Source organism: Xanthobacter tagetidis, from assembly GCF_003667445.1.
GTDB lineage: Bacteria > Pseudomonadota > Alphaproteobacteria > Rhizobiales > Xanthobacteraceae > Xanthobacter > Xanthobacter tagetidis.
Window position 1 is genome coordinate 169,782 of sequence record NZ_RCTF01000001.1, and the last position, 55,876, is coordinate 225,657.

Sequence of the window (55,876 nt, forward strand, 5' to 3'; positions counted from 1 at the left end):
CGGCGGTGCGCGCCAGCGTCGCATCCCAGTCGGCGCCGCCGGTGGCGGCATTGAAGCGCGAGAAGGTGCCGAAGAACTGGTCGTGCCCCGAGGGCACCGCCGGCGTCGGCACGAACCAGCGCAGGGAGAAGGCATTGACCATCTGGTCGTAGGTGCCCTGCCCGCGCCAGCCGGCGATCGCCTCCGCCACCGGCACGAGCGCGGGGTCCGGCCCGCACGGCGCGCCCGGCGCGGCGCCGGCGGGTGGATCCATGAGCGTCATGTCCGCCTTGCGCAGGCACAGCCCGTCCGCCACCGCGAAGCCGATCAGGCGCTCGGCATAGACCGCGCCGGACAGGTGCATGTGCAGGTCCGCGCCCTTGGGCATGCGGGCGAGAAAGGCGCGCAGGCGCGGCAGGTCATCCCGCAGAGTCTCCATCCGCGCGGCGGCAGCCACGCCGGGGATATCCTGCGCCACCACCGCGAGGCGGACCAGAATGGCAGCCGCCACCAGAAGGAGGGCGGCGATCCAGATGCGGCGGCGCAAGCTAAGAACTCCAAGGAGTTGAGTCGTTTCGTGGCCTGGAGGCTGTCACGAACCCGCGCGCTTCGCGAGGGGCCAATGGGCCTCGCCCCGCCGTCATCCCCCGCCTTGTGCGGGGGATCCACGCCGCGGCCAGGCTCGCGCCCGCTTTCTCCAGGCGGAGCGGGCGGCCCGGTGGATGCCCCGGACGCGCCGGGGCATGACGGAAGGGCTGGCCCGCCCCGCTGGCGGCAGGCCGGGAATTCTGGCACCACGGGCGCAACGCTCCATCCCGAGGGCCGCGCGCCATGGCCATGAAGATCGACCTCAACGCCATGCTGCTGTTCTACGAGGTCGCCAATGCCGGCAGCCTCACCAAGGCGGCGCAGAAGCTCGATCTGCCGAAGTCCACTCTGAGCCGGAAGATCGCCCATCTGGAGGACCAAATGGGCGTGCACCTGCTCAAGCGCGGCAACCGCAAGATCACGGTGACGGACGCGGGGCGCGCCCTCGCCCACCATTGCGAGCGCATCTCCTCCGAGATCGAGGATGCGGGCCTGTTCGCCCACAGCCTCCAGACCGAGCTGCGCGGCAAGCTGCACGTCTCGATGCCCATCGACTTCGGCATCTCCTGGCTCAGCCGCGCCATCGGCGCGTTCGCCATGAAGTATCCCGACATCCATCTCGACATCGAGGTCAGCGGGCGCTGGGTGGACGTGAACGAGGACCGCTGCGACGTCGCCATCCATCTCGGCCGCATCAAGAATTCGCAGGTGCCGGTGCGCCGCCTCGCGCGCATCACCCGCGGCGTCTATGCGAGCCCGGACTATGTGCGCCGGCGCGGCGAGCCGGCCACCATCGAGGAGTTCGCGAGCCACAATTGCATCGTCACCGACCACCAGCGCAGCGAGGGGGTCTGGACGTTCCAGAGCCGCAACGGAGACCGCGCCGTGGCGGTGGAAGGCCACGTCACGGTCAACAATATCGGCGTCGCCCGCGAACTCATCATCAAGGGGGTGGGCATCGGCATCCTGCCCAACATCATGTGCCGCAATGACGTCAAGGCGGGCCGGCTGGTGCCGCTTCTGGCCGACTGGGAGAGTCCGGCGCTGGAGGTCTCCGCCACCTTCCTCGGCCGGCGCAGGACGCCGCGCATGGTGCGGGTGTTCCTGGACTTCATCGCGGAGAGCCTCGGCGAGGAGGCGTGAGGCGCCACCATCGTTCCAATTCTGGAACGATATGGGCGCGCATATGCGCTGGATCGGCCCCGCACCTCCCCCTAGCATCCTGATCCGAGAAGACCGGCGGAATGACCGGTCGCTCGATGGAAACGCACAACGAGCGCGCCGACGCCACCGGTCCCGACGGGCCAGCGTGGGGTGACGGACGCGCCATGCCTGGGAGGGCTAAGGTGGTCGCACATCTCTCACGCCGCACGTTCCTCGAAGCATCCGTTCGCGCATCCTTTGGCGCCGCGCTCGCAGGCGGGGCCATGGGCCTCGCCACACCGGCCTTCGCGCAGGCCGCGGCGCCGGTGCGCTGGGCCTCGCTCGCGCCCGGCTTCACCATCCTCGTGGTGCAGTACATCCTCGCCCAGAAGCTGGCCGAGAAGCATGGCGTGCCGCTCGCCGCGCCCACGCAGTACACGGCGGTCTCGACCTATTACAACGACTTCGCCGCTGGCAATTACGACGTCTGCATCGGCAGCTGGGACACCTTCGCCTCGCGCCAGCAGGCGGGCGTGCCGATCGAGATGCTGTGCTCGATCACCACGGCGGACATGATCTACATCGTCACCGGCGACCCGGCGCTGAAGGACGTGGCGGGCCTCAAGGGCAAGACGCTGGCGGCCGCGCAGTCCACCGGCACCTTCCGCATGGTGGCGGCGCTCATCAAGGAGCTCAACGGCATCGAGCTGGGCAAGGACGTGACCATCCAGGGCGTCGACAACCCCGCCGCCGCCATGACTCTGGTGATGGCGAACCGGGCCGAGGCGGGCCTGTCCTGGGAGCCCAACGTCACCGCCGCCCTGATGCGAGACAGCAAGCTGCGGCCACTGTTCAACGCCGGCGAGGCCTATCGCAAGGCGACGTCGCTCGATCTGCCCTATTTCGGCGTCGCGGTGCGCCGCGAACTGGCGGAGAAGAACCCCGACATGGCGAAGCGCGTGCGCGCCATGTTCGAGGAGTGCCTCCAGCGCATCAATGCCGCGCCGAAGGAGGCGGTGGCGATCGCCGGCCAGAATTCCGGCTTCCCGCCCGAGGTGCTCGCCGAGGCCATCACCTCGCGGCGGCTGCGCTTCCAGTTCAGCTCCATGGCGAGCGCGCAGGGCCGCTCCGAGATCGTCAAGGCGAGCGAGTTCCTCGCCCGCAACGGCCTGCTGCAGAAGCCGGTGGACGACGCATTCTTCTTCAAGGGCTGAGACGGGGAGGGGCGCGGCACACACCGCGCCCCGCCCCGAACCGAGCACGGCCGGCGCAGCCGGCCAAGGCCACCACAAGCGAGGACGCGCCTTGACCTCCACCCACCCCAGCATGCCCCGCGCCATCGCGCCGCCGCGGGCGCCCATGACGGAGCGCCGACGCGAGACCATCGCCACCGTCGTGGTGGTGACGGGCCTCGTCATCCTCATGGAAGTGCTCAGCCGCTTCGTGCCGGACTATGTGATGCCCTCGCCCGGCACCGTGCTGAAGGCGGCAAGGGAAATCTTCTTCTCCGACACCAGCCACGTCTTCATCACTTTGGCCCGCCTCACGGCGGCGGTGGCGGCCTCCATGCTGCTCGGGCTGATGCTCGGCCTGGTCATGGGGATGAAGCCGAAGCTGCGGCCCTATCTGCGCTCGCTGGTGGTGATCGACACCGGCATCCCGGCGCTGTCCTGGATGCTGATCGCGGTATTCTGGTTCAGGGACCCGGAAGTCCGCATCTTCTTCATCCTGTGCGTCATCATCATCCCGTTCTACGCCCTGAACATCTATGACGGCATCCGCGCGCTGCCGAAGGAGCTCATCGACATGATCGAGAGCTTCCGGCCCTCGCGCTGGCACGTCATGCGCTACCTCATCATCCCGCACATCGTGCCGTACGTGTTCCTCACCACCAAGTCGGTGATCGGCTACGCCATCCGCATGGTGGTGTTCGCCGAGCTGGTGGCCTCGGCGGCGGGCATCGGCTCGCGCATGAACCTTGCCCAGTCGACCTTCCGCATCGACCAGGTGTTCGCCTGGACGTTCTTCCTGGTGGCGCTGAACATCGTGCTGCAGGTCGCGATCTCGGCCATCGAGAAGGTGGCGCTCAAGTGGCGCCCGGAGGTGAGCGTCCGATGATCCAGGACATCGCCATGATCAAGAGCGCGGCCCAGGCCGCCCATCCGCCCTCCGTGCGGCTTCACCAGGTCTACAAGGCGTTCGGCGGCAAGACCGTGGTGGACGACCTCTCCATCGACGTCGCCCATGGCGAGATCGTGGCTCTGCTCGGGCGCACCGGCGCGGGCAAGAGCACGGTGCTGAACCTCGTGCTCGGCACCCTGACGCCGGACAGCGGCACGGTGCGCGTCGCCGGGCTCGACCCCAACGCCAACTTCCTCGGCCTGCGCGGCAAGCTCGCCGTGAGCTTCCAGACCGACCGCCTGCTGCCCTGGCGCACCGCGGTGGAGAATGTGGAGCTGGGCCTGCTCATCCTCGGCCGCAGCAAGGAGGAGGCGCGCGCCACCGCCCTTTCCTGGCTCGAACGGGTGAAGCTCGGCGACGCCGCCGACAAGTATGCCCACGAATTGTCGGGCGGCATGCGCCAGCGCGTCTCGCTCGCCCGCGCGCTCGCGGTTGACCCGGAGATCGTGCTGCTGGACGAGAGCTTCAGCCAGCTCGACCACGTCACCTCGCGGGCGCTGCGCGCGGACTTCCACCGCATCGCGCGGGAGTTCTCCAAGACCTGCCTTCTGGTGACGCACCGCATCGAGGACGCGCTCGACATGGCGGACCGGGTGCTGGTGCTGGGCGCGCCCGCGCGCATCCAGCTGGAGCTGACGCTCACCGACGGCCAGCGCCGCGACGAGCAATTGCGCGCCCGGCTCCACGACGAGATCGCCGCGGCGCTGGGCGGGGAGGAACACCCGACCGACCCGGGCTGATCCCCCACGCCTCCACCCCGTCATGCGACCCGCGCGCGCGGCCGGCCGGCACGCGGCAGCCGACCTTGTTCATCCGGAGTAAGCCCATGTCCCACGAAGATATTCTGGTCGCCCGCCGGGACGCGACGGTCGAGATCACCATCAATCGCCCGGAAAAGCTGAACTCGCTGCGCGAGCAGACCGCGTCGGAAATCCTCGACGTGCTCGCCGAGGCGGAGTTCGACCGCGCGGTGCGCGCCGTGGTGCTCGCCGGCAGCGAGAAGGCGTTCTGCACCGGCATCGACACCAGCGAGTTCCAGATCAAGGAGAACGAGTATTTCGAGTTCTACCGGTTCCGCAAGCGCGCGCGGAAGGTGAACCGCCTGTTCCAGGAGGTGGCCGCCTTCACCAAGCCGGTGATCGTCGCGGTGGAGGGCTTCGCGCTCGGCGGCGGGCTGGAGCTGGCGCTCACCGCCGACATCGTGGTGGCGGGCGGCAAGGCAAAGTTCGGCCTGCCCGAATGCAAGCTCGGCCTGATGCCCGGCGGCGGCGGCACCCAGACCCTGCCGCGCCTCATCGGCCCGCAGCTTGCGAAGGACCTGATCTGGACCGGCCGGCGCATCGATGCCGCCGAGGCGGAGCGCCTGCGCCTCGTCACCTACGTCACCGAGGCGGGCGCAGCGCTCGCCAAGGCCCACGAGGTCGCGGCCGCCATCGCCGCCAACGCGCCATTGTCGGTGATGTTCTCCAAGGCCGCCATCGACCGCGGCGCCGACATGCCCCTCGCCGAGGGCTTCGCCACCGAGGCCGACCTCTCCTTCTACCTCTACTTCTCGCGGGACCGGAACGAGGGGCTCGCCGCCTTCCGCGAGAAGCGCGCCCCCAACTTCCAAGGCGAATGAGACCCACCATGAGCAAGCGCGACATCGTCATCGCCGGGTATTCCGAGACCCGCATCGACTTCAAGAGCGGCCGCAGCGCCTATGACCTCGCCGGCGAGGCGCTCTCCGACCTGCTCACCGCCACGGGCGTGGAGAAGGACCGCATCGACGGCCTGTCCGTCACCGCTCCGCTGAGCGAGGCGCCGAACCCGTTCTACGCGGTCTATATGAGCGAGGCGCTCGGCCTCACGCCCACCTGGCTGAACTTCGGCGCCATCGGCGGCTGCTCGGCCACCGGCGGCGTCGCCCGCGCCGCCGCCGCCATCCGCGACGGCGCCTGCGAGGTGGCGGTGGTGCTCTCCGCCGATGCCCCGTCCACCTCCTGGCGCGCCAATTACGGCGCCTACCGCAGCGAGTTCCAGGACCCGCCGGGGGTGCAGGGCCCGCCGGCCTCGTTCGGCCTGCTGATCTCGCGCTACATCCACCAGTACGGACTGAAGGACGCGGCTCTGGGCAAGATCGCCGTGACCCAGCGCGCCCAGGCGCTGATGAACGACAACGCCTATTCCAAGTTCAAGAAGCCTTTGACCATGGAGGACTACTACGCCTCCCGCGTGGTGTCCGATCCGCTGCGCCTGCTCGACTGCGTGATGTTCTGCGACGGCGCCAACGCCTTCCTCGTCACCTCCGAGAAAACGGCGCGGGAGATGGGCCTCCAGAAGATGGTCTACCCGACCGCCTTCGCCGAGGTCACCAACTTCAACGGCGCCGACATGCTGGCCGACGTGACCGAGAGCGGCTTCGCGAAGATCTCCGGCACGGTGTTCGGCAAGACCGGACTCACGCCGAAGGACATCCGCATGTTCCAGCCCTATGACGACTTCACCATCGCCGTGCTGATGCAGCTGGAGCAGTTCGGCTTCTGCAAGCGCGGCGAGGGCTCGGACTTCATCCTCGACACCGATCTCTCCCACACCGGCGGCCTGCCCACCAATACCGGCGGCGGACAGATCTCGGCCGGCCAGCCGGGCCTCGCCTCGGGCGGCCTGAACCTCGCCGAGGCCGTGCGCCAGATGTTCGGCGAAGGCGGCGCGCGCCAGGTGCGCGAGCCGAAGAACGCGCTCGTCACCGGCATCGGCGTCATCCCCTACGCGCGGAACTGGGGCACCAGCGCCGCCATGATCCTGGAGGCCTGAACCATGAGCGAGGCGAAGACTGCGAGCGCCGCCGGCGCGAAGCCCGAGAGCTCGAAGCCCACCCGGCCCGCGCCCAAGCCCAACGTCTATGTGGACACCCAGCCGTTCTGGGATGGGGCGCGGGAGGGCAAGCTGATGATGCAGTATTGCACCGAGACCGGCCGCTTCCAGCACTATCCCCGGCCGGTGAGCGTGTTCACCGGCAAAAGGACGCTGGAATGGCGCGAGGTGTCCGGCAACGGCACCATCTATGCCTGCACCACGGTGCGCATTCCCGGCCCCGGCGTCGAGGGGCGCCTGCCGCTCCCGGTCGCCACCGTGGAGCTGGACGAGGGCGTGCGCCTGATCGCCAACATCCTCGGCTGCGCGCCGGAGGAGATGGCGATCGGCAAGAGGGTGACGCTCGCCTTCGACCATTTCGACGACGGCACCCCCTACCCGGCGTTCCGGCTGGCCGACAACGCGAGGTGACACCATGCGGCTCGAGGTCTTCATCGAAGCCCACGCCCTCAGGCGGCCGGACCATCCGGCCGTCATCTGCGGCGGCGAGCGGCTGACATACGGCCAGCTCCAGGCGCGCATCGCGGCGCTCGCCGGCGCCATGAGCGCGCGCGGGGTGCGGCCGGGAGACCGCGTGCTGCTCTATCTTTCCAACGGCACCGCGTTCGTGGAGCTGACCTTCGCCGCCCTGTCGCTCGGCGCCATCGTGGTGCCGGCGACCACCCGCCTGACCGATACCGAGGTGGCCTATATCGCCGCCGACGCCGAGCCGCGCCTCGTCGCGCATGACGGCGCCGGAACCGGGCTCGATCTGGTGCGCCGCGCGGCGGAAGGGGCGATCTTCCTCTCGGCCGGCGCGGCCACCGGGGGCGACGAGAGCCTGGACGACTGGCGCGCCGAGCCGGTGATGCTGCGGCCGGAAGTACCGGTGGAATGGCTCGACGCCATGATCATGTACACCTCCGGCACCACCGGCCGGCCCAAGGGCGCGCTGCTGACCCACGCCAACATCATCACCAACCATCATTTCGTGAACGGGCTCGAATGGGGGCTGACCGCGGACGACGTGTTCCTGGTCTCCACCCCGCTCGCCCACCGCACCGGCTTCGCCCGGCTCGCCAACGCGCTCACGGTGGGCGGCACGCTGGTGGTGATGGAGAAGTTCGACCCCGCGGCGACCCTCGACATCATCGCCCGCGAGAAGGTGAGCGTCGCCGGCATGGTCCCCACCATCTGCCGCATGATGCTGCCGGCCATCGCCGCAGCCCCGCACAAGTGCGCAAGCCTGAGGCGCATCGTCGTCACCGGCGAGGCGTTCCCGGTGGAGCTGAAGCAGCAGCTCATCGGCCTTTTGCCGCACGTGCGCTTGTTCTCCTTCTTCGCCATGACGGAGGCCGGCGCCATCACCGGGCTCGACCACGAGGAGCAGTTCACCCATCCCGCCTCTGTGGGGCGGCCGACGCCGGGCGTCGAGGTGAAGCTGGTGGACGCCGAGGGCGCCCATGTGGCGGACGGCGAGGTGGGCGAGATCGCCGTGCGCACCGGCGCGCCGGGCCAGTTCCTCACCTTGCGCGGCTATTTCCGCCGCCCCAAGGAGACGGCCGAGACGATCCGCGACGGCTGGGTGCATACCGGCGACATGGCGCGGCGCGATGCCGACGGCTTCCTCTATATCGTCGACCGCAAGAAGGACATGGTGCTGTCCGGCGGCTTCAACATCTACACCAAGGAGGTGGAGCAGACGCTGATCTCCCACCCCTCGGTCGCCGACGCCGCGGTGGTCGGCGTGCCGGACGCCATCTATGGCGAGGCGGTGTTGGCGTTCGTAGAGCCAAGGCCCGGCGGCGACGCCAGCGAGGAGGCGCTCATCGCCCACTGCCGCACGCTCATCGCCAGCTACAAGAAGCCGAAGCGCGTGCTGTTCGTGGAGCAATTGCCGCGCAACGCGCTCGGCAAGGTGCTGAAGACCGAGCTGCGCCGGCAGGCGGTGGAGCGCTGCGGCGCCCCCGGCACCGGCAAGGCCGCGTCCTGAGGCCGCCATGCTGCGCCCCGAGACCGACGCCGAAGCGGCGTTCCGCGCCGATGTGAGGGCCTTCCTCGCCGCCGCCATTCCCGACCATCTGCGGGATCTCACCTTCCGCGCCCCGCCCCAGGACTGCATGCCCTGGTATCGGGCTCTGTCGCGCCGCGGCTGGATCGCGCCACACTGGCCGAAGGCGTTCGGCGGCATGGCGGCGAGCCCGGTGGAGCAGGTGATCCTGCTGGAGGAGATGGCGCACGCCGGCGCCCCGGACATCCCCACCCAGGGCATCAACCATATCGGCCCGCTGCTGATGCATTTCGGCAGCCCGGCGCAGCAGGCGCGGCACCTGCCGCCCATCCTCGCGGGCGACGTTATCTGGTGCCAGGGCTATTCCGAGCCGGGCGCCGGCTCCGACCTGTCCGCGCTGCGCACCGCGGCGCGGCGCGACGGCGATGAGCTGGTGGTGAACGGCCACAAGATCTGGACCACCTGGGGTCACCACGCCCACTGGATGTTCGCGCTGGTGCGCACGTCGAGCGCCGGCAATCCGCGCGCGGGCATCACCTTCCTGCTCATCGATCTTTCCAGCCCAGGCATCACCCGCCGGCCGATCCGCAACATCGCCAATGACGACGAGTTCTGCGAGGTGTTCTTCGACGAGGTGCGGGTGCCGCTTGAGAACGTGGTGGGCGCCGTCGACGACGGCTGGCGGGTGGCGACCGCTCTGCTCGACCGCGAGCGCATCCAGCTCGGCGCGCCGGCGCAGGCGCTGCGCGCGCTGGAGCGGGTGCGCCGCCTCGCGCCCCTGGCGGATGCCGGGCTCGCCGACCGCATCGCCGAGGCCGAGCTTGCGGTCGAGACGCTCACCGCGGCCTTCCTCGACGCCGCCGAGCGCTTCGCCGCGGGCGAGGACCCGGGGGCGGAAAGCTCCTACCTCAAGATCCTCGCCACCGAGACCACGCAGGCCGTGCTCGACATCGCCCAGGACCTCGCCGGGCCGCTGATGGCGGCGCGCGATCCGGTGCGCCTCGGCGCGCCGCTGGTGGACATGAGCGAGATGTTCCTCCAGGCCCGCCGCCTCTCCATCTATGGCGGCTCGAACGAAATCCAGCGCTCGATCCTGGCGGAGCGCGTGCTGGGCCTCAAAAGGGAGGCGCGCTGATGCCGTCGGAGACCGAAGCGATGCTCGCGGCCGCGGCGGGCGACCTGCTCGACGGCGAAGGCGGCGTCGCCCGCGCCCGCGCCCGGCGCGATGCCGGCGGCGGGCTCGACCGCGCGGTATGGAGCCGCATGGCGGCGATGGGCTGGTTCTCCCTGCTGCTGCCGGAAGCCCATGGCGGCCTCGGCCTCGCGCCGAGCGATGCGGTGGACTTCGCGCAGGAGATCGGCGCCCGCATCGCGCCGGAGCCGGTGGTGGCAGCCATCGCCGCCCAGCCGCTGCTCGCCGCCTGCGGCACCCCGGCGGCCGATACGCTGCTGGCACGCGCGGCCGGCGGCGCGGCGGTCATCTGCGCCGCGCCGGCGGAGCGGACTGACGACGGGCCTGGGTCGGCTTTCCAGGGTCTCGCCTTTGCCCCGGCGGACGTCGACGTCGCCCTCGCATTCGATCCCCCGAACCGGCGGCTGCTCGCCCTCGATCCGGCCGAGGCCCGCACGGCCGCGACCGTGGATGGCGGCACGCTCGCCTTCCTCGCCGACGGGCCCGATGCGGTGCTGGTGGCCGAGGGCGCCTCGGCGCAGGCGGCGTTCCTCGCGGCCTGCGACGTGCAGCGCTTGCTGTATGCGGCCGAGCTGTGCGGGCTCATGGCGCGCGCGCTCGACATGACGCTCGACTATATGCGCCTGCGCCGGCAATTCGGCCAGCCGATCGGCGCGTTCCAGGCGCTGCAGCACCGCGCGGCGACCCATTTCGTGGACGTGAGGGCGACGCGCGCCCTCGTGCGCGAGGCCGGGCGCGCCTTCGGCACGCAAAAGCAGTCCGGTGCGGCAGCGGCCGCCAAGGCGGCTGCGGGCGCGGCGGCGCTCCGGGTCCTGAAGGACTGCATCCAGCTGCACGGCGCCATCGGCTTCGCCGACGAGCACGACATCGGTCTCTATCTGCGGCGCGCCATGGTTCTTGCGGCATCCGCAGGCACGCCGCGCACCTGCCGCGCCGTGTTCGGAACGGCGCGCGCCGCGGAGCTGGACGCGCCGCTCCCGCGTCATGCGGTCCGAGCCGCCGGACCGGACGCGTCGCAGGCAGGCTGATCCGCCCCCTCCCGCCCTTCCCCCGATGGGAAGGAGGGGGCGGCCCGGCGCGGGCGAGCCGCGCCGGAAGCTCAGAACTGCAGCGTCACCCGCGTGTTGAACGACCGGCCCATGCCCGCGACGGGATAGCCCCATTCCGTCATCGAGCCCATCATGCCCGTGGTCTTGTAGTTCACGAGGTTGGCGCCGCCGAGCGGCAGGTCGTAGTTCGTGTCAAAGATGTTCTCGACCGCGAAGTCCACCCGCAGCATGTCCTTCTGGTAGGAGGTGCGGAAGTTGAGCAGCGCGTAGGCCTCGGTCTCCAGCTCGTTGCGCACCTGGCTGACCAGGGTCTTGGATGCCACCAGCTGCAGTTCGAGGCTGTTGGTCCAGGTGCCCCAGGTGCGGGCGATGGTCTGGTCCACCGCCAGCACGCTGTTGAGCGGCATCATGTGGTAGAGGTTCACGCCGTCGGTGCGCTGGCCCTGGACGAAGTTGAGGCTGCCGCGGAACTGGCCCTGGCCCCAATTGTCGTCGTCCCACAGCGCCATCTTGCCGTCGATGTTGACGCCGTAGAGCCAGGCATCGTGGTTAGCGAACTGCAGGAACACGAAATTGTCCTGCACGAAGGCGTTGTTCGGCTGGCTCGCGAGGCACCCGGGAAGGGTGCAGCGGTTCACGTCGATATAGTCGACCACATAGCTGTAATAGGGCGAGACCCTCAGCTGCCAGACCTTCTTGGCCGGGTCGTTCCAGGTGGCGGTGAAGCTGACGGTGTGCGCGGCCTCGGGGTCGAGGTCGAGATTGCCCACATAGCCGTTGCCGTCGCCGAACCAGCCGATCATGTCCATGGCCATGGCGTTGGTGGACCAGGCGTAGCGCTCGTAGAAGTTCGGCGAGCGCGTCTTCCGCGCGAGGCCCAGCTCGTAGAGGCTCGACTGATCCGGCTGGTAGCGCAGGATCGCGGTGCCATCCATGTTGAAGTCGGTGCGGGCGTGATCCTGGGCGTTGAAAGCGGCGGCGTCCGCGCCGTACATCATCATGTTGTAGCCCGCGACGTCGCCGGTGTTCATCCACACCGTGTCGTTGCGGATGCCGAGAAGGCCGGTCCAGGCGCCGTCGAACTTGTGCTCCCACTCGGCCCAGGTGCCGAGCCGGGTGCGCTGGCCGTTATTGATGCTGATGAAGGCGTCCGGTCCCATCATCATGGAGCCGGCCACCGGCGGCCACCAGTCGTCGAGATTGTTGTAGTAGAGCTCGTTGCCGACCCGCAGGATGTCGCGCGACGACAGGCCGACCGTGCCCTTGATGGCATAGCCCATGTCGGTGGCGCGGGTATCCATGGGCATGTCCCCGGTCTTGTCCGGCTCGATGAAGCCCATGGTGTGGCGCACGCGGTTGAAGAACACGTTGCCTTCGAGCTTGCCCCAGTCGAACAGCCCCTCATAGCGGCCGTTGGCGAAGAAGCTCTTGTTCTCCACCATGTCCATGTACTGGTTCACATAGCCCTGATAGGGAATGAACTGCCCGCCGATCTGCGCCGTGAAGATCTGGTCGTTGATCTTCTTCGACAGGCTCAAGGCATGGTTCTGGGTCTCGTACATGGTGGACTTGATGACGGTGCCGTCGCCCGCCGTGTAGTCGCTCGCTTTGGCCCAGCCGCCGGTATAGGTCAGGCTGGTGTCGGAATTCGACATGCGCACGGTGGTGTCGACGCCGTAGGAATTGCCGTTCGAGCGGTAGAAGCCGGCGACGAAGCCGGAGACGGTGATCTGGTCGCCCGGCGTGAAGATCGGCGGCGCGAGCGTCACGTCCACCTTCGCGCCGGTATAGTCGCCGCCGACGCTCACCGGCGCGGTGCCCATATAGACCGCGATCTTCGACACCATGGCCGGGTTCAGGAACGACAGCGGCGGGTTCATCTCGTTCGGGCAGGCGACGCCGAACAGCATGCCGTTGATGCCCACCTGGACGCGGTCGGCGCCCATGCCGTTCACCGCCGGAAGGCTGGAGACGCCGCCCGCGCCCCAGGCCGCGCCGCCGGGAATGCCGGCGATCAGCGAGCCGGTGTCGCTGGTCAGCAGCGTCGCCGCCGATGCCTCGGCGCCGGAGATGGTGGCGGTGTCGGCGGGCGTGAAATTGCTCGGCGGGCCGCCGAGACCCGTATCCGATGCGCCGGTCGCGGGCGGGCGCACCACCACGGTGGGAAGCGCGGTTTCGTTGGCGCTCTGCGCCCAGGCCGAGGACGGCAGCAGCGCGAGCACGGCGAGCGCGGGGCCGGCAAGAGCGGTAGATCGGCGCAGCGCCTGGCGCCGGCCACGGAACGGAGAACGGGACATGGGCATTTCCTGGTCTGATCCAGACATGGCGCGCCCGCGCGGCGGGTCCGCGCGCGGGGCTGAAGGCCTGGCTTGGGTCGGATTCAGAGACGGGCGTCGTGCCCCCGGCTTCAAGGCGCGGCGGCATAAGGCGCGTTGCGGTCGGGTCGGAACGCGGACAGCGCGATGCGCCGTCCCGTGCCGTCCTGTCAGCCCAGGAAAGGCGGAGCGCGCGGCTGGGACGGCAGCCGCGCCGGGGCGCGCGGGGTGATCGGGTGCGCCGGCGCAACGGAGGCGGCGACGGCGACCGAGCGCACGAGCGCGGGAACAGGGATGGGCGGCGGCAGGTCGGCGATATCCGCGCGCGCCAGACAGGCGGCGCAGCGGACCGCCGTCTCGTCGGCCTTGCCATCCCGGTCCGCATCCGTCGCAAGCGTAGATACGCCGGTGCAGATCAGCGCGCCCGACGCATCGCGCGGCATGCCGGCGACGAGGGCGCTTGCGAAGACGAGCTGGAAGACGAGCGCATAGGCGGCGGCCAAAGCGGCCACCCAGCCCATTCTCCCGATCCGCCCCGCAGGTTTCAACATTTCGCTACCACCCGACTTCCGGTTAGCACGTCGGCAGCCGCGTGAAAATACGGCATATGTGCGGCGGAAAGGTGCGGACACGGTGCGAGAGCGCTGCCGGAGCCGGGGGTCTCCCAAAGTCTGTCGTGACTCTCACGGCCGCGGGTGCGCAGATCCGTCCGGCGCGACAGGCCGGTCGGCGGACCGGCGAAGGCGCACCGCCTCGTGCCGGCCAGCATGGAGCGGACGGAGCCGGACGGCCTTCCCCGCAGCCCGGCCCCGCCCGTCGAGCCTGCGCCTGTGGACCGCTGGCGGCCCCATGCGGCGCAGGCCCATCCCGAAGCCGTCAGGCGGCAGCCTTTGTCCCGGCGCCGATCACGCCCTTGGCGGCAAGGTCGGCCCGCGCCCGCTCGTCGAGACCGAGCAGGGTGCCGAACACCTCGCCATTGTGCTGGCCGAGATCGGGCCCGCAGGCGGCGACCTTGCCGGGCGTCTCGGACAGGCGCGGGAAGGTGTTCTGCATCCGCAGGCTGCCGAACATGGGGTGGGCGATCTTCACGATCGCCTCGCGCGCCTTGAAGTGCGCGTCCTCCAGCATCTCCGGCGCGCGGTAGATGTCGCCGCGCGGCACGCCGTGGGAATCCAGCAGCGCGCCCAGCTCGTCCGCCCCCATGGTGCGCGACCAGTCGGCGATCATGGCGTCCAGCTCCGGCTGCACCTTGCCGCGCGCCGAATGGGTGGCGTAGCGCGGGTCCTGCGCCAGCTCGGGCCGGCCCATGGCCGCGGCGAGGCGCTTGAACACCGTGTCCTGGTTGGCGGCGATCAGCACGTAATGCCCGCTCTTGGTCGGGTAGACGTTGGACGGCGCGACGTTCGGCAGGATCGCGCCGGTGCGCTCGCGCACATAGCCCGCCTGGTCGTATTCGGTGACGAGCGATTCCATCATCGCCAGCACCGCCTCGTAGATGGCGCTGTCCACCACCTGGCCGCGCCCGGTGCGCTGCACCGCGTGAAGCGCCATGAGGCCGCCGAGGCAGGCGAACACGGCGGCGAGCGTGTCGCCGATGGAGATGCCCATGCGGCTCGGCGGCGTCGAGGGGTCGCCCACCACGTAGCGCAGGCCGCCCATGGCCTCGCCGATGGCGCCGTAGCCCGCCTTCTCCGCGTAGGGGCCGGTCTGGCCGTAGCCGGAGACGCGGATCATCACGAGGCGCGGGTTGATCTTGCGCAGGTCCTCATAGCCGAGGCCCCACTTCTCCATGGTGCCGGGGCGGAAGTTCTCCAGCAGGATGTCGGCATCCGCCACCAGCTTGCGGATCAGCTCCTGGCCCTCGGGCACGCGGGCGTTGATCTCCACCGACTTCTTGTTGCGGGCGATCACCGGCCACCAGAGCGACTTGCCGTGCTGCTTCTCGCGGCCCCATTCGCGCATGGGGTCGCCGACGCCCGGCTGTTCGATCTTGATGACCTCGGCGCCGAAATCGGCCAGCAATTGTCCGCAGAACGGGCCGGCGAGGAGCTGGCCCATCTCGATGACACGGATATCGGCCAGGGGCCCGAAGCTATCTTTCGTGCGCGGCGCACTCATGGCGATCACCTATTTGTCCGGACAAGATTGTTGGGATACAAACAGAAGGGAAACGGGCTGGCAAGGCTGCGCCGGCCCGACAAAGGGAGCAGGACGCCCATGACAACCGAGACTTCCCCCACCGTCGAAATCGTCGAGGTCGCCCCCCGCGACGGCCTGCAAAACGAACAGGTTCACGTCTCCACCGCGGTCAAGGCGGAACTGGTGAGGCAGGCGCTGGCGGCGGGCCTCAGGCGCATGGAGGTGACGAGCTTCGTCAACCCGCAGCGCGTGCCGCAGATGGCCGACGCCGAGGCCTTGATGCAGGATGTCCGGACATATCCGGGCCTCACCGCCATCGGCCTCGCCATGAACCGGCGCGGCTTCGACCGCGCGGTGGCGGCCGGATGCGACGAGGTGAACATGGTGGTGGTGGCCTCCGAGAGCCTCAGCCGGCGCAACCAGGGCATGGCCACCGCCGACAGCATCGCCATCATCCGCGAGGTCGCGGCCGCGGCGCGGGAGGTCGGCACGCCCATCTCGGTCACCATCGCCGCGAGCTTCGGCTGCCCGTTCGAGGGCGAGGTGCCGGAAGGCCGGGTGCTCGCCATCCTGGAGGAGGTGCTGCCGCTCGCGCCGCTGGAGATCGCCTTCGCCGACACCATCGGCTGCGGGGTGCCCTCGCAGGTGGGTTCCCTCGTGCGCCAGGCTAGGGCGCTTGCGCCCGGCATGCGTCTGCGCTGCCACTTCCACAACACGCGCAACACCGGCCTCGCCAACGTGGCGGCGGCGGTGGAGGCGGGAGCCCGCACCATCGACGCGAGCCTCGGCGGCACCGGCGGCTGCCCGTTCGCACCCGGCGCCACCGGCAACGTCGCCACCGAGGACGTGGCCTGGATGCTCCACCGCATGGGCATCTCCACCGGCGTCGACCTGGAGGAGGCAGTTGAGACCGCCAAGTGGCTCTCCGACGCGCTCGGCAAGCCGATGGCCGGCGGCGTCGCCAAGGCCGGCCTGTTCCCGAAGGAAGCGGCGCTCGGCGGCTGCGTGGCGGTCGCCTGAAATCGGGCCTGAGGGCGCGCGCGCCGGCCGGGTCCTCGGCCGGCAGCGCTTGTGCGGAGCGGCGCTCATCTCACGACGCGCGCCGCTCCAGCGCGCCCGGCCGCGCCGGCAGGCTGATGCCGAAATGGCGCTTCAGGACATAGGCGATGTCCTCATAGCAGGAGCCGAAGCGCACGATCTCCAGAGTCTCCACGTTCAGCAGCGTGGAGGACGAGCCGTAGGGATGGAAGCGCTGGAGCCCGTGGTCGATCACCAGGTCGGCGATGGCGAGGATCTCGCTCTCGATGTCCTCCACCTTGAACTTGGTGCCGCCGAGCGTGAGGTTCGCCGAGGAGCCGAACAGCGGGAATTGCGCGTCGAACGACAGCTGCGTCAGCGCCGCGTGGAACGGGCCGGCGTTCAGCAGCATCACGAGCGTGCCTTCCTTGGTGCTCGCACCCATCACCTGGGTGTCGAGGCCGGCCATCATGGGATGGTCGGCCCGGAACGGCGCGATGCAGCCGAGCGGCAGGTCGTAGTCGCCGGTGATGGCGGCGACGATCTCCGCCCCGCGCGTGCTCGTCTGATGCACGGCGCGGTGCGCCTCAAGGCTCGCCACCATGGCGTTGAGCTTCTGCGGCGCACGCTTCTTGGTGCGGAAGATGGTGTCGAGCGCCGCCTTGGAGCCGCCGAGGATGGAATAGCCGATGGTGTTTGGCACCACGGCGATGCCACCCTTCCGCAGCACCTCGAAGGCGCGGGCGGCATCGCCCGCGATGTCGAAGAGAGGAGCGCCCGACATGTCCGCGCCTCCGCTCAGGCCGCGACCGGCGCCGGGCGGGCCGGCAGCTCGATCTGGAAATGGCGGTTGAGGATGTCGGCGATCTGCTCGAAGCACACGCCGTAGCGGTGCACCTGGAAGCTCTTCAGATCGATGATGGTGGAGGAGATGCCTTCCGGATTCGCATAGCGCGACAGGCCGTAATCCACCTCGATGGCGGCGATGTCGCGCACTTCACGGTCGACGTCCTGGAGGCGATACTTCGAGCCGGTCAGCGAGCGGTTCGCGGACGAGCCGAGCACCGGGCGCATGCGCTGGCGCGACAGCTCGGTGATCGCCTTGTGGAGCGGGCCGGCATTCAGCAGCAGATCGAGCGTGCCGATCTTGGTGGAGCGCTCCATGGTGAACTCGTCCACCGAGGCGAAGATCGGATGATCGGCGCGGAACGGCGCCACCACGGAGAGCGGCAGGCCGTAGTCCTCGGTCACGGCGCGCACCAGCGTGCGCTCGCGCTCGCCGACGATGTGCAGCTCGGAGAAGATCTCGTAGTCCGCCATCATGCCGTTGGGCTTGGAGAAGCTGCGACCCTTGGCGGTGAAGATGTTCTTGATCGCGTCGCCGCAACCGCCAAACACGGCATAGGCCACATCGAGGGGAACGATCGCGACGCCCCCCTTGTCGAGCACGTCGAACACCGCCTCGGCGTCTTTCCTCGGGTCAAGCACGACCATCTTCGTCTCCTTGGAATTTCGGTGAAAGGTCACTTGCTCCAGGGCGCGAGCCAGGAGCGCAATGCGATAAGCGCGATGCGGAAGATCACCGTGGCGGTGACGATGATGACCAGCAGCGCCACCACGCCGGTGGTGTCGAAGCCCATGGAGGCCGCCGAGATCAGGTGGCCGAGGCCGGACGTCGAGCTGATGAACTCGCAGATGATGACGCCGATCAGGCACAGGCCGATGGCAAGGTCGACGGCGGCCCACATCCAGGTCACCAGGCTCGGCCCCGTCACCATTCGGAAAGTCTGCCAGCGGCCGGCGCCCATGAGCAGGAAATGCCGCCGCAGCATGGGATCGATCTGCCGCATGCCCTCCAGCACGTTGGTGGTGAACACGAACAGCGCGATGGAGACGGCGAGCGCCACCTTGGCGGTGATGCCGACGCCGAGGAACAGCACGATCAGCGGGCCGAACGCCACGCGCGGGATGCCGTTGATGGCGACGAGCAGCGGGTTGAGCGTCGCCTCCAGCAGCGGCCAGCGATACAGCGCCATGCCGAGCGCGAGGCCGACGAGGGCGGAGAGCGCCAGGGCGATCACCGCCGCCCCGAGCGTGTCGAAGAGGTGCGGCCAGATCATGCCGCTCGCGAACATCTCGTAGAGCCGCCGTCCCACCAGCACCGGCGAGGACATGGTGGCCGGCTCCATCCAGCCCGCGGACACCGCGAGCTGCCACAGCGCGAGCACCGCCGCGATCAGCAGCAGGCGGGAGGCCGAGAGGCCGAGACCGAAGCGCATCTTCGCCATGGGAGCCTTCCGCTCGGATGACACGGACATGACGCTCATCGCGTGGTCTCCCACGGCGAGAGCCGGCTCTGACCCCAGCGCAGCAGGCCGTCGAGCACAAGGGCGAGCACGCCGAGGACGATGATGCCCACGTAGCACCAGGCCACGTTGAAGGTGCCGAAGCCGTACTGGATGATGAAGCCGACGCCGCCGCGCGCGGCCACGAACTCGCCCACCACCACGGCGGTGAGCGCGAGGCCCAGCGAGATGCGCAGCGCGCCGTAGTGCCAGCGGGCGAGCTGCGGCAGCATCAGCATCTTCAGCATCTGCCAGCGCGAGGCGCCCATGAGGCGCAGGTTCGAGCGCACCACCGGGTCGATGCCCTTGAGGCCGGCCACGGTGTTGAACAGGAACACGAACACGACGATGGTCACGGCCAGCGCCGCCTTCGAGGCGATGCCGATGCCGAGCGCCGCCGCGAACGCCGGGGCGAGCGCGATCTTCGGCAGCGCGTTCATCGCCGACCAGATGGGATCGAACAGCTTCTCCAGCCAGTCCGACAGGCTCATGAGGATGCCGAGCGCGGTGCCGATGGCGGCGCCGATGGCGAGCCCGATGAGCGTGGCGCTCACCGTGAGCCAGACATGGTTCAGAAGCTGGCCGTTGAGCGTCAGCTTCCAGAACAGGGTGCCGATCGCGGAGGGGGTCGAGAACCAGAAGGTCGGGCTCTCGATGAAGGCGTTCATCCAGCCGTTGCCGGTGCCGGTCTCCCAGGCGACCAGGAAGGCCGCCACGGCGGCGAGCTGGATGTAGCGCGCGGTGCGCCGGGTGCTTTGGGCGGCGAGCGTGGTCATAGCGCGAGCGTCCGGCCGACTTCGGCGCGCAGCGAGGTGGAGAGGGTGCGCAGCGTCGGCTGGAAGCCGTCCGCGAACTTCGCCTCGTCCACGGTGCGCGGGCGCGGCAGCGGCACGTCGAGCACCTCCTTCACCGTGCCCGGATGGGCGGTGAGGATCACCACCCGGTCGCACATGCAGATCGCCTCCTCGAGGTCGTGGGTGACGAACAGCACGGTCTTGCGATTCTCGCCCCACAGGCGGAGGAAGTCGTCCTCGATGATGGTGCGCGTCTGCGCGTCGAGCGCGCCGAACGGCTCGTCCATGAGGATCACGGGCGGGTCGAAGGCGAGCAGCACGGCGAGCTGCACGCGGCGGCGCATGCCGCCGGAGAGCTGGCTCGGATAGCGGTCGGTGAAGCGGCCGAGGCCCACCTTGTGGAGCACCTCGTTCGCCCGCGCCGGCCACTCGGCCTTGGGCACGCCCTTGAGTTCCAGGGCGGCGCAGACGTTGCCGTAGGCGGTGCGCCACGGCAGCAGGCTGTCCTTCTGGAACAGGTAGCCCACCTCGCCAGGCACCACGCCGGTGACGGCATGACCGTTGAAGAGCAGTTCCCCCGACGCCACCGGGATCAGCCCGGCGACGGCGTCGAGGAAGGTGGTCTTCCCGCACCCCGAGGGTCCGACGATGCCGACGAACTCGCCTTCCGCGACATGGAGGGAGAAATCCTCCAAAGCGACGAAGCCATTGCCGTGGCGGATGGTGATCCGGGTGGCGGAAATCAGCGGCCGTGACATGTAATCGGACCCTCTTGGTTCGGACGGCGCAGCGCTCAGTAGCCCTTGGCCGGCGGCGCCTTCCAGGTGCGCCACAGGTCCTCGAAGCCGGGCGGGACCACCTCGGCCATGGTGAAGTTCTTCGTGGTGACGCCAGCGAACTTGCCGTATTCGACCACGTTGGCGAGGCTCTGGGCGCCCATCACCGGCGAGAACGAGGCGAGGTGCTCGTTGAGGCTGCGCCGCAGCACGTCCTTCGCGACGCCGGGGAACATGGCCTGGTAGACGTCCAGCACCCGCGGGTCGCCCTGAAGGATGACGTCGATCGCTTTGGTGTTGGCGCGGTTGATGTTCTTGGCGGTCTCGAGATTCTTGTCGATCCAGGCCGACTTCGCCGCCAGGCATTCCATGGCGAAGTCCTGGAAGATCGCGGGCGGATCGCCGGCGGGACCGCTCCAGACCGGATAGGCGATCTTCTTCTCGTACTTCAGGATCGACTGGGCGGGATCGAACGCCATCAGGACGTCGATCTGGCCTTCGGTGAAGGCCTTCACCTGGGTCGCCGGGCTGCCCACCGCGACGAAGGAGACGTCGGTATCCGGGTCGAGGCCGGCCGAGCGCAGGACGTAGCGCGAGGACACGTGGCTGCCCGAGCCCATGCCCGAGACGCCGATGGTCATGCCCTTCAAGTCCTTGACGGACTTAACCTTGTCCTTGTGCTTGATGTTGACGATCAGCTCGGTGATGTAGCGCTGCTCCTGCACCGCGATCACCTTCACGTCGAGCCCTGTCTCGCGCAGCTTCAGCATGTGCTCGACGCCGGCATTGGCGACGTCCGCGGCGCCGGTGAGCAGGAGCTGGGTGATCTCGGAGCCGCCGCGCGCGATCACGAACTCCACGTCGACGCCGAAGTCCTTGAAGATGCCGAGGTCCCGGGCCACCCAGGTGGGGAACAGGATGATGCTCGGCAAAGTGGCGATCTTCACCTTGGCGCCCTGCGCGAAGGCGCCGCCGCCGAGGCCCGCGCTCGCCGCGAGGCCGGCTGCTCCGGCGAGAAGTGCGCGCCTGTTCAATTGGATAGCCATCTGGTCCTCCCTCTTGCCCCGGACCCGTCGCCGGCGGGGGCGTTATTGGGGGAGATCCGTCCGGGACCGCCGAACCGCGGTCCTGCCGGACGACCTCCCATTTTCGCCTCCGGACGAGACTCATCCGGGGGTTGCGAGAAGATGTCCGGTCAAATACCGCGTGCCACCAGGGCCGCTCGCCGCTCGGCGCCGCCGGCGGTGTTTCCGCACCGCAGCACGATCGAGAGGGCTTCAGCCTTGCGGCAGGTCACCTGCGTCATGGTCGTTCTCCCGGATTTTTGTTCTTATTTGTCCGGACAACATAGACCAGGAATTTCGAGTGTCAACCGACCATCGCAACGGTCACGAATCCTGACCCGGCCAGTCCCCGCGGCGGATCGACATGACGTAGGAGAAGCGATCCGCCGGATGCCAGTTGAGCGAGGTCAACATGATACCTCCGCTTGCATCAAGATAGCGCCGCACGAACCGCATGGCCGGCGCGCCGGGCCGCACGTTCAGCGGCTTGGCGATGGCGGCGGGCAGCGCGCAGGCGGTGATCTCCTGGATCGCCTCGGCGATAGTCTCGCCCGAGCGCGCCTCGACCAGCGCGTAGATCGGGCCGTCCGCATCGCTGACATCGGCCAGAAGCGGCACGAAGCGCACGTGGATATAGACCGTGGTGTAGCTGATGGTCTCGGTCCGCTCCGGCGTCCAGCGCACGCCCTGAAGCCGCATCCAGCGGCTGCCGACCGGCGCCTTCAGCACCAGCGCCTCTTCGTCGTCCAGGGCGTAAATCCCTGAATCCATGATCTCCAGGTGGGTGTCCCGGGCATATTGGAAGAATTCCGCCAGGGTCCTCATGGTGTGGGAATAGGAGGTGCGGGGCGAGGCCGCGACCACCCGCGAGCCGGCCCCCTGGCGGCGTTCCACCATCCCCAGTTCCACCAGTGAGCGCAGCGCCTCGCGGATGGTGTAGCGGCTGGCCCCGAAGCTCGCGCACAGCGCCGCCTCGGTGGGCAGCAGCGTCCCCACCGGATAGCGCCCCACCGAAATGGCCGTTTCCAGCTGCTTGGCGATCTGGCGGTAGCGCGCCGGATCGTCCTCGCCGCGCGCGGCCCGTGCGGAGGACGCGGCGGGCGGCTGTTCGGGCGGGACCGCCTGCGCGGTCCCGGTCAAGTCCCGGCGTGTCCTCATCCTTGGTCCCGCTTGTCTGGCGTTTGGTCCGGCAGTCTAGCGCGGTCGCGGGGACAAATCGATACTTGTCCGGTCAATTTTGGATTTGTTCGCCAGATGCCCCAACCTGTCCGGCGAAGTTCGCAAGGCCGAGGGTCAGTCCGCCGCCGGCGGCGGCGCGGGCGCCTCGGCCTCCACCTCGCCGCGGCGCTGGAGCCAGAGCATCACCAGCCACGAGGCCGACGCCCAGGCCGCCCCCACCGCCCAGCCGCCGAGCACGTCGGTGGGCCAGTGGACGCCGAGATAGATCCGGCTCGTCCCCACCAGCACGGTGACGAGCACGGCGACGCCGATCAGGAAGGCCTTCACCCGCACCCGCTCCTGGCTGCGGGCGAGCAGCGCGCCGAGGGTCAGGTAGATCGCCGCCGAGAGCATGGCGTGGCTGGAGGGGAAGCTCTGGCTGTAGACCGCGACACCGTGCGGCACGAGGTCGGGCCGCGGCCGGTCGAAGCCCCATTTGAGCAGGCTCGCCAGCACCGTGGCGCCGAGCACCGAGGCCGCCACCAGCAGCGCCGTGGCGCGCCGGCGCACCAGCAGCAGATAGGCGATCACGCCCACCGTGACCAGCGCCAGAACCGTGGTGCCGCCGAGCGCGGTCAGGTCGCGCATCACCTCCTCGAACCAGGTCGGGCCGATCGGGTCGGCGAGATCGCCGGGATTGCGCAGCGCCAGGAGAATGGTGCGGTCGAGGCGCCCGGTGTCGCCCTCCAGCACCTCGCCCGCCAGCACGGCGAAGGCATAGAGCGCCAAGGCGGCGAAGGCGACCACGGCGAGCGTCACCCGCTCCATCCGGCCAACCGGCGCGAGCGCCCGCCCGATGGGGCTCGCCGCCAGCCAGCCATAGGCGCGGGCCAGAACGGGTCCGGCGAGGGGAATGGCGCTCAGGCGGGAGAGCCCGGTGTCGTCGGAAGGCATGGTGCCATGGTTGGCGGGTTTATGCCGCACCGTCAATGGCGTAGCCGCCCCGGCCGACTGCAACGGAGCGAAGCGCAGTGGAAGGAGAGCCGGGGCCCAGCGCAAGCACTGCGCCGCAGGCGGCTCATCCCGCCGCAGGCGGGTGGCGCAGGGTATTGCCCGCTGCGCGGGAGCCTCCCCTGGACCCCGGCTCGGCGCTCCGGCTTTCGCCGTCGCTGGGCCGGGGAACGGCCGGTCTCTGCCCCCTTGCTGCCCGCCGCGGCCCCTGCCAAGACTGGCCCATGGAGAGCACCGATCCCGCGCCCCCGGCCCCGGAGGGCATCCGCCTGTTCATCGATGCCGATGCCTGCCCGGTGAAGCAGGAGGCCTACAAGGTGGCGCTGCGCCATCTGGTGCCGGTGATCGTGGTGGCGAACGCGCCCATCGCCGTGCCGCGCGATCCGCTGGTGCACCGCGCGGTGGTGCCGGCCGGGCCGGATGCGGCGGACGACTTCATCGCCGCGCGCGCCCGGCGGGGCGATGTGGTGGTCACCGCCGACATCCCGCTGGCGGCGCGCTGCGTGAAGGCGGGGGCCGACGTGATCGCCCCCTCGGGCCGGCCGTTCACGCCGGATTCCATCGGCATGGCGCTCGCCACCCGCAACCTGTTCGAGGACCTGCGCTCCCAGGGCGCCGTCACGGGCGGGCCGAAGCCGTTCTCGCCGCGCGAGCGCTCGGCCTTCCTGTCGGCGCTGGACCTCGCCATCGTGCGCCTGAAGCGCGCCGGCCTGCTGCCCGCTCCCGCGCCCTGAACGAACCGGGCGAGGCGCTCCCTTCCCCTCTCTGTGCCCCCGCTGCGAAGCGTGGATGGCCGGGACAAGCCCGGCCATGGCGGCGGCTGCTGGCGGCCGATCCGCCCTATTCCTTCTCCAGCCGCACGGTCTGGTCCTCGATCGCGAGCACCAGCGCGCCGAGCTTGCCGTCGCCGCCGGCCTCGAACTGGGCGAAGCCCAGCGGCGTGTCGCCGTTCAGCTTCACCACATTGGCGAAGCGGCCGGTGGGCAGCAGGCTGGCGGTGAAGACCAGGCCGTCGAACGGATCGAGCCGCAGCTGCGCGCCGGTCGCCTCCAGCGTCAGGACCAGCGCGCCGGCCTCCGCGCTCAGCTTCGCCGCGCCGAGCACCGGGCCGACATAGGCGCCGGCGAGCGGGGCGAGGTCGCCGGCGGCACGCGGCGCCGCCGGGCGCTTGAAGCGGGCCTGCGCGGCGTCCGCCTGCGCCTTCGCCTTCTCCAGCGCGCCCTTCATCGGGTCGAGATCGGCGTCGCCCAGGAGCTTGCCGTAGATCCAGAAGGCCAGCGCGTCGGGAAAGCCGTTGTTCTCCGCATTGGAGAGCACCACCACGCCGAAACCGTGCTCGGGCGCGAAGCCGAGATGGGCGCCGAAGCCCACCGTGCCGCCATTGTGCCAGACGATGCGACCGTTCGCGGTCTGCGTCGTCACCCAGCCCATGTCGTAGGTGGAGACGTCGCTCATGGCGACCCGCGCCATGCGCGTGACCTTGAGGTTCTCCTCCGAGACCAGGCGCTTGCCCTCGTGGAGGCCGCCGGCCATCTGCAGAGCGAGCCAGCGCGTCATGTCGTCGAGGCTGGAATTGATGTCGCCCGCCCCGCCGAGGGCATAGGGGAAGACCGGGTCGAACGGCACCTCCACCGCGCCCTTCGGATCGTAGCGGTGGCCCACCGCATGGTTGGGCGCGGCGGCGATCGCCTCGGCGGTGAAGCTGGTGGAGGCCATGCCGAGCGGGCCGACGATCTCCTTCTGCGCCACCGCGTTCCAGTCCGCCCCATCGAGCGCGGCAGCGACGATGTCGCCCGCCACGAGGTGGGTGATGTTGGTGTAGGCGAAGCTGGAGCGGAACGAGGTGATGGGCGCGGCATGGCGCAGCGAGGCGACGAGCGCCTGAGGCCCGTAGCCCAGCATGGTCATGAAATCGTGCGCGTAGGGGGTGAGGCCCGAGCGCTGCGCGATGATGTCGAACAGCCGCATCTCCCGCGTCACCCACGGGTCCTTGAGTGCGAACCGCGGGTGGCGGTCGACGATGGCATCGTCCCACTTCAGCGCCTTGCGGTCCACGGCGATGGCCATGGTGGTGGCGAGGAAGGCCTTGGTGGTGGAGCCGATCTGGAACACCGTCTTCGCGTCCACCGGCCGCGTGTCGCTCCTGGCGCGCACGCCGAGCGCCGTGCTGTAGGCGACCTTGCCGTCCACCACCACGGCGATCACTGCGCCCGGCACGTCGAAGCCCTTCATGCCGGCGGCGGCATAGGCCGCGATCTGCGGCCCCAGCGCTGCCGCGCGGTCGGCCATGGCGGCATCGGCGCGCGCCGGCCCGGCGGCACAGACGAGCGCGGCTGCGAGGCCGGCGGCGATAAGAACCCGTGACGTGGAAACTCCGGCTGGAACCCGCATGCCCCGTCCCTCCCCGCGCGATGCCGCGCCCCTTGCCTCAGACTGCCACGCCGGCGTCGCGGGTCTCCATATAGTCGGCGAGCGCGACCGCGTCCGCCGGCGCGATGTGCAGGCCGAGCTTGGTGCGCCGCCACAGAATGTCGTCGGCGCTCATGGCCCATTCCCGGTCCATCAGGTGGTCCACCTCGCGCCGGCAGAGGTCCGGGCCGAACCAGGGGCCGAGTTCGGCCTCGGATCGCGCGTCGCCGAGGATGCGGAAGGCCATGGTGCCGTAGGCGAGGAACATGCGCCGCGCGATGCGCTTGTCGAGGAAGGCGAAACGGGTGCGCAGGAGCCGCAGCACCGTGTCGAATTCGGCGAAGGGAAAGTCGCCGCCGGGCAGCGCCGCCTTGCCGGTCCAGGACCCCGCCATGAGGGGCAGATGGGGCGCCAGCTTGTCGAGCGCGGCTTCGGCGAGGCGGCGGTGCGTGGTGAGCTTGCCGCCCAGAATTGTGAGAAGCGGTGCCGCCTCGCGCGGGGCGTCGAGGGCGAGCGCGTAGTCGCGCGAGGCGTCCTGCGCCGCTCCGGCGGCGTCGCCGGCAAGCGCACGCACGCCGGCGAACGCCCACACCACGTCGGACGGCGTGACGGGAGCGGCGAAGTATGCGCTCGCGGCGGCACACAGATAGGCGATCTCCTCGGGGCTCGCCTGCGCGTTCTCCGCAGGGCGGGAAACATCGCGGTCGGTGGTGCCGATGAGCGTGAAGTCGGCCTCATAGGGGATGGCGAAGACGATACGCCCGTCGGCAATCTGGAACACGTAGGCGCGCTCTTGCGGATAGAGCCTCGGCACCACGATGTGGCTGCCCTGGACGAGGCGCAGGGGCGGAGCGGGATGCAGCTTCAGCGCATCGAGCACATCGCCCGCCCACGGGCCGGCGGCGTCCACCAGAGCGCGGGCGAGCACCTGCCCGCGCTGTCCGCCGCGCGCCACCGTGAGCCGCCAGAGCGCGCCCTCGCGGCGCGCCGCCACCACCTCGGTGCGGGTGAAGACGTTGGCGCCCCGGTCCGCCGCGTCGCGCACGGTCAGTGCGACGAGGCGGGCATCGTCGGCGAAGCAGTCGGAATATTCCAGGCCGCGCACGTAGTTCGGCTTGAGCGGCGCGCCGAGCGGGTTGCCGGCGAGCTTGACGGACGCGCTGCGCGGCAGCGCGCCGCGGCCGGCCAGGAAATCATAGGCCATGAGGCCGAGGCGCAGCTTCCAGAAGGGCCGCATGCCGTCGCGGTGCGGCAGCACGAAGCGCAGCGGCCGCACCAAATGCGGGGCGATGGTCCGCAGCACCTCGCGCTCGGCCAGCGCCTCCCGCACCAGGCGCAGCTCGCCGTGCTCCAGATACCTCAGCCCGCCATGGATCAGCTTGGTGGAGGCGGAGGAAGTGCCGGACGCGAGATCGTCCTTCTCGAACAGAACGACCTTCAGGCCACGGCCGGCGGCATCGCGGGCAATGCCGCCGCCATTGATCCCGCCCCCGATCACAGCAAGGTCATGGATCGGGATAGCGGAGGTATCTTGTTGATCCAAAACGATTCTCTCCGTCTGGCCCGCGAGCGCAGAATGCCCCGAACCTAACGGAACGTCGAGTGAGCGGCTGGATCCCCTGCCGACCTCGCCCGGTCTAGAGCCCGATCAGACCCCCGGCGGCGAACCCGCCGTCGACGGCGATGTTCTGCCCGGTGACGAAGGAGGACTTCGCACCGTCGAGCAGGAAGCAGATGGCGCCCGCCACTTCGGCGGGGGCGGCGTAGCGGCGCATGGGCACGGTCTTCATCCAGCCCTCGCGCGCCTCGGCGGTGTGGAGCGCCTTCACCATGGGCGTCTCGATGGGGCCGGGCGAGACGGAGTTCACGCGGACGCCGAGCGGGGCGAACTCCACCGCAAGGATCTGGGTGAGCTGGATCACCGCCCCCTTCGACGAACCGTAGGCGGTGCGGCCGAGATTGCCGCGCATGCCGGACACCGAGGCGATGTTGACGATGGAGCCGTCCTTGCGCGGGGCCATGGCCTTCGCCGCCTCGCGCGCCACCAGGAAGGAGCCCACCACGTTCACGTCGAGGATCTTGCGGAACAGCTCCGGCGAGGTCTCCAGCGCCGGGATGTCGGCGGCGATGCCGGCCGAATTCACCACGCCCATGAGCGGGCCGAAATCGGCCTCCGCATCCTTCACCACGTTCGCCACCTGGGCCTCGTCGGTGACGTCGACGCGGGCGAAGCGCACCTGATCCCCATGGGCGGCGAGCGCGGTGCGGGCGCTGTCGATGCTGGCCTGGACCACGTCGGCGGCCACCACGCGCCAGCCTTCCACGAGCAGCGCCTCCACCACCGCGAGCCCGATGCCCGAGGCCCCGCCCGTCACGATCACGCTTCCTGCCTGAGACACGATGCTTCTCCTTTTTGCTGCCTGCGTCGTCATTCGCGGGCGCCGGTTCCGTCGTTCGCGCGCCCCGGTTCCCGGAACCCCCGCGCCGCGAACTCCGCGCCGGCCCCGCCGTTCGCGTCCGTCCCCCGCACACGGGAGAGGGCCTTGGCCTTGGCTCCTCAGCCGGTCCGCGCGGGAGCGGGCGGCTCCAGCAGGCCGCGGGCCTCGATCTCCTCGCGGATCATCTTCTTGGTGATCTTGCCGTAGGCGGACTTGGGCAGCGCGTCCCAGAAGAACACCTTGCGGGGCAGCTTGTAGCGGGCGACCTTGCCGTCGAGGAACGCGATCAGCTCCTCGTCCGTGAGCGCCGCGCCCGCGCGCCGCACGCACACGGCGACGCCCACCTCGCCCCACATGGGGTCCGGCACGCCGAGGATCGCCACCTCCGCCACCGCCGGATGGGTGAGCACCTGCTCCTCCACCTCGCGCGGATAGACGTTGGAGCCGCCCGATATGTACATGTCGGAGGCGCGGCCGGTGATGTAGACGAAGCCCTCCGCGTCCATGTGGCCGAGGTCGCCGGTGCGGAACCAGCCGTTGCGGAACGCCTTCGCATTGGCCTCCGGGTTATCGTAATAGCCGGCGAACACGGCCGGGCCGGTGACGCAGATCTCGCCGGTGGCGAACGGCGCCACCGCGGCGCCCTGGTCGTCCTGGATCTCGACCTGCATGCCGGTGCGCTCATAGCCGCAGGTGCCGAGCTTCACATGCGGGCCGTCCTCCGCCTCATGCAGCGCGCAGGGCAGAACGGTGATGTTGCCCGTGACCTCGCCGAGGCCGAAATACTGCACCAGAACCTTGCCGAGCTTCCTCAGCGCGAACTTCTGGTCCTCCCGGTACATGGGCGCGCCGGCATAGATCACGTAGCGCAGGGACGAATGGTCGAACTGGTCCACCGCCGGGTGCTCCACCATCAGCTTGGTGATGGTGGGCACGGTGAAGAGGTTGGTGACGCGCCATTCCTCCACCAGGCGCCAGGCCTCGGTGCCGTCGAAGCGCTCGGACGGCAGCAGGATGGTCTTCGCCGCCCGCGCCACCTGCACCAATTGGTGCACGCCCGCCCCGTGGGACAATGGCGCCACCACCAGGGAGGCGTCCTCGTGGGTGGTGCCGGGCATCAGGTCGCACAGATGGTTGGTGACCACGAACGCCATCTGGCCGTGGGTGAGCACGGCCGCCTTGGGGCGCCCGGTGGTGCCGGAGGTGAAGAAGAACCAGCACGGATCGTCCCGCTCCACGTCCGCGTCGCGGAAGGCCGTGCCGAGATAAGGCGCGAGCACGGCGTTGTAGTCCGGCCCGAAGTCCGCCGCGCCGATGGCGACGACGATGTCGATGGCGCCCGCCTCGGCGCGCGCCGCCGCGACGTGCTCGGGGAAGTCGGCATGGCAGATCATCGCCCGCGCGCCGGAGGCGGAGGCGAGATAGGCGACCTCGGAGGGCGTCTGGCGGAAGTTGGTGGGCACCCACACGGCGCCGAGGCGGAAGGCGACGAACATGCTCTCGAACATTTCGAGGCAGTTCTTCGACTGCACCAGGATGCGGTCGCCCTTGACGACGCCCTTGGCGGCGAGCGCCGCCGCCATGGCGTCCACCCGCGCGTCCATCTCGGCCCAGCTCACGTGCTGGGCGCCGTGCACGAAGCCGATCTCGCCCGGGAAGCGGCGGCCCGCCTGGCGCAGGAAATGAGCGAGGTTCATCACCCGGTCGCTGACGCGGGCAAGGCCGCCCCGCGGGGTGCCGGTGGCTGTCATCTCATGGCCTCCAGGGATGAAAGAGTGCCCGGCGCAGGCGCGCGGGCGGATGGGATTTCGTAAGGCGCGTTCATGCCGCCCCCTCCTTGGCCGGCACGCGGGCGGACCCGGCGGGCCGCGCGGGCCCCCGGCTCTTCGCCGCCGCGCCGAGTGCGACCTCAAGCGCGTGCGCCTCGCGCAGCAGCAGCGCGGCGAGCTCCGGCTGCCGCTCGGGCGTGAGCCGCGTGTCGATGGCGGCGATGGAGAGCGCGCCGGCCGGGCGCCCCTCCGCATCGCGCACGACGACGCCGATGCCCCAGGAGCCGGAGACGTAGAGACCGGGATTGAGCGCGTATCCGAGCCGGCGCGCCGCGCTCACCCCCTGCCTGAGGCGCTCGGGTGCGTAGCCGGGATAGTGCGCGGCGAGCGCGTCCCCGTTGGCGGCGAGGATGCGCTCCACCTCCGGATCGGGCAGCGCGGCGAGAATGGCGAGGCTGCCCGCGCCGACGCCGAGCGGATGCCGGTCGCCGGCCTGGAGCACGTGGGTGCGGATGGGAAAAGTGCCCTCCTCGCGGTGCAGGCACACGCCGAAGATGTCGCGCGGCACGGTGAGGAAGGCGCAGTCGCCGCTCTCGCGGGCAATGCGCGCCAGCGCGCCGAGCGAGAGCGTATGGATGCCGAATCGCGCCGAGGCCAGGGTGCCGAGCACATAGGCCTCGGGGCCGATATGGTAGCGCCGGCTCGCCTCGTCCTGGTCCACCAGGCCGGCGCGCACCAGCGCCAGCAGCACCCGGCGCACGGTGGGCTTGGGCAGGCCGGAGCGCTCGACGATGTCGGACAGGCGCCCGCCGTCCGGCCCCGCGCGGCCCACCAGGAGCAGCACGGCGATGGCGCGCTCGATGGCCTGGGTGCCGCCCGCCGCCGGCTCGTCGGCGGCGCGCGGGGCGGCAGACGCTGCAATCGCAGGCTTCGCAACCGAGGGCTTTACGGCTGCGCCCTTTGCGGCTTTGCTCTGGCCGGCCCGGCCCTTCGCCCGGCCCGTTCGCATGCCCGTATCCACGCCTGCTCCCCGTGACCCATCATGTGGTGATCCAGCATGTGGACCTTGTTCTTGATTTCTTGCCGCCGATCGGCCAAACCGTTCGGCGCGAGACCATACCCCCCTTGCCTAATTGCCACAAGCGGGCGAGCATTGGGGCATAAAGTCAGGTCCATATCATGGACCTGTAAATGATAATGCGGTCCGGATGGACCCTGTCAGGAGGAGAGCCAAGGATGTCGCTGACCCGTCGCACCCTTTTGAAGGCGAGCGCCGCGAGCGCGCTGGTGGGCGGCATTGCCGCGCCGCACGTCGCCCGCGCCCAGGCTGCCGAATTCAGCTACAAGTACGCCAACAACCTGCCCGTCACGCACCCCATGAACGTGCGCGCCAACGAGATGGTGGAAGCCATCAAGAAGGAGACGAACGGGCGGGTCGAGATCAAGGTATTTCCCTCCAGCCAGCTGGGCGGCGACACCGACATGCTCAGCCAGCTGCGCTCCGGCGGCATCGAGTTCTTCACCCTCTCGCCGCTGATCCTGTCCACCCTGGTGCCGAACGCCTCCATCAGCGGCATCGGCTTCGCCTTCCCCGACTATGCCGCCGTGTGGAAGGCCATGGACGGCGAGCTCGGCGCCTATGTGCGCGGGCAGATCGCCAAGTCCGGCATCGTCGCCCTGGACAAGATCTGGGACAACGGCTTCCGCCAGATCACCACCTCCACCAAGCCGATCCAGACCGCCGCCGACCTCAAGGGCCTGAAGATCCGCGTGCCCGTCTCGCCGCTGTGGACCTCCATGTTCAAGGCGTTCGACAGCGCCCCGGCCTCGCTCAACTTCTCCGAGGTCTACACCGCGCTTCAGACCGGCGCCGTGGACGCCCAGGAGAACCCGCTCGCCATCATCTCCACGGCGAAGCTCTACGAGGTGCAGAAGTACTGCTCGCTCACCAACCACATGTGGGACGGCTTCTGGTTCCTCGCCAACCGGCGCGCGTTCGAGCGCCTGCCGGAGGACCTGCGCGCCATCGTCGTGAAGAACGTGAACGCCGCCGGCGTGAAGGAGCGCGCCGACGTGGTGGAGCTGAACGCCACCCTGCGCAAGGAACTGGCGGAGAAGGGCCTCGCCTTCAACGAGCCGAAGGTGGACAGCTTCCGCGACCAGCTGCGCAAGGCCGGCTTCTACGCCGAGTGGAAGGGCAAGTACGGCGACGAGGCGTGGGCGACGCTGGAGAAGTATACCGGCCCGCTCTCCTGAGCCTGTCTGACGAAGGCGATCCACTTCCGCGCGGACACCCCCTCCCCTGCCCCTCCCCACAAGGGGGAGGGGTTCTCGCTGCACCGCCGCGGGGCTTCCGCGGCCTCCCCTCCCCCTTGTGGGGAGGGGCGAGGGGGGGTGGGGGTGCTGCGAGACGGGAGTGATGCCCTCCCCCGCAAGCGGGAGAGGGGATAGCCTGCCACAACATCCCCCACGGCGGGGACCACGCCTTTCCGAAGTCAGGACCTCCGCCATGGCCGCAGCCGACGAAATCCTGCCGCTGGTCGCCGACAGCGACGCCCCCCGCGCGGGCTCGCGCTTCATGCGGCCGGTGGAGGCGCTCGCCGCCGCCTTGCTGATGGTGGTGGTGCTCCAGCTGCTCGCCAACGCGCTCTCGCGCTATCTGCTGCATCTGCCCATCATCTGGGGCGACGAGGTCGCCTCCATCGCTTTCATCTGGCTCGCCATGCTGGGCTCGCTGGTGGCGATCGACCGCAACGAGCACCTGCGCCTGACTTTGTTCGTGCGCGCCATGCCCGAGCGCCTGCAGCGCTTCGTGGACACGCTGGCGCTGCTGCTGGTGGCGGCCTTCCTGCTCGCCCTCGCCTATCCGGCCTACGACTATGCCTCGGAAGAATCCTTCATCACCCTGCCGGCGCTCGGCATCGCCGGATCGTTCCGCGCGGCGGCGCTGCCGGTGGGCATCTGCGGCATGGCGGCGCTCGCCGTGGCCCATGCGGTCCGGCGCTCCAAGCTCGCCGACATCCTGATCTCGCTCGCCATCGTCGCCGCGGCGCTCGGCGCCATGTGGCTCGCCGCGCCGGCGCTCATCAAGGCCGGCAACGTCACCATCCTCCTGTTCCTCGTTGGCTTCGTAGCGGCGTGCCTGGTGGCGGGCGTGCCCATCGCCTTCTGCTTCGGCATCGGCACCATCTGCTATCTCGCCTTCTCCACCCACGTGCCGCTGCTGGTGATGATCGGCCGCATGGACGAGGGCATGAGCTCGCTGGTGCTGCTCTCGGTGCCGGTGTTCGTGCTGCTCGGCTGCGTGCTCGACCACACCGGCATGGGCAAGGCCATCGTCGACTTCCTCGCCTCGCTGCTCGGCCATGTGAAGGCCGGCATGTCCTACGTGCTGCTGGGCTCGCTGTTCGTCGTCTCGGGCATCTCCGGCTCCAAGGTCTCCGACATGGCGACGGTGGCGCCGGCGCTGTTCCCGGAGATGAAGCGGCGCGGCCACAAGCCGAAGGAGATGATCGCGCTGCTCGCCACCGGCGCCGCCATGGCGGACACGGTGCCGCCCTCCATCGTGCTGATCGTGCTGGGCTCGGTGGCGGGCGTTTCCATCGCCGCTCTGTTCACCTCCGGCTTCGTGGTGGCCATGGTGCTGCTGTTGGCGCTCGCCGTGCTCGCCCGCTTCAAGGCGCGCCACGAGGACATGGCGGGCGTGACGCGCGCGCCCGGCAAGCTCATCCTCAAGACCATGCTGGTGGCGGCGCCGGCGCTGCTCTTGCCGTTCTTCATCCGCGGCGCGGTGTCGAGCGGCGCGGCCACCGCCACCGAGGTGTCCACCTTCGCGGTGGTCTATGCGCTGATCGTCGGCATGGTGCTCTATGGCGGCATCTCGCTGCGCACCTTCTACGGCATGCTGGTGGAGACGGCGGCGCTCACCGGGGCGATCCTCGTCATCCTGGCCTGCGCGGTGGCCATGGCGTGGGCCATCACCCAGGCCGGCATCGCCAACGACCTCGCCGCCTTCATGGGCGCCTTGCCCGGCGGGGCGTGGGGCTTCCTCGCGGTGAGCATCCTCGTCTTCCTGGTGCTCGGCTGCATCCTGGAGGGCCTGCCCGCCATCGTGCTGATGGCGCCGCTGATGTATCCCATCGCCCGCAAGCTCGGGATCAACGACATCCACTATTCCATGGTGATCGTCACGGCCATGAACATCGGCCTGATGACGCCGCCCATCGGCATCGGCTTCTACCTCGCCTGCAAGATCGGCCAGGTCTCGCCCGACGAGGCGCTGAGCGCCATCTGGCCCTATCTGGTGGCGCTGTTCGCCGGCCTGCTGGTGATCGCCGCCGTGCCGTGGATCTCCATCGGCATGCTCTAGCCCGCGCCGAACGCGCGCGCCGGAGCCGGAGCCTGATCGCAATACTCGATCAGCAGGTCGGTGAGCACGCGGATCTTGCGGGCCGGATGCTGGCCCGGCGGGCGCACCACATAGGCACCCGCCGGCGGCGGGGGATGGCGCGCCAGGACCGGCACGAGCGCGCCGGATGCGATGTAATGGTCGGTCAGGCAATCGGGCAGGCAGGCGATGCCCAGCCCCGCGGCCGCCGCGGCGGCGAGCGCCGTGCCGTTGTCGGCCTTGAAGCGCCCCTGCGGGCGGACCGTGACGATGCTGTCGCCATCCATGAGCTGCCAGCTTTCGGTGCCCTGCATCAGGGCCTCGTGCCCGGCCAGATCCGGAGGGGTCTCGGGCGCGCCGCGCGCCGCGACGTAGTCCGGGCTTGCGACGAACTTGCCGAAGATCGGCCCGACGCGCCGTGCCACCAGGTTCGAGTCCGGCAGGTAGCCGACCCGTATGGCGCAGTCATATCCCTCCGTAACGAGATCGACGAAGCGATCGCCGTAGCAGGCGTGGACCTGGAGCTGCGGGTGGCGGCGGGCCATCTCCGCCAGGATGGGCGCAAAGTGGTTGGGGCCGAACGACAGCGGCACCGCCACGCGCAGCCGCCCGCGCAGGTCGCCGGCGGGCAGGATCGTCTCGCGCGCCACCTCGATCTCGGCGCAGACCCTGGCGGCATAGTCGCGGAACGTCGACCCGGCTTCGGTGAGGGCAGCGCCCCGCGTGGTCCGCGCTAGAAGCTGGACGCCGAGGTCCGCCTCCAGCCGAAACAGCCGCCGGCTGACGACCGACTTCGCGACGCCGAGCCGAAGCGCCGCGGCGGATACGCCGCCCGCATCCGCCACCTCGACGAACGTCCGGAGTTCTTCGATGTCCATACCGCGTTCCTCGCCGCGTTCCGCGTTTCGCGACACAGCTTACCCCATTCGGGCGCTATCGCATCTTTCCGGGGAACGACAAAAGAGAGCGCAGACACCCGCGCCGTGGGCGCATGTCACTTCGACCCACCCCGCTCCTGCAACCCAACGGCCGCCTCCGGCGGCAAGGATGGCTCCATGACCTTTCGCAACGGCCTTGCTTCGCTGCTGCGTCCCGAGGACTCGGTCCTCGTTCTGATCGACCACCAGCCCTACCAGCTTGCGAACGTGAACAGCCACGAGCCGCAGATGGTCATCAACAACACGGCGGGCCTGGCGAAGGCGGCCAAGGCGTTCGGGGTGCCGACCATCCTCACCACCGTGCTCGCGGAGCGGGGCGGCCTTCTCTTCCCCCAGATCACCGAGGTGTTCCCCGGCCAGGAGGTGATCGACCGGACGCTCATCAACACCTGGCAGGACCCGAAGGTGGTGGACGCGGTCAAGGCGACGGGCCGCAAGCAGCTGGTGATCGCCGGCCTGTGGACCGAGGTCTGCGTCGCCATGCCGGCGATCCAGGCGCTCGGCGAAGGCTGGGACGTGACGGTGATCACCGATGCCTCCGGCGGCGTCTCGGTGGAGGCCCACCAGGTCGCCATCCAGCGCATGATCGCCGCGGGCGCGAACGTGATGACCTGGCTGGCGCTGGCGGCCGAATGGCAGCGCGACTGGGCCCGGATCGACCAGGCCGTCGCCCTGACGCAGGTCATCACCCAGCATGCCGGCGGCAGCGGCATCGCCTTCCTGTGGGAGCAGCAGCTGCTCAATACGCCGGTTCCGGCCGCGGCGGGCTGACCTGAGCGGGGATGAGAGGTGCGCCGAGCGTCCCGCGCCGCAGGTGGCGCGGCGCTCGAACCCCTCTCCTCCCCCTCGGCCACGGCCCGCCCGCAATAGGAGCCCCCGCCCCACTGCAGAGGCCGGCGGGAGCGGCGTGCATGCACCCGCGTTTGGCGCCCATGTGCGGCGAGGCGCGCACGGGCGTGGCGGGGAGGCCACCCCTCAGGCTGGCGCCTCCGTCTGCGGACCGCGCGCGCGGCGCGGACGGCCGGGCACGGCGATGAAGGCGAGGTCGTCGAGCATGCCCAGCAGCTGGGCGCCGGTGTCCAGCTCCCGGTCGAGCGCCGCCATGGTGCGCGCGAGGCCGATGTCCTCGTCGTCGAGCCAGATGCCGACGATGCGCGCGAACAGGAGCGCCAGCCCCTTCGCCCGCACCGACCCCGAAAGCCCGGTGCAGCCGATGCCGGCCGCCGCCAGCATCCAGCGCTGCGAGCGCTCGGACAGGCGCAGCATCACAAGCGCCAGCGCCGGGTCGCGCCGGGCGGAGCGGACGAGGCCGCGCACCGCGTCCTTGTGCGGCTCCAGCGCGTCGAGCCGGCGCATCAGCACCTCGAACAGGCGCTCCTTCGGGCCCTCGCCGGCGAGGTCCTCGCTGTCCGGCCCGCCCTCCGCCAGCACATGGCGGTCGGTGGCGCGGAAGAAGGCGGCGAGCAGGTCCGGGCGGCCGGCGAAGGTGGCGCGCATCTCGGCGAGCGGCACGCCCGCGCGCTCGGCCACCTCGGCGAGATCGATGGCGCCGTAGGGCCGCTGCGCCAGGAGGTCGAGGAAGGCGCGCAGGCAGGCCTCGCGGCTGGTCTCAGAGGTCATCGGCTCCTCCCCATGGCGCGCAGCGCGCGAATGACGGACACGCCGAGTGTAGCGCGAAATCGCGGCGGACCGGCGGCCGCTTCAGCCGGCGAGTTCCTTGCCGCGCCGGGTGGCGGCGGCGACCGCGTCGGCGAGCAGCGGACCGAAGCCCCCGGCCTCGTCCATCAGCACCGCGAGCGCGGCCGCCGTGGTGCCGCCGGGCGAGGTCACATTCTGGCGCAGGGTGGCGGCGGGCAGGTCCGACTGGTCCATGAGCGCGCCGGCACCGGAGACCGTGGCGCGGGCGATGCGTGCCGAAAGCTCCGCCGGCAGGCCGGCCTTGGCGCCCGCCTCGGCCAGCGCCTCGGCGAGCAGGAAAGCATAGGCCGGGCCGGAGCCGGAGACGGCGGTGGCGGCGTCCATGAGGTCCTCGTCGTCGATCCACTCGACGATGCCGATGGCGCCGAGCAGCGCGCTCGCGAGCGCGCGGCCGTCCGCGGTTACAGCTCCGTTCGCCACAGCCACCGTGACGCCGCGGCCGATGGCGGCGGGGGTGTTGGGGATCGAGCGGACGATGGCGGTGCCCGCCGGCATGGCATCCGCGATGAAGCCGAGCGTGCGGCCAGCCATCACCGACACCACCAGCGTATTCGGTCCCACCAAAGGCGCCACCCGGGACAGCACGTCGGGCGCCACCTGCGGCTTCACCGCCAGCAGCAGCACGCTGGGGGTCGCGATGGCGTGCGCGGGGGGATTCACATCGACCCCCTTGGCCTTAAGCGCTCCCGCCGGCTCGTCCGGCAGATTCGGGTCGATGGCGACCGCGAGCCGAGCCGGCAGGCCGAGCTTCAGCCAGCCCTCCAGCATCGCCCCGCCCATCTTGCCGGCGCCCACCAGCACCACGGGACCGGTGAGGGAGGACAAAGCGCGCTCGGACATGGGGGCCTCTGTGAATATGAAACGGCACAGCCCGCCCCCACGGGGCGGCCCCTCCTTCTAGGTCGGATCGCCATTCGGGGCCAGCGGCCGGCGCGGCATTTCTCTCCGGGGACCAGGCGCGGGGGACGCCCATGGGGTCAAATGCCAAGTCTCCATCGTGATACCCACAATTGCCGTCGAGGGATTGACGAAGTCATTTTCCCATGTATCTATCGTTTTAATATACAAATAAACGCAATTTTTAGGTGAAATATCAGTTCCGGCCCGCCAGCCGGGGCGGAGCGCGGCACCTGCCCGCCACCGGCACCAACCTGCGCCCTGCGCACCGAGGACCCGACCATGCGACGCCTTCTCCTTGCCGCCGCCTTCGCCGCCGCCGCCGCACTGCCGGCCTCGGCCCAGCAGGCGGCCGGCCCGAACACGCTGCTGAACGTCTCCTACGACATCTCCCGCGAGCTCTATCAGGCGATCAACGCCGCCTTCGTGAAGCAGTGGAAGGCGAAGACCGGCCAGGACCTGACCGTCAACCAGTCGCACGCCGGCTCCTCGCGCCAGGCGCGGGCGATCCTGGAGGGGCTGGAGGCGGACGTGGTGACCTTCAACCAGGTCACCGACGTGCAGATCCTCCACGACCGCGGCAACGTGGTCGCCGCCGACTGGCAGAAGCGCCTGCCCAACAACGCCTCGCCTTATTATTCCCTGCCCGCCTTCCTGGTGCGCGCCGGCAACCCGAAGAACATCCGCGACTGGGACGACCTGGTACGCGACGACGTGAAGCTGGTGTTCCCGAACCCCAAGACCTCGGGCAATGCGCGCTACACCTATCTCGCCGCCTATGCCTACGCACAGGAGAAGCTGGGCTCGCCGGAGAAGGCCGACGCCTTCGTGCGCAAGCTGTTCGCCAACGTGCCGGTGTTCGACACCGGCGGCCGCGCCGCCACCACCACCTTCGTGGAGCGCGAGGTGGGCGACGTGCTCATCACCTTCGAGGCCGAGACCAACGGCATCCGCGACCAGTATCCCGGCAAGTTCCAGGTGGTGGTGCCGAAGGTGAGCCTGCTCGCCGAATTCCCCGTGTCGGTGGTGGACAAGGTGGTGGACAAGCGCGGCTCGCGCGCCACCGCCACCGCCTATCTCGACTACCTCTACAGCGCCGAGGGCCAGGACATCCTCGCCAAGTTCCACAACCGGGTGCACAACCCGGAGGTGGTCTCCCACTACAAGGAGCAGTTCCCGCCGGTGCGCCTCGTCACCGTCGAGGAAGCGTTCGGCGGCTGGGACAAGATCAACAAGGAGCACCTCGCCTCCGGCGCCAAGCTCGACCAGCTGTTCGAGAAGCGCTGAGCGCCCGCTCGAACAATCGCAGCGTGGGCGCCTGGAGCTCCTTCGGACGCTAGAGCCACCTCATGGCCGGGCTTGTCCCGGACATGAGGCCGGATAAAGACTGAAAGGGCAGAAGCATTTTTCGCGTTCCCCGGAGCGGCGAAAAATGCTTCTGCTGCGCGCTCGGCGCGGCGTCCGGTACCGGACCCGCCTGCCATCCCGTTTTCCAATTCCCCCGAAGGCCCATGCGTCGGCGCACCCTCCCCGGCTTCTCCCTCGCGCTCGGCACCACCGTCCTCTATCTCGGGACGATCGTGCTGCTGCCGCTCGCCGCGCTCATGCTCAAGGCCGCGGACATCGGGCCGGAGCGCTTCGTCGCCATCATCACCAGCCCCCGCTCGCTCGCAGCGATCTCGGTGACGCTGACCACGGCGCTGTGGGCGACCGCCTTCAATGCCGTCTACGGCCTCGCATTCGCCTGGGTGCTGGCGCGCTACGACTTCCCCGGCAAGCGCATCCTCGACGCGGTTGTGGACATTCCGTTCGCGCTGCCCACCGCGGTGGCCGGCCTCGCGCTCACCGCGCTGTTCGCCAAGAACGGCTGGTTCGGCGCCCCGCTCGCGGAATGGGGCCTGCAGGTGGTCTACACCCCGCTCGGCATCGCCATCGCCATGGCCTTCACCAGCCTGCCTTTCGTGGTGCGCACGGTGCAGCCGGTGATCGAGGACCTCGCGCACGACGTGGAGGAGGCGGCGCGCTCGCTCGGCGCCAGCGACCTCGACATCGCCCGGCGGGTGATCTTCCCGGCGATCTTCCCCGCCTTCCTGGCCGGCTGCTCGCTCGCCTTCGCGCGCAGCCTCGGCGAGTTCGGCGCCGTGATCTTCATCGCCGGCAACCAGCCCATGAAGACCGAGATCGTCGCCCTGCTCACCTTCATCCGGCTGGAGGAGTTCGACTATCCGGCGGCGGCGGCGATCTCGGCGGTGATGCTGCTCGCCGCCTTCGCGCTGCTGGTCGCAACCAACGCGATCCAGGCCTGGCACGTGCGCCGCGCGGGGGTGGACTGAGATGGCGGACCGCGACACGCTGAGCCCCCGGCGCGCGCTGCGCCCGGTGGGCGGCCACCCGGCGTTCAAGGGGCCGCTGATCGCCCTGGTGGTGATCGTCACCGCGCTCATGGTGGGCGGGCCGCTGGCGGTGATCTTCGCCAGCGCCTTCTCCTCCGGCATCGCCGCCTATGGCGCCAAGCTGGCCGATCCGGCGACGCTGCACGCCATCTTCCTGACCGTGCTGGTGGCGCTGGTGGTGGTGCCGATCAACATCGCCTTCGGCATCGCCGCCGCCTGGGCGGTGGGCAAGTTCGACTTTCCCGGCCGCAGCCTTCTGATCGCGCTGATCGACGTGCCCTATTCGGTGTCGCCCATCGTCGCCGGCGTCGCCTATCTGTTCGTCTATGGCGCGCAGGGCCTGTTCGGGCCGATGCTGGAGGCGGCCGGCATCAAGATCATGTTCGCGCTGCCGGCGATCTTCCTCGCCTCCATGTTCGTGACCGCGCCCTATGTGGCACGCGAGCTGATCCCTCTGATGCAGGCGCAGGGCACGGACGAGGAGGAGGCCGCGCTCTCGCTCGGCGCCTCGGGGCTGCGCACCTTCATCCTGGTGACGCTGCCGAACATCCGCTGGGCGCTCATCTACGGCGCCATCCTGTGCAATGCGCGGGTGATGGGGGAGTTCGGCGCGGTGTCGGTGGTGTCCGGCAACATCCGCGGCGTCACCAACACGCTGCCGCTCCAGGTGGAGCTGCTCTACCAGGACTACAATGTGGCCGGGGCTTTCGCGGCGGCCTCGGTGCTCGCCTTGATCGGCGTCGCAACCATCATCGCCCGCGGCATCGTCGAGCGCATCCAGCGCAAGGCGGAAGGCTGAATTGGAACGGGCGGGCGCCCTCCGGCGAGGCCGGAGGGCTATATCCGGTCAGGCCTCGCCGACCGTGTCGAACAGCGCGGTGTCCATGGCCTCGCGGGCGGTCTTGCCGGCCCACACCACGAACTGGAAGGCAGGGTAATACCGCTCCACCGCATCGAGCGCGGCATCGACGATGGCCTCGCACTGGCGGCTTGAGGCCGTCGCCCCGCCCGAGAGCGGCAGCGCGTGGCGGAACATGATGACGCCTTCCTGGGACCACAGGTCGAAATGGCCGAGCCACATCTGCTCGTTCACCAGCGCGAGGAGCTTGAGCACCTCGTTGCGCCGGCCGTCCGGCACCTTGAAGTCGAAGGCGCAGGCGAGATGCAGGGATTCCAGCTCGTCCATCCACTGGAACGAGACATGGCAGTCCGTCCAGCGGCTTGACAGCGAAAGGGTGATCTCGTCCTCGTCGGAGCGCTCGAAGGACCAGTCATGGACGGCGGCGAGCCGCTCCACGAGGTCCACGGGGTTCGCCGGCGCATCGGCTTCGATGTCGATGAGAGACATGGCCTCGACCTCGCGGTGTGAGGGACGCGGAGAGGGTCGAACGCGGCACGGGCGGCAACTCAGGCCGGGGAGGCATGCGCAGCGCGGCGTGCCGTCGAGGCGCGCCGGCGGACCGGCCCGCCGTGGCGATGCTGCGCCCCGTCGCGCCCCGGCGCGACGACCCGGCTACGAATCGCCACGAAAATCAGTATATCGCGGGGAATCATTGCGGGGCTACGACAGATTGTGTGCGCCGCACCCCTCATCCCCGCGCCTGACCGTCCGTGCGGCGCGTTCAGCCCTCCAGTTCGTCGGCTGCGGAAGAGCGGGCGGAGAGGCGTTCCTCCAGCAGCGCGATGCGGGCGGCGAGCGCCTCGTTCTCCTCGCGCGCCTTGGCGGCCATGTCCTTCACGGCCTCGAACTCCTCGCGCTTGACGAGGTCCATGTCGCGCAGGAAGCGCTCCATCTGGGCCTTCATCACCGTCTCGGCCTCGCGGCGGACGCCCTGGGCGACGCCGGCGGCGTCGTTCACGAGGCGGGCCATCTCGTCGAAAATGCGGCCCGTGGTCTGGGTCATGGGTGCCTCCATCGGCGCCGGGGCGCCGTCCCCTGCTACATGGCGCCCCCGCGCCGACGATGCAAGGGCGCCGGTGCCGCGCCCCGGCCAGCGACAGCGAAGCTTGAGCCGTTCCCCGGCCCAGCGACGGCGCAGCCGGAGCGCCGAGCCGGGGTCCAGCGCAAGACTCCTGCGACAGCAGGCAATACCCGCCACCCCCGCCTGCGGCGGAAGAAGCCGCCTGCGGCGCCTCCTTGCGCTGGGCCCCGGCTCTCCTTCCGCTGCGCTGACGCTCCGCTCTCGCCGGCCGGGGCACGAACGGCAGTGCCCTCGCCCCGCGACGGCGCAGCTAGCGCCGTTCCCCGGCCCAGTGACGGCGCAGCCGGAGCGCCGAGCCGGGGTCCAGCGCAAGACTCCTGCGACAGCAGGCAATACCCGCCACCCCGCCTGCGGCGGAAGAAGCCGCCTGCGGCGCCTCCTTGCGCTGGGCCCCGGCTCTCCTTCCGCTGCGCTGACGCTCCGCTCGCGTCGGCCGGGGCACGAACGGCAGTGCCCTCGCCCCGCGACGGAGCAGCCGGCGCCGTTCCCCGGCCCAGCGACGGCGCAGCCGGAGCGCCGAGCCGGGGTCCAGCGCAAGACTCCTGCGACAGCAGGCAATACCCGCCACCCCGCCTGCGGCGGAAGAAGCCGCCTTCGGCGCCTCCTTGCGCTGGGCCCCGGCTCTCCTCCCGCTGCGCTTCGCTCCGCTCTCGTCGGCCGGGGCACGAGGGCGGCGGCCTCCCCGCTCGGACCGCCCCTTTGCCTTCCGCGCCGGGGCGGGATAAGCGGGGGCCCATGGCCCCGCCCCTCATCCTGCTCCAGGACATCCATCTGCGCTACGGCGCGACGCCCCTGCTCGACGGAGCGGAGCTTTCGGTCTCCGCCGGCGAGCGGCTCGCCCTCGTCGGGCGCAACGGCTCCGGCAAGTCGACGCTACTGAAGATCGCCGCCGGGCTCGTCGAGCCGGACGGCGGGACGCGCTTCTTCCAGCCCGGCACCACCGTGCGCTACCTGCCGCAGGAGCCGGACTTCACCGGCTATCCCACCACGCTCGCTTATGTGGAGGCGGGCCTCGCCCCCGGCGACGAGGCCTATCGCGCCGCCTATCTGCTCCAGGCGCTCGGTCTCACCGGCGAGGAGGACCCCGCGACCCTCTCCGGCGGCGAGGCGCGGCGCGCGGCGCTGGCCCGCGTCATCGCGCCCGAGCCGGACGTGCTGCTGCTCGACGAGCCCACCAACCATCTGGACCTGCCCGCCATCGAGTGGCTGGAAGCGGAGCTGAAGGGGCTGAAATCCGCCATCGTGCTCATCAGCCACGACCGGCGCTTCCTCGAAAACCTCTCGCGCGCCACGGTCTGGCTCGACCGCGGCGCGACGCGCCGGCTCGACCAGGGCTTCGGCGGCTTCGAGGCCTGGCGCGACGGGGTGCTGGAGCAGGAGGAGCTGGAGCGCCACAAGCTCGACCGCAAGATCGTCGCCGAGCTGGACTGGCTGCGCTACGGCGTCACCGCGCGGCGCAAGCGCAATGTACGCCGGCTCGGCCTGCTGCACTCCATGCGCAAGGACCGCCGCGAGGAGCGCCGCGCCACCGGCAGCGTGAAGATGTCCGTCACCGAGGCCGAGACCTCCGGCAAGCTGGTGATCGAGGCCAAGCACATTGCCAAGGCCTATGACGGCGTTCCCGTGGTGAAGGACTTCTCCACCCGCATCCTGCGCGGCGACCGGATCGGCATCGTCGGCCCCAACGGCGCCGGCAAGACCACGCTGCTCAAGATGCTCACCGGCGCGCTCGCGCCGGACAGCGGCACGGTGCGGCTCGGCACCAACCTGGAGATCGCCTCGCTCGACCAGAAGCGCGCCGCGCTGGACCCCGCCACCACCCTGCGCGATGCGCTCACCGGCGGCGGCTCCGACCAGGTGCTGGTGGGCAGCGCGCCGCGCCACGTGATGGGCTATCTCAAGGACTTCCTGTTCACCCCCGAGCAGGCCAACGCGCCGCTCTCCGTGCTCTCCGGCGGCGAGCGCGGCCGCCTGATGCTGGCGCGCGCGCTCGCCATGCCGGCCAACGTGCTGGTGCTGGACGAGCCCACCAACGACCTCGACCTCGAAACCCTCGATCTGCTGCAGGAGATGGTGGCCGACTTCCCCGGCACCGTGATCCTCGTCTCCCACGACCGCGACTTCCTCGACCGCACCGTGTCGAGCGTCATCGCGGCGGAGGGCGACGGCGTGTTCCGCGAATATGCCGGCGGCTATGCCGACATGGTGGCCCAGCGCGGCCATGGGGTTCAGGCGAAGACGAAGGCGGCGGCCCCGGGTGCCCGCAGCGGTGCCGCGCGGGCCGAGGCCTCCGACGGCGCGGCGCCAAGCCGGGACGGCGGGCAGAAGAAGCGCCTCTCCTTCCACGAGCAGCACGCGCTGAAGACGCTGCCCAAGACCATGGAGAAGCTGAAGGGCGAGCTGGCGAAGCTGGCGGCGGTGCTGGAGGACCCGAACCTCTATGCCCGAGACGCAGCCAAGTTCGAGGCCACCTCCGCCGCCCTCGCCAAGGCCCAGTCCGACCTCGAAGCCGCCGAGGAGGAATGGCTGCGCCTGGAGATCCTGAAGGAAGAGCTGGAGGGGTGATCCCCCTCCCCCGCCCGCTCAGGCCGGCAGCACCACCACCTTGGTCTTCACCGGGGTCTGGTCGTAGAGGTGGATCATGTCCTGGCTCAAAAGGCCCACGCAGCCGCTGGTGACGCCGGTGCCGATGCTCTCGGGATCGCTCGAAGCATAGATGGTGTAGAGCGTGTATTTCCCGTTCTGGTAGAGATAGAGCGTGCGGGCGCCGAGCGGATTCTCCAGGCCGCCGGGCATGCCGCCGGCATATTTCGCCACCTCCGGCTGGCGCTGGATCATCTCCTTGGGCGGGGTCCAGGTAGCCCACTCGCCCTTGCGCCCCACATAGGCGTCGCCGTGCCACAGGAAGCCGCTGCGGCCCACATTGGCGCCGTAGCGCGTGGCGGTTTCCGCGTCCTCGACCCGGTAGACGTAATAGTTGCTGGGATCGACGATGATGGTGCCGGGCGCTTCCTTGGTCTCGTAGCGCACCGTGCGGCGGAAATATTTCGGGTTGACCTTGCTGATGTCCGCCGCCGGGATCGGGAACTTCTCGGTCGGCACGGGACCGTAGAGCTTCTCCGCTTCCGCAAGGCTCAGGCCGTCCGCCGAGCAGCCGGCGAGGCCCAGGGCGCCGAGGCCCAGGGCCGAGCCCATGAGGAAGGTCCGGCGGCTCAGCGCCCCCGTTTGCTCCATCCGGCCGCGCACGTCGGTTTCGCGCGCCGCGGCCTTTCCACCGTCCAGGATCATGATGTGGCAGCGTCCCATGCCAGTTGCGCGGCGAGAATAACGCCGCCACGCAACCATTGAATGTCATTCCCGACCGACATAGCCGCCCCGAGGGCCGGCTGGCAAGCTGCCGCAGCGGCGTACCCGCCGGGCGGCCGGGCGCCGTAAGCCCCGCCCTTGCGTCCGCCCCCGTCCTGCGGCACACCCTCGCCGTCGCCCGCCCACCCGGTCGTTCCGGACGGTTGTGCGTCGCCGCCGATCCCGGGAGCCCTCATGTCCGCGTCCGTCTCTCCCCTCGCGCCCAAGAGCCTGCCCGAGGTGCCGCCGGTGCCCGGCGTCGCCTTCGCCACCGCCGAGGCGGGCATCCGCTACAAGGGCCGCACCGACGTGCTGCTGATGGCGTTCGCGCCGGGCACCACGGTCGCCGGCGTCACCACGCGCTCGCGCTGCCCGTCCGCGCCGGTGGAGTGGTGCCGGGACCTGCTGAAGAAGGGCAAGGCCTCGGGCCTGGTGGTGAATTCCGGCAATGCCAACGCCTTCACCGGCAAGAAGGGCCGCGAGGCGACCAAGCTCACCGCCGAGATCGGCGCCAAGGCGCTCGGCTGCAAGCCCGGCGAGGTGTTCCTCGCCTCCACCGGCGTCATCGGCGAGCCGCTGGACGCCACCAAGTTCGCCGGCGTGCTGGAGGCGACCGCCGCGCGCCTGTCGGGCGGTCCGTGGGAAGACGCCGCCCGGGCCATCATGACCACCGACACCTTCCCCAAGCTCGCCACCGCGAGGGTGCTGATCGACGACGTGCCGGTGACCATCTCCGGCATCGCCAAGGGCGCCGGCATGATCGCGCCCGACATGGCGACCATGCTCTCCTTCATCTTCACCGACGCGCCGATCGCCGCGGGCGTGCTCCAGGCCATGCTGGACAAGGCGGTGAAGACCACCTTCAACGCCGTGACCATCGACGGCGACACCTCCACCTCGGACACGCTGCTGGTGTTCGCCACCGGCGCCGCCAAGGCGCGCGGCGTGCGCCCGGCGAAGGACCCGGCCGACCCGCGCCTGCGCGCCTTCCGCCACACGCTCAAGGCGGTGATGGCGGACCTCGCCGAGCAGGTGGCGCGCGACGGCGAGGGCGCCCGCAAGCTGGTGCGGGTGCACGTGAACGGCGCGGTCTCCAACAAGTCGGCGCGGCGCATCGCCATGTCGATCGCCAACTCGCCGCTGGTGAAGACCGCCGTGGCCGGCGAGGACGCCAATTGGGGCCGGGTGGTGATGGCGGTGGGCAAGGCCGGCGAGCCGGCCGAGCGGGACCTGCTCTCGATCTCCTTCGGCGCCATCCGCGTCGCCCACGTCGGCGCGCGCGACCCGTCCTATGACGAGGCTGTGGTCTCTGACTACATGAAGAGCGACGTGATCGACCTCACGGTGGAGATCGGCCTCGGCCGCGGCTCCGACACCGTGCTCACCTGCGACCTCACGAAGGAATACGTGGCGATCAACGGGGACTACCGGTCGTGAAACTCACCCTCGTCGTCGCCTGCGCGCTGGTGGATGCGGACAACCGCGTGCTGGTGGCGCAGCGCCCGGAGGGCAAGGCGCTGGCGGGGCTGTGGGAGTTTCCCGGCGGCAAGATGGAGCCCGGCGAGCGGCCGGAGGAGACGCTGATCCGCGAGCTGGCCGAGGAACTGGGCATCACCGTGAAGGAGGCGTGCCTCGCCCCCCTCACCTTCGCGAGCCACGGCTACGAGACGTTCCATCTGCTGATGCCCCTGTGGGTCTGCCGGCGCTGGGACGGCATGGTCCAGCGCAAGGAGCACCAGGCGCTGAAATGGGTGCGCGCCGGCAAGCTGCGCGAGCTCGACATGCCGCCCGCCGACGCGCCGCTGATCCCGCCGCTCATCGACCTTCTCGGCCCCTGACGCCCGGCGGTCCAAATGTCTTCCGCGCCTCTCTCCCCGGCGAGCGCCACGCGCATCGGCCTCGCCGCCATCGCGCTCTGGGCGACGCTGGCGCTGCTCACCGCGGCGACGGGGCGGGTGCCCCCGTTCCTGCTCACCGCGCTCACCTTCGCGCTCGGCGGCATTGTCGGGCTGGGCGCTGCTCTGGCCGGTCCCGGCCTCGGCGTGCTGGCGCAGCGCCCGCTCGCCTATCTCCACGGGGTGGGCGGGCTGTTCGGCTATCATTTCCTGTATTTCGCGGCGCTGAAATGGGCGCCGCCGGCGGAAGCGGGCCTCATCAACTATCTCTGGCCGCTGCTGATCGTGCTGCTGTCGGCGCTGCTGCCGGGCGGCGGGCTGAAGCGGGTCCACGTCGTGGGCGCGCTCATGGGCTTCGCCGGCACCGTGGTGCTGCTGCTCGGCAAAGGCGGCTTCGGCGGCATCGAAGCGCGCTATGCGCCGGGCTATCTCGCCGCCTTGGCCTGCGCCTTCATCTGGTCGTCCTATTCGGTGCTGTCGCGCCGCTTCGCCGACGTGCCGACCCAGGCGGTGGCCGGCTTCTGCCTCGTCACCGCTCTGCTGGCGGCGGCGTGCCATCTCGCCTGGGAGGAGACGGTGTGGCCCTCCGGCCTCCTGGAGTGGTCGGCCGTGGCGTTGCTCGGCATCGGGCCGGTGGGCATCGCCTTCTATGCCTGGGACATCGGCATGAAGAAGGGCGACGTCCGCCTGCTGGGCGTCGCCTCCTATGCGGCGCCGGTGCTCTCCACCTTGTTACTGGTCCTCGCCGGCTTTGCCGCCCCCACATGGTCGCTCGCCGCCGCCTGCCTGCTCATCGTCGGCGGCGCCTTCGTGGCCACGCGGCGGTGAGCCGTCCTCAACGGAGTAGCGCCATGCCCCACCCCGCTCTGTCATCCGGCGCCGTCGCCGTCGTCACCGGCGGCGCGTCCGGCATCGGGCTCGCCGCCGCCCGGCGCTTCGCCGAACGCGGCATGAAGGTGGTGATCGCCGACCTGCCCGGCGAAAAGCTGGAGGCGGCGGTCGCCGCGCTCGCGGGCGTCGCGGCGGGCGGGGCTGCCGACGTCCTGGCGGTTGCGACCGACGTCTCCCGCCTCGCCGACATCGAGCGGCTGGAGGCGCAGACGACCGCCCGCTTCGGCGGCGCCGACCTCGTGATGAACAATGCCGGGATCCAGCCCGGCAGCGCCCTGTTCGGGCCGCTCGACAACTGGGAGCGCGTGGTCGCCGTCAACCTGTGGGGCGTCATCCACGGCTCGCGGATGTTCGGGCCGAAGATGCTGGCGCAAGGCCGGCCGGGCCTCATCGTCAATACCGGCTCCAAGCAGGGCATCACCACGCCGCCCGGCGATCCGGCCTACAATGTCGCGAAGGCGGGGGTGAAGGCCTTCACCGAGGCGCTTGAGCACGAATTGCGCAACACGCCGGGCAGCCGGGTCTCGGCCCATCTGTTCATTCCCGGCTTCGTCTTCACCCCGCTCGCCGCAGGCGGGCGCTCCGAGAAGCCGGCGGGCGCCTGGACGGCGGAGGAGACCGCCGACTTCATGCTGGCGCGCGTGGAGGCGGGCGACTTCTACATCCTGTGCCCGGACAACGACGTGCCGCGCGCGCTGGACGAGAAGCGCATCGCCTGGGCGGCCGGCGACATCATCGAGAACCGTCCGCCGCTCTCGCGCTGGCACGAGGACTACAAGGACGCCTTCGCAGCCTATGTGAAGGGCGGCTGACGCGGCGCGCCGCGCCCTTGCGCTCGCGGCGGCGACGTCCTAGAGCCGGATCGCCTTATTCCGGCGGCCCGCTCCCGGCGCCGCCCATCACCCCGCCCTCAGGACGGACGCCCACCAGAACGGCGCGACGCCGCATCGACCCCAAGGAACGAGGATAGAAGCCATGGCCACCCACAAGCTGCTCCTGCTCGCCGGCGACGGCATCGGCCCCGAGGTGATGGAGGAGGTGAAGCGGGTCATTGCATGGCTGGAGAAGGCCGGGCTGGCCTCCTTCGCCATCGAGGAGGGCCTGGTGGGCGGCGCCGCCTATGACGCGCACGGCGTCTCCATCTCCGAGGCGGACATGGCGCTCGCCAAGGCGTCCGACGCGGTGATCTTCGGCGCCGTCGGCGGCCCGAAGTGGGCGGACGTGGGCTATGACGTGCGCCCCGAAGCGGGCCTGCTGCGCCTGCGCAAGGACCTGGAGCTGTTCGCCAACCTGCGCCCGGCTCTGTGCTATCCCGCGCTGGCCGAGGCGTCCTCGCTGAAGCCCGAGGTGGTCGAGGGACTCGACATCCTGATCGTGCGCGAGCTGACCGGCGGCGTCTATTTCGGCGAGCCGAAGACCATCACCGATCTCGGCAACGGCCAGAAGCGCGCCATCGACACGCAGGTCTACGATACGTTCGAGATCGAGCGCATCGCCGCCGTCGCCTTCGAGCTGGCCCGCACCCGCCGCAACAAGGTGACCTCGGCCGAGAAGCACAACGTGATGAAGTCCGGCGTGCTCTGGAAGGAAGTGGTCACCCAGCTTCACGCCCGCGCCTTCCAGGACGTGGAGCTGGAGCACCAGCTCGCCGACAGCCTCGCCATGCAGCTGGTGCGCTGGCCCAAGCAGTATGACGTGATCGTCACCGACAATCTGTTCGGCGACATCCTGTCCGATCTCGCTTCCATGCTCACCGGCTCGATCGGCATGCTGCCCTCCGCCTCGCTCGGCGCGGCGGACGCGGCCGGCAAGCGCGCGTCCATGTACGAGCCGGTGCACGGCTCGGCGCCCGACATCGCCGGCCAGGGCATCGCCAATCCGATCGCCATGATCGGCTCGCTCGCCATGGCGCTGCGCTATTCTCTGGGCAAGGGCGAGGTGGCGGACCGCATCGAGACCGCGATCGCCGCCGTGCTCGACGCCGGCAAGCGCACCGCCGACATCGCCCCCAAGGGCACGCCGGCCATCAGCACCGCCGAGATGGGCGCCGCCATCGTGGCCGCGCTCGACGCCGGCGCGTGAAGGCGCGCGCCGGTTCTCCGGCGCGCTCCCACCCAGCCCCTCCAGCCGTCATGCTCCGGCTTGACCGGAGCATCCATGCAACCGCCCGGCGCCACGCCCGGCCGCAGGATGGGCCCTCCGGTCAAGCCGGAGGGCGACGGCAGAATCTGCTCACACCCTGGGGACGACCACGAGGCGCTCCACGAGCGTGCCGCCCACCAGGTGGGCGGCGACGATCTCGTCGATGTCCTCGGGGGTGCGCGGCTGGTACCAGACGCCTTCGGGATAGACCACCATGATCGGCCCCGCCTGGCAGAAGGTGAGGCAGCCCGAGGCGGTCATGGCGATGTCGCGCCGGCCCGTGGCCTCGATCGTCTTGCCGAGCCGCTCCCACAAGGGCTGGGTGCCGTTCGCGCCGCACGAGCCGCGCGGATGCTGCGGCGGGCGCTGGGTGAAGCAGCAGAAGACGTGACGGGTATAGACCTGGGGCAGCTCCAGGGCCGCGTCGGCGGCATCGGCAGTCAAGGCATCGGTCATGGAATCTCGCGAATCATCGGGGACGATGCCGAAACGATTCAAGACCTGTGCCGCGCCGACCTATCTTATTTTTTCTATAAATTGCAAATAGATGCCTGAAACGGCCGAATGGCGCCTATGCCACACCCCCTGCCGGCGGGGCGCAAACGCGACACGAGCCGGCAGCGCGCCGGCGGCACTGTTCGGGGACGACGGTCGGTAAGGTGGCCCTCCGGTCGGGCCGGAGGGCGACGCCAGATGCAGGTACGGCGGCCGGCAGCACCTCAAACCGCCGTCATGCTCCGGCTAGACCGGAGCATCCATGGCCTTCCCAGCGGGGGAGATGGGCCCTCCGGCCTGGCCGGAGGGCGACGGCGTGCGAGGCCGCGCTCAGGTGATGTACTGGGCGCCGTTCAAGGTCATGGTGGAGCCGGTGATGAAGCCGGCATCGTCCGAGGCCAGGAACACCACCGCTCGGGCGATGTCCTCCGGCTCGCCGAGGCGGCCTACCGGGATGGTGGCGACGATCTTGGCGAGCGCCTCCGCCGGCACCGCCTTCACCATCTCGGTCGCGATGTAGCCGGGAGCGATGGCGTTCACGGTGATGCCGAGCCGCGCGGTCTCCTGGGCGAGCGCCTTCACGAAGCCGATCTCGCCGGCCTTGGCGGCGGAATAGTTGGTCTGGCCGAACTGGCCCTTCTGCCCGTTGATCGACGAGATGCACACGATGCGGCCGAACTTGCGGTCGCGCATGCCCTCGATCACGTTGCGGGTCATGTTGAAGGCGGAGTTGAGGTTGGTGTTGATGACCGCGTTCCACTGCTCCAGCGACATCTTGTGGAACTGGCCGTCGCGGGTGATGCCGGCATTGTTCACCAGCACTTCCACCGGGCCGACCTCGGCCTCCACCTTGGCGATGCCGGCCTTGCAGGCCTCGAAGTCGGACACGTCCCACTTGAAGGCGGGGATGCCGGTCTTCGCGGTGAAGGCCTTGGCGGCCTCCTCATTGCCCGCAAAGTTCGCCGCCACCGTATAGCCGGCGGACTTCAGCGCGATCGAGATCGCCTCGCCGATGCCGCGTGTGCCGCCCGTGACCAATGCGACGCGCCCCATTGTCTCCTCCTCATCTGTTTTGGCCCGACCTGACGACAAACCATCAGCCTTCCGAAGCGGATCGAGCCACGCCCGGAAGTTGTCTAGGGAAGACGTCCCGAAGTTTCGAGCATCCGGAGCCGCGACCTTGCGGCGCGGCCCCGAGGCTCAGCCGGCGCTCAGTCGCGCTCGAGGCACATGGCGATGCCCATGCCGCCGCCGATGCACAAAGTGGCGAGGCCCTTCTTGGCGTCGCGCTTCTGCATCTCGTGCAGCAGCGTGACGAGGATGCGCGCGCCGGAGGCGCCGATGGGATGGCCGATGGCGATGGCGCCGCCGTTCACGTTCACCTTCGAAGTGTCCCAGCCGAGGCCCTTGTTCACGGCGATGGCCTGGGCGGCGAACGCCTCGTTGGCCTCGACCAGATCGAGGTCGCCGGCGCTCCAGCCGGCCTTCTCCAGCGCCAGCTTGGAGGCCGGGATCGGACCGGTGCCCATCACCGACGGGTCGACGCCCGCCTGCGCCCAGGAGGCGATGCGCGCCAGCGGCTTCAGGCCCTTGGCCTTGGCGGCCGCGGCGCTCATCAGCACCACCGCGGCGGCGCCGTCATTGATGCCCGAGGCGTTTGCGGCGGTCACGGTACCGTCCTTCACGAAGGCCGGGCGCAGCTTCGCCATGGCGTCGATGGTGGCGCCGTGGCGGATGTACTCGTCCTGGTCCACCACCACGTCGCCCTTCTTGGACGGGATGGTGACGGGGACGATCTCGTCCTTGAACTTGCCCGCCTTCTGGGCCGCCTCGGCCTTGTTCTGCGAAGCGACGGCGAACTCGTCCTGCTCCTGGCGGGTGATCTGGAACTCCTTGGCCACGTTCTCGGCGGTGTTGCCCATGTGGTAGCCGTTGAAGGCGTCCCACAGGCCGTCCTTGATCATGGTGTCGACGAATTCGAGGCCGCCCATGCGCTGGCCGTTGCGCAGGTGCGCGGCGTGCGCCGACTGGCTCATGGATTCCTGGCCGCCGGCGACGACGATCTCGCTGTCGCCGTTGGCGATCGCCTGGGCGCCGAGCGCCACGGTGCGCAGGCCGGAGCCGCACACCATGTTCACTTCCCAGGCCGGGCTGGTGATCGGCACGCCCGCCTTCAGCGAGGCCTGGCGGCCGGGATTCTGGCCCTGCGCGGCGGTGAGCACCTGGCCGAGGATGACCTCGCTCACGGCCTCGCCCGGCACGCCCGCGCGCTCCAGAGCCGCCTTGATCGCGATCGCGCCCAGTTCGTGCGCGGGAAGCGATCCCAGCGCGCCGTTGAACGAACCGACCGGGGTGCGCGCCGCGCTGACGATGACGACGTCGTCCTTCATGGTGCTCTCTCCTGGGGCCTTTTGGGCCGGGCTTGCCTCGCGCCGCGTGCGCTGCCGCGCCGCCGCGTTCGGACCTTAAAGTGGTTGTGCCGCGGACAATGTGTCAATGACCCATATCAAGGCAATCCGCCAGTCGGCGGTGCCTTTGGGTAAGCCATCGGGGCCGCGCCGGACATCGCGCGCCGCGGGCGTCGCGTCGCGCTGCACATTCCATGCGCGCGCCGCACACAAATTGGTAGCCCTATGTTTGGAAAGGCCCTAACGTGTGTCACCCCAAGGAAAACGGATGACCGGACGATGGCAAAGTCACAAGAGCCAGTCACCATCAAGAAATACGCCAACCGCCGTCTCTACAACACAGGGACGAGCACCTATGTGACGCTCGAAGACCTCGCCAATATGGTGAAGGACGGCGAGGATTTCGTCGTATACGACGCCAAGAACGGCGACGACATCACCCACTCGGTACTCACACAGATCATTTTCGAGCAGGAGAACAAGGGCCAGAATCTTCTGCCCATCACTTTCCTGCGCCAGATCATCCGTTTTTATGGCGACAGCATGCAGATGCTGGTGCCACGCTACCTGGAAGCGTCCATCGACAGCTTTACCAAGGATCAGGAAAAGTTCCGCGACCACGTGACCAAGACGCTCACGGGCACCGCGCCCTTCGTCGGCCTCGACGACCATGTGCGCCGCAACATGGAGATGTTCGAGCGCGCCTTCCACATGTTCCTGCCCTTCCCGAAGACGGAAGGCGGCGAGGGCGTGCCGGCAACGGGCGCCGGCCCGGCCGCCGCGAGCCCGGCCCCTGCGCCGGCTCCCGAGCCGCGGCCGGACGAGTTCGACGCCATCCGCCGCCAGATGGCGGAGATGCAGGCCAAGCTCGACCAGCTCATCAAGAAGCCCGAGAGCGGCGACGGCGAGGAGGGATCCTCCCAGCCCTGAACCGGGCTGGGGGCACCTGCGCGTCGCCGCCGCCGCATCGCGGGATCGCGAGGCCGACCGGCATGGCGCGACCTCCCCCGCGGGCGCGCTGCCGCCTTTCCGCTATTCGGCGGCCCGCACCGGCACCGCGGGCCGCGCCGCTTCCATGCGCACCGCCGCGACGGCGGTGAGGATGGCGAGCAGCGGCACGAGACCCGCCACCAGGGTCAGGGCCCACAGGCCCGGCCCGTGGTCGATGACGAGCCCGCCCAGCGCCGCGCCCAGCGCGTTGCCCAGGTTGAAGGCGGCGATGTTGAAGGACGAGGCCAGCGACTGCCCGGCCCCCTTCGCCTTCTCCAGCACCCACATCTGCAGCGGCGCCACGGTGGCGAAGGCGGCGGCGCCGAGCACGCCGACGAAGATCACCGCGCTCACCGGGTTCCGGATCCCGGCCGTCATGGCGAACAGCACCACCGAGAGCACGGCGAGCGAGCCGAACACGGTGGGCACCAGCCAGCGGTCGGCGAGCCGGCCGCCGGCGAGGTTGCCCACCACCAGGCCGGCGCCGAACACCAGGAGGATGGGCGAGACCGCGCCGTCCGAGAAGCCGGACAGGCGGGTCAGCATCGGCGCGATATAGGTGAAGGCGGCGAACACCCCGACCCAGCTCAGCACCGTGGTGGCGAGGCCGAGCAGCAGCGCCGGGCGGCGCAGCACCTTCAGGTCGTCGGCAAGCCGGCTCGCCTCCGGCTCCTGCCGGTCCTGCGGCACCAGGAGCGCGATCACCGCCACCGCGGCGATGCCGATGAGGGTCACGGCCCAGAAGGTGGCGCGCCAGCCCGCCATCTGGCCGAGCCAGGTGCCGAACGGCACGCCGAGGATGTTCGCCACCGTGAGGCCGGTGAACATGATGGCGATGGCGGACGCCTTCTTGTTGGCCGGCACGAGGCCGGTGGCCACCACCGAGCCGACGCCGAAGAAGGTGGCGTGGGCGAACGAGGTGAGCACCCGCGCCGCCATCAGCCAGCCATAGCTCGGCGCCAGCGCGCAGGCGAGATTGCCGAGCGTGAACACCACCATGAGGCCGAGCAGCACGTTCTTGCGCGGCCAGCGCGCGGTCAGGCCGGTGAGCAGCGGCGCCCCCACCACCACGCCGAGCGCGTAGCCGGAGATGAGCAGGCCCGCCGAGGAGATGGAGACGCCGAGGTCGGCGCCCACCTCCAGCAGCAGGCCCATGATGACGAATTCGGTGACGCCGATGCCGAAGGCGCCGGCGGCGAGGG

At 70.0% G+C, this 55,876-nt stretch carries 52 protein-coding genes (2 of these 52 only partly in view); 25 read left to right on the top strand and 27 right to left on the bottom strand.

The window, feature by feature from the left end:
- On the bottom strand, positions 1 to 526 hold the beginning of the coding sequence (locus D9R14_RS00750; protein WP_121621384.1) for an amidohydrolase family protein. Its footprint begins 1,043 nt before the window's first position; only the first 526 of its 1,569 coding nucleotides appear in the window; it begins with the start codon at positions 524 to 526; its stop codon lies beyond the left edge, outside the window.
- Positions 527 to 810: 284 nt separating this feature from the next.
- Here D9R14_RS00750 and D9R14_RS00755 point away from each other — a divergent pair, with 284 nt between their 5' ends.
- The 10 genes from D9R14_RS00755 (at position 811) to D9R14_RS00800 (ending at position 10,957) form a co-directional block, all read left to right on the top strand.
- Complete coding sequence (locus D9R14_RS00755) at positions 811 to 1,710, top strand: LysR family transcriptional regulator (RefSeq protein WP_121621385.1); 900 nt, start codon at positions 811 to 813, stop codon at positions 1,708 to 1,710.
- 284 nt (positions 1,711 to 1,994) lie between these two features.
- A complete protein-coding gene (locus tag D9R14_RS00760) occupies positions 1,995 to 2,924 on the top strand; it encodes an ABC transporter substrate-binding protein (RefSeq protein WP_121621386.1) in 930 nt (309 codons plus the stop codon).
- A gap of 91 nt (positions 2,925 to 3,015) precedes the next feature.
- A complete protein-coding gene (locus D9R14_RS00765; RefSeq protein WP_245420457.1) occupies positions 3,016 to 3,828 on the top strand; it encodes an ABC transporter permease in 813 nt (270 codons plus the stop codon).
- The gene (locus D9R14_RS00770) at positions 3,825 to 4,631 is read left to right on the top strand and encodes an ABC transporter ATP-binding protein (RefSeq protein WP_245420459.1); all 807 of its coding nucleotides are present in this window, start codon (positions 3,825 to 3,827) and stop codon (positions 4,629 to 4,631) included. The genes D9R14_RS00765 and D9R14_RS00770 overlap by 4 nt, the downstream gene beginning before the upstream one ends.
- An 86-nt stretch (positions 4,632 to 4,717) precedes the next feature.
- On the top strand, positions 4,718 to 5,512 hold the full coding sequence (locus D9R14_RS00775; protein ID WP_121621387.1) for an enoyl-CoA hydratase/isomerase family protein: 795 nt from the start codon (positions 4,718 to 4,720) through the stop codon (positions 5,510 to 5,512).
- Between the two features lie 8 nt (positions 5,513 to 5,520).
- A complete protein-coding gene (locus D9R14_RS00780) occupies positions 5,521 to 6,687 on the top strand; it encodes a thiolase family protein (RefSeq protein ID WP_121621388.1) in 1,167 nt (388 codons plus the stop codon).
- 3 nt (positions 6,688 to 6,690) lie between these two features.
- Positions 6,691 to 7,158 carry a Zn-ribbon domain-containing OB-fold protein gene (locus D9R14_RS00785; protein WP_121621389.1) on the top strand — a complete coding sequence of 156 codons (468 nt, stop codon included), beginning with the start codon at positions 6,691 to 6,693 and terminating at the stop codon, positions 7,156 to 7,158.
- Between the two features lie 4 nt (positions 7,159 to 7,162).
- On the top strand, positions 7,163 to 8,719 hold the full coding sequence (locus D9R14_RS00790) for a class I adenylate-forming enzyme family protein (RefSeq protein WP_121621390.1): 1,557 nt from the start codon (positions 7,163 to 7,165) through the stop codon (positions 8,717 to 8,719).
- Positions 8,720 to 8,726: 7 nt separating this feature from the next.
- Positions 8,727 to 9,872, top strand: a complete 1,146-nt coding sequence (locus tag D9R14_RS00795; protein WP_121621391.1) for an acyl-CoA dehydrogenase family protein — start codon at positions 8,727 to 8,729, stop codon at positions 9,870 to 9,872.
- On the top strand, positions 9,872 to 10,957 hold the full coding sequence (locus D9R14_RS00800) for an acyl-CoA dehydrogenase family protein (RefSeq protein ID WP_121621392.1): 1,086 nt from the start codon (positions 9,872 to 9,874) through the stop codon (positions 10,955 to 10,957). Before D9R14_RS00795 ends, D9R14_RS00800 begins: the two co-directional genes overlap by 1 nt.
- A 71-nt stretch (positions 10,958 to 11,028) precedes the next feature.
- Here the strand turns inward: D9R14_RS00800 and D9R14_RS00805 are convergent, their stop codons facing one another.
- The 3 genes from D9R14_RS00805 to D9R14_RS00815 all read right to left on the bottom strand — a co-directional run bounded on the left by D9R14_RS00805 (position 11,029) and on the right by D9R14_RS00815 (position 15,411).
- Positions 11,029 to 13,275 (bottom strand): TonB-dependent receptor, encoded by a 2,247-nt coding sequence (locus D9R14_RS00805; protein WP_121621393.1) that lies wholly within the window; start codon positions 13,273 to 13,275, stop codon positions 11,029 to 11,031.
- Positions 13,276 to 13,463: 188 nt separating this feature from the next.
- The gene (locus tag D9R14_RS00810; protein ID WP_147452920.1) at positions 13,464 to 13,796 is read right to left on the bottom strand and encodes a DUF2946 family protein; all 333 of its coding nucleotides are present in this window, start codon (positions 13,794 to 13,796) and stop codon (positions 13,464 to 13,466) included.
- Positions 13,797 to 14,169: 373 nt separating this feature from the next.
- Positions 14,170 to 15,411 carry a CaiB/BaiF CoA transferase family protein gene (locus D9R14_RS00815; protein WP_121621770.1) on the bottom strand — a complete coding sequence of 414 codons (1,242 nt, stop codon included), beginning with the start codon at positions 15,409 to 15,411 and terminating at the stop codon, positions 14,170 to 14,172.
- 99 nt (positions 15,412 to 15,510) lie between these two features.
- Between D9R14_RS00815 and D9R14_RS00820 the strand changes: the two genes are divergently transcribed.
- Positions 15,511 to 16,452 (top strand): hydroxymethylglutaryl-CoA lyase, encoded by a 942-nt coding sequence (locus D9R14_RS00820; protein ID WP_121621395.1) that lies wholly within the window; start codon positions 15,511 to 15,513, stop codon positions 16,450 to 16,452.
- Positions 16,453 to 16,522: 70 nt separating this feature from the next.
- On the opposite strand, the gene D9R14_RS00825 is transcribed toward D9R14_RS00820, so the two are convergent.
- The 8 genes from D9R14_RS00825 to D9R14_RS00860 form a co-directional block, all read right to left on the bottom strand.
- A complete protein-coding gene (locus D9R14_RS00825; protein ID WP_121621396.1) occupies positions 16,523 to 17,233 on the bottom strand; it encodes a Sua5/YciO/YrdC/YwlC family protein in 711 nt (236 codons plus the stop codon).
- A 14-nt stretch (positions 17,234 to 17,247) separates the two neighbouring features.
- Positions 17,248 to 17,943, bottom strand: a complete 696-nt coding sequence (locus tag D9R14_RS00830) for a Sua5/YciO/YrdC/YwlC family protein (protein ID WP_147452921.1) — start codon at positions 17,941 to 17,943, stop codon at positions 17,248 to 17,250.
- Between the two features lie 29 nt (positions 17,944 to 17,972).
- Complete coding sequence (locus tag D9R14_RS00835) at positions 17,973 to 18,737, bottom strand: ABC transporter permease (RefSeq protein WP_170168430.1); 765 nt, start codon at positions 18,735 to 18,737, stop codon at positions 17,973 to 17,975.
- Positions 18,738 to 18,772: 35 nt separating this feature from the next.
- Positions 18,773 to 19,570, bottom strand: a complete 798-nt coding sequence (locus tag D9R14_RS00840) for an ABC transporter permease (protein WP_121621399.1) — start codon at positions 19,568 to 19,570, stop codon at positions 18,773 to 18,775.
- Entirely contained in the window at positions 19,567 to 20,346 is a 780-nt protein-coding gene (locus D9R14_RS00845; protein ID WP_170168431.1) for an ABC transporter ATP-binding protein, read from the bottom strand. The genes D9R14_RS00840 and D9R14_RS00845 overlap by 4 nt, the downstream gene beginning before the upstream one ends.
- 35 nt (positions 20,347 to 20,381) lie before the next feature.
- Positions 20,382 to 21,410 carry an ABC transporter substrate-binding protein gene (locus tag D9R14_RS00850; protein WP_121621400.1) on the bottom strand — a complete coding sequence of 343 codons (1,029 nt, stop codon included), beginning with the start codon at positions 21,408 to 21,410 and terminating at the stop codon, positions 20,382 to 20,384.
- 342 nt (positions 21,411 to 21,752) lie between these two features.
- Positions 21,753 to 22,568 (bottom strand): GntR family transcriptional regulator, encoded by an 816-nt coding sequence (locus tag D9R14_RS00855; protein ID WP_170168432.1) that lies wholly within the window; start codon positions 22,566 to 22,568, stop codon positions 21,753 to 21,755.
- Between the two features lie 153 nt (positions 22,569 to 22,721).
- Positions 22,722 to 23,540: a phosphatase PAP2 family protein gene (locus D9R14_RS00860; RefSeq protein ID WP_121621402.1), complete on the bottom strand. Its 819-nt coding sequence runs from the start codon at positions 23,538 to 23,540 to the stop codon at positions 22,722 to 22,724.
- A gap of 281 nt (positions 23,541 to 23,821) precedes the next feature.
- On the opposite strand from D9R14_RS00860, the gene D9R14_RS00865 reads away from it, so the two are divergent.
- A complete protein-coding gene (locus D9R14_RS00865; RefSeq protein WP_121621403.1) occupies positions 23,822 to 24,331 on the top strand; it encodes a YaiI/YqxD family protein in 510 nt (169 codons plus the stop codon).
- Positions 24,332 to 24,437: 106 nt separating this feature from the next.
- On the opposite strand, the gene D9R14_RS00870 is transcribed toward D9R14_RS00865, so the two are convergent.
- From D9R14_RS00870 to D9R14_RS00890, 5 genes are all read right to left on the bottom strand, one after another.
- The gene (locus D9R14_RS00870; protein WP_121621404.1) at positions 24,438 to 25,988 is read right to left on the bottom strand and encodes a serine hydrolase domain-containing protein; all 1,551 of its coding nucleotides are present in this window, start codon (positions 25,986 to 25,988) and stop codon (positions 24,438 to 24,440) included.
- 37 nt (positions 25,989 to 26,025) lie between these two features.
- A complete protein-coding gene (glpD, locus tag D9R14_RS00875) occupies positions 26,026 to 27,549 on the bottom strand; it encodes a glycerol-3-phosphate dehydrogenase (protein WP_184759581.1) in 1,524 nt (507 codons plus the stop codon).
- 94 nt (positions 27,550 to 27,643) lie between these two features.
- Positions 27,644 to 28,405 carry an SDR family NAD(P)-dependent oxidoreductase gene (locus D9R14_RS00880; protein WP_121621405.1) on the bottom strand — a complete coding sequence of 254 codons (762 nt, stop codon included), beginning with the start codon at positions 28,403 to 28,405 and terminating at the stop codon, positions 27,644 to 27,646.
- Between the two features lie 158 nt (positions 28,406 to 28,563).
- On the bottom strand, positions 28,564 to 30,195 hold the full coding sequence (locus tag D9R14_RS00885; protein WP_121621406.1) for an acyl-CoA synthetase: 1,632 nt from the start codon (positions 30,193 to 30,195) through the stop codon (positions 28,564 to 28,566).
- 70 nt (positions 30,196 to 30,265) lie between these two features.
- Positions 30,266 to 31,222, bottom strand: coding sequence for an IclR family transcriptional regulator (locus D9R14_RS00890; protein ID WP_121621407.1), 957 nt, complete (start codon positions 31,220 to 31,222; stop codon positions 30,266 to 30,268).
- A 227-nt stretch (positions 31,223 to 31,449) separates the two neighbouring features.
- On the opposite strand from D9R14_RS00890, the gene D9R14_RS00895 reads away from it, so the two are divergent.
- Positions 31,450 to 32,469 carry a TRAP transporter substrate-binding protein gene (locus D9R14_RS00895; protein WP_121621408.1) on the top strand — a complete coding sequence of 340 codons (1,020 nt, stop codon included), beginning with the start codon at positions 31,450 to 31,452 and terminating at the stop codon, positions 32,467 to 32,469.
- A gap of 253 nt (positions 32,470 to 32,722) precedes the next feature.
- Entirely contained in the window at positions 32,723 to 34,582 is a 1,860-nt protein-coding gene (locus tag D9R14_RS00900) for a TRAP transporter large permease (protein ID WP_121621409.1), read from the top strand.
- Here D9R14_RS00900 and D9R14_RS00905 read toward each other — a convergent pair.
- Complete coding sequence (locus D9R14_RS00905) at positions 34,579 to 35,478, bottom strand: LysR family transcriptional regulator (RefSeq protein WP_121621410.1); 900 nt, start codon at positions 35,476 to 35,478, stop codon at positions 34,579 to 34,581. The genes D9R14_RS00900 and D9R14_RS00905 overlap by 4 nt on opposite strands.
- Positions 35,479 to 35,655: 177 nt before the next feature.
- On the opposite strand from D9R14_RS00905, the gene D9R14_RS00910 reads away from it, so the two are divergent.
- Positions 35,656 to 36,309 (top strand): hydrolase, encoded by a 654-nt coding sequence (locus tag D9R14_RS00910; protein WP_121621411.1) that lies wholly within the window; start codon positions 35,656 to 35,658, stop codon positions 36,307 to 36,309.
- 204 nt (positions 36,310 to 36,513) lie between these two features.
- Here the strand turns inward: D9R14_RS00910 and D9R14_RS00915 are convergent, their stop codons facing one another.
- Both D9R14_RS00915 and proC read right to left on the bottom strand, forming a co-directional pair.
- Positions 36,514 to 37,158 (bottom strand): TetR/AcrR family transcriptional regulator, encoded by a 645-nt coding sequence (locus D9R14_RS00915; protein WP_210313858.1) that lies wholly within the window; start codon positions 37,156 to 37,158, stop codon positions 36,514 to 36,516.
- 81 nt (positions 37,159 to 37,239) lie between these two features.
- Positions 37,240 to 38,076: a pyrroline-5-carboxylate reductase gene (gene proC / locus D9R14_RS00920; protein ID WP_121621413.1), complete on the bottom strand. Its 837-nt coding sequence runs from the start codon at positions 38,074 to 38,076 to the stop codon at positions 37,240 to 37,242.
- Positions 38,077 to 38,415: 339 nt separating this feature from the next.
- Between proC and cysP the strand changes: the two genes are divergently transcribed.
- From cysP to cysW, 3 genes are all read left to right on the top strand, one after another.
- Complete coding sequence (cysP, locus tag D9R14_RS00925; RefSeq protein WP_121621414.1) at positions 38,416 to 39,420, top strand: thiosulfate ABC transporter substrate-binding protein CysP; 1,005 nt, start codon at positions 38,416 to 38,418, stop codon at positions 39,418 to 39,420.
- A 224-nt stretch (positions 39,421 to 39,644) separates the two neighbouring features.
- A complete protein-coding gene (gene cysT, locus D9R14_RS00930) occupies positions 39,645 to 40,466 on the top strand; it encodes a sulfate ABC transporter permease subunit CysT (protein WP_121621415.1) in 822 nt (273 codons plus the stop codon).
- 1 nt (position 40,467) lies between these two features.
- Entirely contained in the window at positions 40,468 to 41,325 is an 858-nt protein-coding gene (gene cysW, locus D9R14_RS00935) for a sulfate ABC transporter permease subunit CysW (protein ID WP_121621416.1), read from the top strand.
- 48 nt (positions 41,326 to 41,373) lie between these two features.
- Here the strand turns inward: cysW and D9R14_RS00940 are convergent, their stop codons facing one another.
- Together D9R14_RS00940 and D9R14_RS00945 are read right to left on the bottom strand one after the other, a co-directional pair.
- The gene (locus D9R14_RS00940; protein ID WP_121621417.1) at positions 41,374 to 41,874 is read right to left on the bottom strand and encodes a type III secretion system chaperone family protein; all 501 of its coding nucleotides are present in this window, start codon (positions 41,872 to 41,874) and stop codon (positions 41,374 to 41,376) included.
- Positions 41,875 to 42,148: 274 nt separating this feature from the next.
- Positions 42,149 to 42,430 (bottom strand): accessory factor UbiK family protein, encoded by a 282-nt coding sequence (locus D9R14_RS00945; protein ID WP_121621418.1) that lies wholly within the window; start codon positions 42,428 to 42,430, stop codon positions 42,149 to 42,151.
- A gap of 813 nt (positions 42,431 to 43,243) precedes the next feature.
- Between D9R14_RS00945 and D9R14_RS00950 the strand changes: the two genes are divergently transcribed.
- On the top strand, positions 43,244 to 45,073 hold the full coding sequence (locus tag D9R14_RS00950) for an ABC-F family ATP-binding cassette domain-containing protein (RefSeq protein WP_121621419.1): 1,830 nt from the start codon (positions 43,244 to 43,246) through the stop codon (positions 45,071 to 45,073).
- Between the two features lie 18 nt (positions 45,074 to 45,091).
- On the opposite strand, the gene D9R14_RS00955 is transcribed toward D9R14_RS00950, so the two are convergent.
- A complete protein-coding gene (locus tag D9R14_RS00955) occupies positions 45,092 to 45,796 on the bottom strand; it encodes a L,D-transpeptidase (RefSeq protein WP_121621773.1) in 705 nt (234 codons plus the stop codon).
- A gap of 252 nt (positions 45,797 to 46,048) precedes the next feature.
- Here D9R14_RS00955 and argJ point away from each other — a divergent pair, with 252 nt between their 5' ends.
- The 5 genes from argJ (at position 46,049) to leuB (ending at position 50,721) form a co-directional block, all read left to right on the top strand.
- Positions 46,049 to 47,290, top strand: a complete 1,242-nt coding sequence (gene argJ, locus D9R14_RS00960; RefSeq protein ID WP_121621420.1) for a bifunctional glutamate N-acetyltransferase/amino-acid acetyltransferase ArgJ — start codon at positions 46,049 to 46,051, stop codon at positions 47,288 to 47,290.
- The gene (locus tag D9R14_RS00965) at positions 47,287 to 47,691 is read left to right on the top strand and encodes a (deoxy)nucleoside triphosphate pyrophosphohydrolase (protein WP_184759583.1); all 405 of its coding nucleotides are present in this window, start codon (positions 47,287 to 47,289) and stop codon (positions 47,689 to 47,691) included. Before argJ ends, D9R14_RS00965 begins: the two co-directional genes overlap by 4 nt.
- Positions 47,692 to 47,706: 15 nt before the next feature.
- Positions 47,707 to 48,576: an aromatic amino acid exporter YddG gene (yddG, locus tag D9R14_RS00970; protein WP_121621422.1), complete on the top strand. Its 870-nt coding sequence runs from the start codon at positions 47,707 to 47,709 to the stop codon at positions 48,574 to 48,576.
- A 23-nt stretch (positions 48,577 to 48,599) separates the two neighbouring features.
- Positions 48,600 to 49,451 carry an SDR family NAD(P)-dependent oxidoreductase gene (locus D9R14_RS00975; RefSeq protein ID WP_121621423.1) on the top strand — a complete coding sequence of 284 codons (852 nt, stop codon included), beginning with the start codon at positions 48,600 to 48,602 and terminating at the stop codon, positions 49,449 to 49,451.
- 163 nt (positions 49,452 to 49,614) lie between these two features.
- A complete protein-coding gene (leuB, locus tag D9R14_RS00980) occupies positions 49,615 to 50,721 on the top strand; it encodes a 3-isopropylmalate dehydrogenase (RefSeq protein ID WP_121621424.1) in 1,107 nt (368 codons plus the stop codon).
- Between the two features lie 150 nt (positions 50,722 to 50,871).
- Here the strand turns inward: leuB and D9R14_RS00985 are convergent, their stop codons facing one another.
- The 3 genes from D9R14_RS00985 to D9R14_RS00995 form a co-directional block, all read right to left on the bottom strand.
- Positions 50,872 to 51,237, bottom strand: a complete 366-nt coding sequence (locus tag D9R14_RS00985; RefSeq protein ID WP_121621425.1) for a (2Fe-2S) ferredoxin domain-containing protein — start codon at positions 51,235 to 51,237, stop codon at positions 50,872 to 50,874.
- 369 nt (positions 51,238 to 51,606) lie between these two features.
- Complete coding sequence (phbB, locus tag D9R14_RS00990; protein ID WP_121621426.1) at positions 51,607 to 52,329, bottom strand: acetoacetyl-CoA reductase; 723 nt, start codon at positions 52,327 to 52,329, stop codon at positions 51,607 to 51,609.
- Positions 52,330 to 52,487: 158 nt separating this feature from the next.
- On the bottom strand, positions 52,488 to 53,666 hold the full coding sequence (locus D9R14_RS00995) for an acetyl-CoA C-acetyltransferase (RefSeq protein ID WP_121621427.1): 1,179 nt from the start codon (positions 53,664 to 53,666) through the stop codon (positions 52,488 to 52,490).
- Positions 53,667 to 53,963: 297 nt separating this feature from the next.
- Between D9R14_RS00995 and phaR the strand changes: the two genes are divergently transcribed.
- A complete protein-coding gene (gene phaR, locus D9R14_RS01000) occupies positions 53,964 to 54,614 on the top strand; it encodes a polyhydroxyalkanoate synthesis repressor PhaR (protein WP_121621428.1) in 651 nt (216 codons plus the stop codon).
- A 102-nt stretch (positions 54,615 to 54,716) separates the two neighbouring features.
- Here the strand turns inward: phaR and D9R14_RS01005 are convergent, their stop codons facing one another.
- Positions 54,717 to 55,876, bottom strand: partial view of an MFS transporter gene (locus tag D9R14_RS01005; protein ID WP_121621429.1) — the 3' portion only. Its footprint extends 19 nt past the window's final position; 1,160 of the gene's 1,179 nt are visible here — the last part of the coding sequence; its start codon lies off the right edge, out of view; the stop codon is at positions 54,717 to 54,719.

Coding starts and splice junctions, on each gene's coding strand:
- D9R14_RS00885 (WP_121621406.1), bottom strand. CDS start 30,195: ATGACAGCCACCGGCACCCCGCGGGGCGGCCTTGCCCGCGTCAGCGAC.
- D9R14_RS00835 (WP_170168430.1), bottom strand. CDS start 18,737: ATGGCGAAGATGCGCTTCGGTCTCGGCCTCTCGGCCTCCCGCCTGCTG.
- D9R14_RS00780 (WP_121621388.1), top strand. CDS start 5,521: ATGAGCAAGCGCGACATCGTCATCGCCGGGTATTCCGAGACCCGCATC.
- phbB (WP_121621426.1), bottom strand. CDS start 52,329: ATGGGGCGCGTCGCATTGGTCACGGGCGGCACACGCGGCATCGGCGAG.
- D9R14_RS00900 (WP_121621409.1), top strand. CDS start 32,723: ATGGCCGCAGCCGACGAAATCCTGCCGCTGGTCGCCGACAGCGACGCC.
- D9R14_RS00790 (WP_121621390.1), top strand. CDS start 7,163: ATGCGGCTCGAGGTCTTCATCGAAGCCCACGCCCTCAGGCGGCCGGAC.
- D9R14_RS00895 (WP_121621408.1), top strand. CDS start 31,450: ATGTCGCTGACCCGTCGCACCCTTTTGAAGGCGAGCGCCGCGAGCGCG.
- D9R14_RS00830 (WP_147452921.1), bottom strand. CDS start 17,943: ATGGTCGTGCTTGACCCGAGGAAAGACGCCGAGGCGGTGTTCGACGTG.
- argJ (WP_121621420.1), top strand. CDS start 46,049: ATGTCCGCGTCCGTCTCTCCCCTCGCGCCCAAGAGCCTGCCCGAGGTG.
- D9R14_RS00795 (WP_121621391.1), top strand. CDS start 8,727: ATGCTGCGCCCCGAGACCGACGCCGAAGCGGCGTTCCGCGCCGATGTG.
- D9R14_RS00785 (WP_121621389.1), top strand. CDS start 6,691: ATGAGCGAGGCGAAGACTGCGAGCGCCGCCGGCGCGAAGCCCGAGAGC.
- D9R14_RS00955 (WP_121621773.1), bottom strand. CDS start 45,796: ATGATCCTGGACGGTGGAAAGGCCGCGGCGCGCGAAACCGACGTGCGC.
- phaR (WP_121621428.1), top strand. CDS start 53,964: ATGGCAAAGTCACAAGAGCCAGTCACCATCAAGAAATACGCCAACCGC.
- D9R14_RS00820 (WP_121621395.1), top strand. CDS start 15,511: ATGACAACCGAGACTTCCCCCACCGTCGAAATCGTCGAGGTCGCCCCC.
- proC (WP_121621413.1), bottom strand. CDS start 38,076: ATGTCCGAGCGCGCTTTGTCCTCCCTCACCGGTCCCGTGGTGCTGGTG.
- D9R14_RS00915 (WP_210313858.1), bottom strand. CDS start 37,158: ATGACCTCTGAGACCAGCCGCGAGGCCTGCCTGCGCGCCTTCCTCGAC.
- D9R14_RS00815 (WP_121621770.1), bottom strand. CDS start 15,411: ATGAGTGCGCCGCGCACGAAAGATAGCTTCGGGCCCCTGGCCGATATC.
- D9R14_RS00950 (WP_121621419.1), top strand. CDS start 43,244: ATGGCCCCGCCCCTCATCCTGCTCCAGGACATCCATCTGCGCTACGGC.
- D9R14_RS00945 (WP_121621418.1), bottom strand. CDS start 42,430: ATGACCCAGACCACGGGCCGCATTTTCGACGAGATGGCCCGCCTCGTG.
- D9R14_RS00995 (WP_121621427.1), bottom strand. CDS start 53,666: ATGAAGGACGACGTCGTCATCGTCAGCGCGGCGCGCACCCCGGTCGGT.
- leuB (WP_121621424.1), top strand. CDS start 49,615: ATGGCCACCCACAAGCTGCTCCTGCTCGCCGGCGACGGCATCGGCCCC.
- D9R14_RS00860 (WP_121621402.1), bottom strand. CDS start 23,540: ATGCCTTCCGACGACACCGGGCTCTCCCGCCTGAGCGCCATTCCCCTC.
- D9R14_RS00910 (WP_121621411.1), top strand. CDS start 35,656: ATGACCTTTCGCAACGGCCTTGCTTCGCTGCTGCGTCCCGAGGACTCG.
- D9R14_RS00870 (WP_121621404.1), bottom strand. CDS start 25,988: ATGCGGGTTCCAGCCGGAGTTTCCACGTCACGGGTTCTTATCGCCGCC.
- cysW (WP_121621416.1), top strand. CDS start 40,468: ATGGCGGACCGCGACACGCTGAGCCCCCGGCGCGCGCTGCGCCCGGTG.
- D9R14_RS00845 (WP_170168431.1), bottom strand. CDS start 20,346: ATGTCACGGCCGCTGATTTCCGCCACCCGGATCACCATCCGCCACGGC.
- D9R14_RS00940 (WP_121621417.1), bottom strand. CDS start 41,874: ATGTCTCTCATCGACATCGAAGCCGATGCGCCGGCGAACCCCGTGGAC.
- D9R14_RS00825 (WP_121621396.1), bottom strand. CDS start 17,233: ATGTCGGGCGCTCCTCTCTTCGACATCGCGGGCGATGCCGCCCGCGCC.
- D9R14_RS00850 (WP_121621400.1), bottom strand. CDS start 21,410: ATGGCTATCCAATTGAACAGGCGCGCACTTCTCGCCGGAGCAGCCGGC.
- D9R14_RS00905 (WP_121621410.1), bottom strand. CDS start 35,478: ATGGACATCGAAGAACTCCGGACGTTCGTCGAGGTGGCGGATGCGGGC.
- D9R14_RS00805 (WP_121621393.1), bottom strand. CDS start 13,275: ATGTCCCGTTCTCCGTTCCGTGGCCGGCGCCAGGCGCTGCGCCGATCT.
- D9R14_RS00865 (WP_121621403.1), top strand. CDS start 23,822: ATGGAGAGCACCGATCCCGCGCCCCCGGCCCCGGAGGGCATCCGCCTG.
- D9R14_RS00975 (WP_121621423.1), top strand. CDS start 48,600: ATGCCCCACCCCGCTCTGTCATCCGGCGCCGTCGCCGTCGTCACCGGC.
- D9R14_RS00760 (WP_121621386.1), top strand. CDS start 1,995: ATGGGCCTCGCCACACCGGCCTTCGCGCAGGCCGCGGCGCCGGTGCGC.
- D9R14_RS00770 (WP_245420459.1), top strand. CDS start 3,825: ATGATCCAGGACATCGCCATGATCAAGAGCGCGGCCCAGGCCGCCCAT.
- cysT (WP_121621415.1), top strand. CDS start 39,645: ATGCGTCGGCGCACCCTCCCCGGCTTCTCCCTCGCGCTCGGCACCACC.
- D9R14_RS00985 (WP_121621425.1), bottom strand. CDS start 51,237: ATGACCGATGCCTTGACTGCCGATGCCGCCGACGCGGCCCTGGAGCTG.
- D9R14_RS00840 (WP_121621399.1), bottom strand. CDS start 19,570: ATGACCACGCTCGCCGCCCAAAGCACCCGGCGCACCGCGCGCTACATC.
- cysP (WP_121621414.1), top strand. CDS start 38,416: ATGCGACGCCTTCTCCTTGCCGCCGCCTTCGCCGCCGCCGCCGCACTG.
- D9R14_RS00890 (WP_121621407.1), bottom strand. CDS start 31,222: ATGCGAACGGGCCGGGCGAAGGGCCGGGCCGGCCAGAGCAAAGCCGCA.
- D9R14_RS00775 (WP_121621387.1), top strand. CDS start 4,718: ATGTCCCACGAAGATATTCTGGTCGCCCGCCGGGACGCGACGGTCGAG.
- D9R14_RS00755 (WP_121621385.1), top strand. CDS start 811: ATGGCCATGAAGATCGACCTCAACGCCATGCTGCTGTTCTACGAGGTC.
- yddG (WP_121621422.1), top strand. CDS start 47,707: ATGTCTTCCGCGCCTCTCTCCCCGGCGAGCGCCACGCGCATCGGCCTC.
- D9R14_RS00800 (WP_121621392.1), top strand. CDS start 9,872: ATGCCGTCGGAGACCGAAGCGATGCTCGCGGCCGCGGCGGGCGACCTG.